54 protein-coding genes and 1 tRNA gene (2 of these 55 only partly in view) are annotated in these 55097 nt (G+C 65.7%); 33 read left to right on the top strand and 22 right to left on the bottom strand.

The features are described 5' to 3' along the window. Together ACQR0Z_RS18790 and ACQR0Z_RS18785 are read right to left on the bottom strand one after the other, a co-directional pair. Window positions 1–220, bottom strand: the beginning of a protein-coding gene (locus tag ACQR0Z_RS18790; protein WP_434919619.1) for a GGDEF domain-containing protein. Its footprint begins 842 nt before the window's first position; 220 of the gene's 1062 nt are visible here — the first part of the coding sequence; the start codon lies at window positions 218–220; its stop codon lies off the left edge, out of view. A gap of 366 nt (window positions 221–586) precedes the next feature. Next, complete coding sequence (locus tag ACQR0Z_RS18785) at window positions 587–2059, bottom strand: DEAD/DEAH box helicase (protein WP_434919618.1); 1473 nt, start codon at window positions 2057–2059, stop codon at window positions 587–589. 485 nt (window positions 2060–2544) lie between these two features. Here ACQR0Z_RS18785 and ACQR0Z_RS18780 point away from each other — a divergent pair, with 485 nt between their 5' ends. Further along, window positions 2545–4041 carry a caspase family protein gene (locus ACQR0Z_RS18780; protein ID WP_434875927.1) on the top strand — a complete coding sequence of 499 codons (1497 nt, stop codon included), beginning with the start codon at window positions 2545–2547 and terminating at the stop codon, window positions 4039–4041. A 9-nt stretch (window positions 4042–4050) separates the two neighbouring features. Here the strand turns inward: ACQR0Z_RS18780 and ACQR0Z_RS18775 are convergent, their stop codons facing one another. The 4 genes from ACQR0Z_RS18775 to parE all read right to left on the bottom strand — a co-directional run bounded on the left by ACQR0Z_RS18775 (window position 4051) and on the right by parE (window position 8324). Further along, complete coding sequence (locus tag ACQR0Z_RS18775; RefSeq protein ID WP_434919617.1) at window positions 4051–4818, bottom strand: SDR family NAD(P)-dependent oxidoreductase; 768 nt, start codon at window positions 4816–4818, stop codon at window positions 4051–4053. Window positions 4819–4851: 33 nt separating this feature from the next. Next, window positions 4852–5037: a hypothetical protein gene (locus ACQR0Z_RS18770; protein ID WP_434919616.1), complete on the bottom strand. Its 186-nt coding sequence runs from the start codon at window positions 5035–5037 to the stop codon at window positions 4852–4854. A 188-nt stretch (window positions 5038–5225) separates the two neighbouring features. Next, window positions 5226–6002: an outer membrane protein gene (locus tag ACQR0Z_RS18765; RefSeq protein WP_434860882.1), complete on the bottom strand. Its 777-nt coding sequence runs from the start codon at window positions 6000–6002 to the stop codon at window positions 5226–5228. A gap of 234 nt (window positions 6003–6236) precedes the next feature. Then, the gene (gene parE, locus ACQR0Z_RS18760; RefSeq protein ID WP_434860881.1) at window positions 6237–8324 is read right to left on the bottom strand and encodes a DNA topoisomerase IV subunit B; all 2088 of its coding nucleotides are present in this window, start codon (window positions 8322–8324) and stop codon (window positions 6237–6239) included. A 249-nt stretch (window positions 8325–8573) separates the two neighbouring features. Between parE and ACQR0Z_RS18755 the strand changes: the two genes are divergently transcribed. The 11 genes from ACQR0Z_RS18755 (at window position 8574) to ACQR0Z_RS18705 (ending at window position 19635) form a co-directional block, all read left to right on the top strand. Next, a complete protein-coding gene (locus ACQR0Z_RS18755) occupies window positions 8574–9104 on the top strand; it encodes a DedA family protein (RefSeq protein WP_434919615.1) in 531 nt (176 codons plus the stop codon). A 234-nt stretch (window positions 9105–9338) separates the two neighbouring features. Then, complete coding sequence (locus ACQR0Z_RS18750; RefSeq protein ID WP_434860879.1) at window positions 9339–9989, top strand: FMN-binding negative transcriptional regulator; 651 nt, start codon at window positions 9339–9341, stop codon at window positions 9987–9989. Window positions 9990–10000: 11 nt separating this feature from the next. Further along, on the top strand, window positions 10001–10990 hold the full coding sequence (gene argC, locus ACQR0Z_RS18745) for an N-acetyl-gamma-glutamyl-phosphate reductase (RefSeq protein ID WP_434919614.1): 990 nt from the start codon (window positions 10001–10003) through the stop codon (window positions 10988–10990). A 94-nt stretch (window positions 10991–11084) separates the two neighbouring features. Continuing rightward, window positions 11085–12311, top strand: a complete 1227-nt coding sequence (locus tag ACQR0Z_RS18740; protein ID WP_434875931.1) for a threonine ammonia-lyase — start codon at window positions 11085–11087, stop codon at window positions 12309–12311. A gap of 43 nt (window positions 12312–12354) precedes the next feature. After that, window positions 12355–13482 (top strand): RNA ligase, encoded by a 1128-nt coding sequence (locus ACQR0Z_RS18735; RefSeq protein ID WP_434919613.1) that lies wholly within the window; start codon window positions 12355–12357, stop codon window positions 13480–13482. A 291-nt stretch (window positions 13483–13773) separates the two neighbouring features. After that, window positions 13774–15033, top strand: coding sequence for an extracellular solute-binding protein (locus ACQR0Z_RS18730; protein ID WP_434919612.1), 1260 nt, complete (start codon window positions 13774–13776; stop codon window positions 15031–15033). Window position 15034: 1 nt separating this feature from the next. After that, window positions 15035–15973: a carbohydrate ABC transporter permease gene (locus tag ACQR0Z_RS18725; RefSeq protein ID WP_434919611.1), complete on the top strand. Its 939-nt coding sequence runs from the start codon at window positions 15035–15037 to the stop codon at window positions 15971–15973. Next, window positions 15966–16814, top strand: coding sequence for a carbohydrate ABC transporter permease (locus ACQR0Z_RS18720; protein ID WP_434919610.1), 849 nt, complete (start codon window positions 15966–15968; stop codon window positions 16812–16814). Before ACQR0Z_RS18725 ends, ACQR0Z_RS18720 begins: the two co-directional genes overlap by 8 nt. 22 nt (window positions 16815–16836) lie before the next feature. Beyond that, entirely contained in the window at window positions 16837–17934 is a 1098-nt protein-coding gene (locus ACQR0Z_RS18715; RefSeq protein WP_434919609.1) for a Gfo/Idh/MocA family protein, read from the top strand. A gap of 10 nt (window positions 17935–17944) precedes the next feature. Beyond that, on the top strand, window positions 17945–18589 hold the full coding sequence (locus tag ACQR0Z_RS18710) for a ThuA domain-containing protein (RefSeq protein ID WP_434860871.1): 645 nt from the start codon (window positions 17945–17947) through the stop codon (window positions 18587–18589). Then, the gene (locus ACQR0Z_RS18705; RefSeq protein ID WP_434860870.1) at window positions 18571–19635 is read left to right on the top strand and encodes a LacI family DNA-binding transcriptional regulator; all 1065 of its coding nucleotides are present in this window, start codon (window positions 18571–18573) and stop codon (window positions 19633–19635) included. Before ACQR0Z_RS18710 ends, ACQR0Z_RS18705 begins: the two co-directional genes overlap by 19 nt. Window positions 19636–19638: 3 nt before the next feature. Here ACQR0Z_RS18705 and ACQR0Z_RS18700 read toward each other — a convergent pair whose 3' ends face one another. Together ACQR0Z_RS18700 and ACQR0Z_RS18695 are read right to left on the bottom strand one after the other, a co-directional pair. Continuing rightward, the gene (locus tag ACQR0Z_RS18700) at window positions 19639–20037 is read right to left on the bottom strand and encodes an MAPEG family protein (RefSeq protein WP_434860869.1); all 399 of its coding nucleotides are present in this window, start codon (window positions 20035–20037) and stop codon (window positions 19639–19641) included. 73 nt (window positions 20038–20110) lie between these two features. After that, a complete protein-coding gene (locus tag ACQR0Z_RS18695) occupies window positions 20111–21916 on the bottom strand; it encodes a PHA/PHB synthase family protein (RefSeq protein ID WP_434919608.1) in 1806 nt (601 codons plus the stop codon). 307 nt (window positions 21917–22223) lie between these two features. Between ACQR0Z_RS18695 and ACQR0Z_RS18690 the strand changes: the two genes are divergently transcribed. From ACQR0Z_RS18690 to ACQR0Z_RS18670, 5 genes are all read left to right on the top strand, one after another. Next, entirely contained in the window at window positions 22224–22460 is a 237-nt protein-coding gene (locus tag ACQR0Z_RS18690) for a hypothetical protein (protein ID WP_434919607.1), read from the top strand. 222 nt (window positions 22461–22682) lie between these two features. Beyond that, entirely contained in the window at window positions 22683–23903 is a 1221-nt protein-coding gene (locus tag ACQR0Z_RS18685) for an LL-diaminopimelate aminotransferase (RefSeq protein WP_434860866.1), read from the top strand. Between the two features lie 36 nt (window positions 23904–23939). Then, window positions 23940–25256 carry a homoserine dehydrogenase gene (locus ACQR0Z_RS18680; protein WP_434875942.1) on the top strand — a complete coding sequence of 439 codons (1317 nt, stop codon included), beginning with the start codon at window positions 23940–23942 and terminating at the stop codon, window positions 25254–25256. 204 nt (window positions 25257–25460) lie between these two features. Beyond that, window positions 25461–26462, top strand: a complete 1002-nt coding sequence (gene glpX, locus ACQR0Z_RS18675) for a class II fructose-bisphosphatase (RefSeq protein ID WP_172109193.1) — start codon at window positions 25461–25463, stop codon at window positions 26460–26462. 123 nt (window positions 26463–26585) lie between these two features. After that, entirely contained in the window at window positions 26586–27305 is a 720-nt protein-coding gene (locus ACQR0Z_RS18670; protein WP_434919606.1) for a haloacid dehalogenase type II, read from the top strand. Window positions 27306–27315: 10 nt separating this feature from the next. On the opposite strand, the gene ACQR0Z_RS18665 is transcribed toward ACQR0Z_RS18670, so the two are convergent. Then, on the bottom strand, window positions 27316–28401 hold the full coding sequence (locus tag ACQR0Z_RS18665; protein WP_434860863.1) for a methyl-accepting chemotaxis protein: 1086 nt from the start codon (window positions 28399–28401) through the stop codon (window positions 27316–27318). Window positions 28402–28709: 308 nt separating this feature from the next. On the opposite strand from ACQR0Z_RS18665, the gene recJ reads away from it, so the two are divergent. Together recJ and ACQR0Z_RS18655 are read left to right on the top strand one after the other, a co-directional pair. Beyond that, window positions 28710–30551, top strand: a complete 1842-nt coding sequence (gene recJ / locus ACQR0Z_RS18660) for a single-stranded-DNA-specific exonuclease RecJ (RefSeq protein ID WP_434919605.1) — start codon at window positions 28710–28712, stop codon at window positions 30549–30551. 754 nt (window positions 30552–31305) lie between these two features. After that, window positions 31306–31836: a 2'-5' RNA ligase family protein gene (locus ACQR0Z_RS18655; protein ID WP_434860861.1), complete on the top strand. Its 531-nt coding sequence runs from the start codon at window positions 31306–31308 to the stop codon at window positions 31834–31836. 40 nt (window positions 31837–31876) lie between these two features. On the opposite strand, the gene ACQR0Z_RS18650 is transcribed toward ACQR0Z_RS18655, so the two are convergent. Beyond that, window positions 31877–32275 carry a hypothetical protein gene (locus tag ACQR0Z_RS18650; RefSeq protein ID WP_434860860.1) on the bottom strand — a complete coding sequence of 133 codons (399 nt, stop codon included), beginning with the start codon at window positions 32273–32275 and terminating at the stop codon, window positions 31877–31879. A gap of 164 nt (window positions 32276–32439) precedes the next feature. Next, window positions 32440–33654: a hypothetical protein gene (locus ACQR0Z_RS18645; protein WP_434919604.1), complete on the bottom strand. Its 1215-nt coding sequence runs from the start codon at window positions 33652–33654 to the stop codon at window positions 32440–32442. 269 nt (window positions 33655–33923) lie between these two features. Here ACQR0Z_RS18645 and ACQR0Z_RS18640 point away from each other — a divergent pair, with 269 nt between their 5' ends. Further along, window positions 33924–34706: an NYN domain-containing protein gene (locus ACQR0Z_RS18640; RefSeq protein WP_434860859.1), complete on the top strand. Its 783-nt coding sequence runs from the start codon at window positions 33924–33926 to the stop codon at window positions 34704–34706. Between the two features lie 127 nt (window positions 34707–34833). Here the strand turns inward: ACQR0Z_RS18640 and ACQR0Z_RS18635 are convergent, their stop codons facing one another. From ACQR0Z_RS18635 to ACQR0Z_RS18625, 3 genes are all read right to left on the bottom strand, one after another. Beyond that, window positions 34834–35955 (bottom strand): hypothetical protein, encoded by a 1122-nt coding sequence (locus ACQR0Z_RS18635; RefSeq protein ID WP_434860858.1) that lies wholly within the window; start codon window positions 35953–35955, stop codon window positions 34834–34836. A 322-nt stretch (window positions 35956–36277) separates the two neighbouring features. Further along, window positions 36278–37498 (bottom strand): lytic murein transglycosylase, encoded by a 1221-nt coding sequence (locus ACQR0Z_RS18630; RefSeq protein ID WP_434919603.1) that lies wholly within the window; start codon window positions 37496–37498, stop codon window positions 36278–36280. Window positions 37499–37560: 62 nt separating this feature from the next. Beyond that, complete coding sequence (locus ACQR0Z_RS18625; protein WP_434919602.1) at window positions 37561–38085, bottom strand: MarR family winged helix-turn-helix transcriptional regulator; 525 nt, start codon at window positions 38083–38085, stop codon at window positions 37561–37563. 53 nt (window positions 38086–38138) lie between these two features. Here ACQR0Z_RS18625 and ACQR0Z_RS18620 point away from each other — a divergent pair, with 53 nt between their 5' ends. Both ACQR0Z_RS18620 and ACQR0Z_RS18615 read left to right on the top strand, forming a co-directional pair. Continuing rightward, entirely contained in the window at window positions 38139–38603 is a 465-nt protein-coding gene (locus ACQR0Z_RS18620) for a carboxymuconolactone decarboxylase family protein (protein ID WP_434919601.1), read from the top strand. A gap of 59 nt (window positions 38604–38662) precedes the next feature. Then, on the top strand, window positions 38663–38845 hold the full coding sequence (locus tag ACQR0Z_RS18615; RefSeq protein WP_434860854.1) for a hypothetical protein: 183 nt from the start codon (window positions 38663–38665) through the stop codon (window positions 38843–38845). Window positions 38846–38864: 19 nt separating this feature from the next. Here the strand turns inward: ACQR0Z_RS18615 and ACQR0Z_RS18610 are convergent, their stop codons facing one another. Both ACQR0Z_RS18610 and efp read right to left on the bottom strand, forming a co-directional pair. Beyond that, complete coding sequence (locus ACQR0Z_RS18610; RefSeq protein ID WP_434919600.1) at window positions 38865–40499, bottom strand: M23 family peptidase; 1635 nt, start codon at window positions 40497–40499, stop codon at window positions 38865–38867. Between the two features lie 40 nt (window positions 40500–40539). Next, window positions 40540–41106 carry an elongation factor P gene (efp, locus tag ACQR0Z_RS18605; protein ID WP_434875950.1) on the bottom strand — a complete coding sequence of 189 codons (567 nt, stop codon included), beginning with the start codon at window positions 41104–41106 and terminating at the stop codon, window positions 40540–40542. Window positions 41107–41244: 138 nt separating this feature from the next. Between efp and epmA the strand changes: the two genes are divergently transcribed. The 3 genes from epmA to ACQR0Z_RS18590 are packed head-to-tail and all read left to right on the top strand — an operon-like array spanning window position 41245 to window position 43660. Then, window positions 41245–42297 (top strand): EF-P lysine aminoacylase EpmA, encoded by a 1053-nt coding sequence (epmA, locus tag ACQR0Z_RS18600; RefSeq protein ID WP_434919806.1) that lies wholly within the window; start codon window positions 41245–41247, stop codon window positions 42295–42297. Beyond that, window positions 42294–43388 carry a lysine-2,3-aminomutase-like protein gene (locus ACQR0Z_RS18595; protein WP_434919599.1) on the top strand — a complete coding sequence of 365 codons (1095 nt, stop codon included), beginning with the start codon at window positions 42294–42296 and terminating at the stop codon, window positions 43386–43388. Before epmA ends, ACQR0Z_RS18595 begins: the two co-directional genes overlap by 4 nt. 35 nt (window positions 43389–43423) lie before the next feature. Then, complete coding sequence (locus ACQR0Z_RS18590) at window positions 43424–43660, top strand: hypothetical protein (protein WP_434860850.1); 237 nt, start codon at window positions 43424–43426, stop codon at window positions 43658–43660. Between the two features lie 42 nt (window positions 43661–43702). On the opposite strand, the gene ACQR0Z_RS18585 is transcribed toward ACQR0Z_RS18590, so the two are convergent. From ACQR0Z_RS18585 to ACQR0Z_RS18575, 3 genes are all read right to left on the bottom strand, one after another. Beyond that, a complete protein-coding gene (locus tag ACQR0Z_RS18585; RefSeq protein WP_434919598.1) occupies window positions 43703–44788 on the bottom strand; it encodes a 3-deoxy-7-phosphoheptulonate synthase in 1086 nt (361 codons plus the stop codon). Window positions 44789–45018: 230 nt separating this feature from the next. Continuing rightward, window positions 45019–45606 (bottom strand): HdeD family acid-resistance protein, encoded by a 588-nt coding sequence (locus ACQR0Z_RS18580; RefSeq protein WP_434860848.1) that lies wholly within the window; start codon window positions 45604–45606, stop codon window positions 45019–45021. Window positions 45607–45730: 124 nt separating this feature from the next. Beyond that, window positions 45731–46759, bottom strand: a complete 1029-nt coding sequence (locus ACQR0Z_RS18575) for a PrsW family intramembrane metalloprotease (protein ID WP_434875952.1) — start codon at window positions 46757–46759, stop codon at window positions 45731–45733. A gap of 776 nt (window positions 46760–47535) precedes the next feature. On the opposite strand from ACQR0Z_RS18575, the gene ACQR0Z_RS18570 reads away from it, so the two are divergent. From ACQR0Z_RS18570 to ACQR0Z_RS18555, 4 genes are all read left to right on the top strand, one after another. After that, window positions 47536–48684 (top strand): PLP-dependent cysteine synthase family protein, encoded by a 1149-nt coding sequence (locus ACQR0Z_RS18570; RefSeq protein WP_434875953.1) that lies wholly within the window; start codon window positions 47536–47538, stop codon window positions 48682–48684. 178 nt (window positions 48685–48862) lie between these two features. After that, complete coding sequence (gene hemA / locus ACQR0Z_RS18565) at window positions 48863–50092, top strand: 5-aminolevulinate synthase (protein WP_434860845.1); 1230 nt, start codon at window positions 48863–48865, stop codon at window positions 50090–50092. A gap of 156 nt (window positions 50093–50248) precedes the next feature. After that, a complete protein-coding gene (locus ACQR0Z_RS18560) occupies window positions 50249–50827 on the top strand; it encodes a hemerythrin domain-containing protein (RefSeq protein WP_434860844.1) in 579 nt (192 codons plus the stop codon). 115 nt (window positions 50828–50942) lie between these two features. Further along, on the top strand, window positions 50943–51185 hold the full coding sequence (locus ACQR0Z_RS18555; RefSeq protein WP_434919597.1) for a hypothetical protein: 243 nt from the start codon (window positions 50943–50945) through the stop codon (window positions 51183–51185). A 331-nt stretch (window positions 51186–51516) separates the two neighbouring features. Here the strand turns inward: ACQR0Z_RS18555 and ACQR0Z_RS18550 are convergent, their stop codons facing one another. After that, entirely contained in the window at window positions 51517–52269 is a 753-nt protein-coding gene (locus ACQR0Z_RS18550; protein ID WP_434919596.1) for a hypothetical protein, read from the bottom strand. Window positions 52270–52469: 200 nt separating this feature from the next. On the opposite strand from ACQR0Z_RS18550, the gene ACQR0Z_RS18545 reads away from it, so the two are divergent. From ACQR0Z_RS18545 to ACQR0Z_RS18530, 4 genes are all read left to right on the top strand, one after another. After that, window positions 52470–52802 carry a Rieske 2Fe-2S domain-containing protein gene (locus ACQR0Z_RS18545; RefSeq protein ID WP_434860841.1) on the top strand — a complete coding sequence of 111 codons (333 nt, stop codon included), beginning with the start codon at window positions 52470–52472 and terminating at the stop codon, window positions 52800–52802. Between the two features lie 216 nt (window positions 52803–53018). Continuing rightward, window positions 53019–53093: transfer RNA gene (locus tag ACQR0Z_RS18540), tRNA-Glu, on the top strand. Window positions 53094–53242: 149 nt separating this feature from the next. Then, window positions 53243–53500, top strand: a complete 258-nt coding sequence (locus tag ACQR0Z_RS18535; RefSeq protein ID WP_434860840.1) for a PilZ domain-containing protein — start codon at window positions 53243–53245, stop codon at window positions 53498–53500. Window positions 53501–53545: 45 nt separating this feature from the next. Beyond that, window positions 53546–53824 (top strand): porin, encoded by a 279-nt coding sequence (locus ACQR0Z_RS18530; RefSeq protein WP_434919595.1) that lies wholly within the window; start codon window positions 53546–53548, stop codon window positions 53822–53824. A gap of 4 nt (window positions 53825–53828) precedes the next feature. On the opposite strand, the gene ACQR0Z_RS18525 is transcribed toward ACQR0Z_RS18530, so the two are convergent. Further along, window positions 53829–54479 carry a glutathione S-transferase family protein gene (locus ACQR0Z_RS18525; protein ID WP_434860838.1) on the bottom strand — a complete coding sequence of 217 codons (651 nt, stop codon included), beginning with the start codon at window positions 54477–54479 and terminating at the stop codon, window positions 53829–53831. Between the two features lie 272 nt (window positions 54480–54751). Further along, window positions 54752–55097: the 3' portion of a VOC family protein gene (locus ACQR0Z_RS18520; RefSeq protein WP_434919594.1), read on the bottom strand. Its footprint extends 107 nt past the window's final position; the window shows 346 of its 453 coding nt (coding positions 108–453); its start codon lies off the right edge, out of view; the stop codon is at window positions 54752–54754.

Here is a 55097-nt window from a genome sequence, read left to right as displayed (position 1 = left end):
AGGATTCGTAGAGCTGATCGAGGTCGGATTGCGTCAGCTTGCCGTTGCGCGACAGCGTCTCGTTGATGACGTCGTTCAGCGGCGCATTGTAGCCGGTCGCGTAGACGTACCAGATCTCGTAGTTGCGCGGAGTGGCCGAGTGGCGAAGCGTTTTGATCTGGCTGAGCGCGACCTCGGCGAAGCCCATCGTGCGTTCGTGTTCGTCAAGCGCGTTGACCACAACAGGTCCTCCCCAATCGCCCGCGTTGCCGTCACAGCAATGAAATAAACAATGCCGGCCAAGCTAAAGGACGTTCGTGAACCAGGGGTAAATACGGCCGTAGAGTTGCGGAGCGGCTGCGCGCCGTTCGGCGGTATTCCACAGCTCATATGCTCGATGAGCTACATATGTGGTGAGGCGACGCGGTGCTGTGTCACTCCCCAGGTCACTGTGCCGGCATCGTTCGATTTGAGCGGATCTGAACCACCTGACGGTGACTAACCTAGGTTGGTTAGTTCACCGGAACTCACCTGAGAAGGCGGAACTCAGATGAGCGTGAGAGTTCCGAGCGCGCTTCATCTCGAGCCGCTCGGAACATCGAGTTGATCAAGGCAGCGGCGCGCGCACCGGGCGCAGCAGAAACGCCGGAAGATGTGAATGATCTGCAGGCTCATTGTCCTGATCGCGCCGTGAACGGCGATGCTCATTGCGCGGCTGATCGCTGCGGGTCGCGGGTGCGGGTGCGGGGCGCGGCGTGGCGGCCTGCGGTGCGCGCGGAGCGGCAGCGGCCGGACGCGGTTCTCGCTCACGGGGCTCCCGCGGCTCGCGCTCCCGCTCACGGGGCTCGCGAGGTTCCCGCTCACGGGGAGCCTTGCCGCGGCTGCGCCGTGAACTGTCGCGATCGCGCGGACGACGTTCACGCTGCTCGTCGTCGTGCGAGGAGTCCTCGACCTCGTAGTTGCCTTCGATCTGCGGGATGGGCTGACCGATCAGCTTCTCGATGGCGACGACCGATTTCTGATCGGCGGGAGACACGATCGAGATCGCGGTTCCGGTGCGGCCGGCGCGGCCGGTGCGGCCAATGCGATGGACGTAGTCGTCGGAATGATGCGGCACGTCGAAATTGAAGACGTGGCTGACTTCGGGAATGTCGAGGCCGCGGGCGGCGACGTCGGAGGCCACGAGCAGCGGCAGCTCGCCCTTGCGGAACTGATCGAGCGCCGCCATGCGCGCCGACTGGTCCATGTCGCCGTGCAGAGCGCCGACGCTGAAGCCGTGCTTCTGCAGCGATTTGTGCACGATCGCGACGTCGCGCTTGCGGTTGCAGAAGATGATTGCGTTCTTGAGATCCTTGGCCTCGCGCAGCAGGCGGCGCAGCACGTCGCGCTTCTGATGCGCCTCGCGTCCCGACGGCACCTGCAACTGGGTGACGGTGACCGCGGTCGTAGCCGGCTTGGAGACTTCGACCTTCTGCGGATTATGCAGGAAGGCGTCGGTGATGCGCCGGATTTCCGGCGGCATGGTCGCGGTGAAGAACAGGGTCTGCCGGGTGAAGGGCACGAGCTTGCAGATGCGCTCGATGTCCGGAATGAAGCCCATGTCGAGCATGCGGTCGGCTTCGTCGATGACCAGGAGCTCGACACCGGTCAGCAGCAGCCCGCCGCGCTCGGTGTGGTCGAGCAGGCGGCCCGGCGTCGCGATCAGGACGTCGACGCCGCGGGTCAGCTTGGCATCCTGGTCACCGAAAGAAACGCCGCCGATCAGCAGGGCGACGTTGAGCTTCTGTCCGACGCCGTAGCGGTCGAAATTCTCTTTGACCTGGGCGGCGAGCTCGCGGGTCGGTTCCAGGATCAGCGTGCGCGGCATCCGCGCGCGGGCGCGGCCCTTTTCCAGGATGGTGAGCATCGGCAGGACGAAGGCGGCGGTCTTGCCGGTGCCGGTCTGGGCGATGCCGAGAACGTCGCGGCGCGCCAGCACATGCGGAATCGCCTGTTCCTGAATGGGAGTGGGCGTGGTGTATCCGGTTGCCGCTACTGCAGCCAACACCTTGTCGGACAAGCCGAGATTGGAAAAAGACATCGAGCCTCTATGTCACGCGCCAACAGGCGACGGGGCCTCTATTCGACGCCGCCGTTAGGAATCGAGGGGTAAAAGGCTGTGGTCGCGTTCAACCCCGAAACGGCATGCTCTAAGGAAGCTGGGGGTTTTCTGACTTACGCTGACCGGCGGCGAATTTCTCAGGAATCGGATTTCCCGGCCGCGCTGCTGCGGAAGATAGGGGCGAATCGCGCAAAGTCAATGGAAGAGGGTCGCGAAGTGCCGAAAAAGCTTAATGTTTTTGCATTTTTTCCGGGCAACTCGTCGTCTTGCCGTCGCACTTCGGGGTCACCGAAGTCGGCGCGCCGGAATGGCAAGGCGAGGCGCCGTCGAATTGTCGACGGAATTGCGGCGTGTGTTCGGCGCCAAGCCGCCGGGGCAGGGCGCACCAGCCTGGCTGCGTGAACCGGCGGTGAGGGGCGGCCGACTATCGGAGGCGCAGCCTCATGCGACGAGGGCAGGGACGAATGATGAGATCGATGCGGACGGTGCAGGCGCTCCTGGTGGCCCTGCTGGCCATGGTCGTGGCTCCGGCCGCCCATGCCGAGAAGCGCGTGGCGCTCGTCGTCGGCAACAACGACTATCGTTACGTCCCGAAGCTGCAGAAGGCCGTCAACGACGCGCGCACCATGGGCGATACGCTGAAGCAGCTCGGCTTCAACGTCATGGTTGCGGAAAACCTGAATCGGCAGCAGTTCAGCCAGACGCTGCTCGCGTTCGACAACGCGGTCGAGCCAGGCGATACCGCGTTCTTCTTCTACGCCGGCCATGGCTTCGAGATCGCCGGCCAGAACTTCCTGCTGCCGACGGACGTGCCGGCCGCGACTGAAGGGCAGGAGGAGCTGGTGCGCGACGCCTCGATCCTTGCCGACCGCATCATCGAGCGGCTGCAGAACAAGAAGGCGCGCACCTCCATCCTGGTCTTCGACGCCTGCCGCAACAATCCGTTCGAGCGTTCGGGCACGCGCGCCGTCGCAGGTGGCGGCGGCTTGGCGCCGATGACGCAGCTGCCCGAGGGCGTGTTCTCGGTGTTCTCGGCCGGTCCGCGGCAGACCGCGCTCGACCGGCTTTCGAATGATGACGCCAATCCGAATTCGGTGTTCACGCGCACCTTCGCCAAGGAGCTGACGCAGCCCGGAGTCAACCTCGTCCAGGTCGCTCAGCGCACCCGGCGCGCCGTCAGCGAACTCGCCGAGACCGTGCGCCACAAGCAGATCCCGGTCTATTTCGACCAGATGGTCGACGATGTCTTCCTCAACGGGATGGCCAAGGGGCCGGTCGCCGACAAGCCGGCCGAGCCGCAGCAGAAGCTCGCGGCGCTGCCGCCGGTCTCCGCGCCGAAGATCCCGCCGGCCAACGAGATCCTGAACGCGCCGATCGCGATGTTCTCGCGCCACAATGGCGGCTGGACCGTCACGTTCTCGATCGCCGACCCGACGCTCGGCATTTCCTGGCGCATGGGTGAAAGCGGAGACTTCCGCGAGACCGGCTTCATGGACGTGCTGGATCCGCGCACGCGCAAGCGCATGCCCAATCCGTCGATCCAGCTGCCGGCGGACGAGCCCGCAGGCACCATCCAGGTCCGCTATGTCGATGCCTCCGGCGAAATGCAGGGGCCATTTCCGATCCGGTTCGAGCCGGAGACCGCGCTGGTGCGCGACCAGCGCAAGATCCTCGACATGACCGCGACGAGCTGGCTGTCGTTCCGCGAGTTCAACGGGCTGCTCGTCTACTACACGCACCTGATGTCGTATCGCTGCGCGATCCGCGAGGTGCGCATCGGCATCGACTCGGCCGTGCCGGACAAGGTGCTGAACATGCCCGGCTGCGACATGCGCGACCCCAGCGCGATTCCCTCCAACGCGACGCCCTATCTCAAGCTGCCGCCGGCGACGAAGTTCGTCTCGGTCGAGCTGACCTATCGCGACGGCAGCGTGTCGGAGATCAAGAGCTTCCGGCGCTGAGGCGCAACGTCAGGCCATGATCGAGTAGCCGCCGTCGACCGGAATCGCGGTGCCCGTGACGAAGTCCGCGGCCGGCGAGCTCAGGAACGTTGCGATGCCGGCGAAGTCGTCGATGTCGCCCCAGCGCCCGGCCGGCGTGCGTCCCAGCACGCGGTCGTGCAGGCCGTCGATCTGCTTGCGGGCGGCGCGCGTCAGATCGGTGTCGATCCAGCCTGGGAGAATCGCATTGACCTGGATGTTGTCGGGCGCCCAGGCGCAGGCACAGGCGCGCGTGTACTGCACGATGCCGCCCTTGCTGGCGGCATAGGCCGGCGCGAAGCTCGCGCCGAAGATCGACAGCATCGACCCGATATTGATGATCTTGCCGCCGCCATTGGCCTTGAGGGCGGGGTAGGCGGCCTTGGAGCACAGGAAGGCGCTGGTCAGGTTGGTATCGATCACCTCCTGCCATTCCTCCAGTTCGAGCAGATGGGGCGGCTTGCGGATGCTCATGCCGGCGTTGTTGATCAGGATGTCGATTCGCCCGAGCTCGGCGGTGACACGCGCGACCATCGCGGCGACATCGTCCTTGTTGCTGACGTCGGTCTTGACGGCGATGGCGCGGACACCGCGGGCGGCGAGATCGGTAACAGCCGCCTGCGACTTCTCCTCGTTGCGTCCGACCACGGCGATATCGGCGCCGACGTCGGCCAGTCCGCGGGCCATTCCCAGACCGATTCCGCCATTGCCGCCGGTGACGATCGCAACTTTCCCACTCAGGTCGAAACGGCCTGCCATGCGCATTCTCCAAATCAATTTGAAAGAGGGATTTCAGCAGGTGCCCTGCCAGATCATGACCAGGCCCAGCGCGCCCATGCCGACGCCATAGCCGGCCCATTGCAGCTGGTTGATCATGAAGCTCGTCCGCGGCCAGGCCACCGCGCCGGTGCCCTGACCGACCCAGAACAGGCCGATCGCGAGCAGGAGCAGGCCGCCGATCATCAAGAATCTTCGCATGGCCACATCCTCCCGTGTCGACTGGCTGCACAGCATCGGAGACGCTGCTGCCGTCTTTTTTGTGGAGGTCAGCCTAGCGGCGCATCGTCACACTGACCAGCGCCGCATGTTGGCGCCCAAAACAAAAAGCCCCGGGGGTGACCCGGGGCTCTTCGCAAAGAATTCGGACAGTGCCGAGCGCCGATGGCTCAGTACTTTGCGACCACCGGGCCGGTCCAGTTGAAGCGGTAGACCAGCGAGGTCGTGATCGTCTGCACCCACGGCTTGAACGAGACGCTGTCGGTCGTCGCCAGGCCAGCGTTGGTGCGGACCAGGACGTCCTTGCGGTCGTAATAGGCCGCGCGGTATTCGGTCTTCATGAACCAGCCCGGCGCCGAGATGCCGAAGATGTTCAGGTTGTTCTCGACACCGCCGCCGACGAACCAGCCAGCGCGATCGAAACCGTCGGTGCGGAAGCCGGAAGCAGCGCCGGTCAGCGTGGTCAGGTTGGTGCCCGACCAGTGCGAACCGGAGTAACCGGCGTTGACGTAGGAGAGAACGTTCGGCGCAACCAAGTAACCGACGCGAGCGCCAGCGGCCCAGGCGGTTTCCATCTTGATGCGGCCGGTGAGGGCAGCGAACTGATCCTGCAGGGTGCCGCGGAGGCTGCCGAACTGACCGTCGGCGAACACGCCGAACACCCAGGTCGGGTTGACCTGCCAGTCGTAGCCAGCACCGACGGTGCCGAGGAAGCCGTCGCCACCGACGCGCTGATCGATCGTCACCGGCACGCCGTTGAAGTTGGTGTGCGAGTCGGCATCCCAGAGACCGCCGCCAGCACCACCGAAGATGTAGAAGCCGGTCCAGCTCGGGGCAACCGGAGCCATCATCGGCGCCTTGGCATACGGGCGGGCGGCGAGGTCAGCAGCCGATGCTGCGCCAGTCATCACCACGATCGAAGCGGCAGCGAGCAAAAGCTTTTTCATATCAAAATCCCCAAGTCGTCGTGACGTAAGTGCCGGGCGGCGACGATTCCCTCGCCTCATGTGTCCGGACTATAGCCGATTGGTGCCTAAAAGCTGTTGCCGCTTGAGCACACCCGCAGGGGAAAGTACGGTCCGGACCGCCGTTTGGCGTGTTAACGTATTGGTTAGAAAAGAGAAAAGCAGGCCCACGCGAGCGCGTGGAACCTGCAATCGTCGCGAGAAACCGGCCAAAAACTAGACGTCGAGCAGCTCGTCGCTGGCAAATTCCGCCTTTTCCGAAATGAAGGCGAAGCGGGCCTCCGCTTTCGTGCCCATAAGGCGCTCGACCGAGTCGGCGGTGCCGTCGCGGTCGTCGGCGACCAGCGTCACCCGCAGCAGGGTCCGCTTGGCCGGATCCATGGTGGTTTCCTTGAGCTGCGCGGGCATCATCTCGCCGAGGCCTTTGAAGCGGCCGATCTCGACCTTGGCGTTGGCGTTGAACTCGCGCTTCAGCAGCTCGTCGCGATGGGCGTCGTCGCGGGCGTAGAATGTCTTGCTGCCATGCGTCAGCCGGTAGAGCGGCGGCACGGCGAGGTACAGATGGCCCTCGTCAATCAGCCGCGGCATCTGCCGGTAGAAGAAGGTGATCAGCAGCGAGGCGATGTGGGCGCCGTCGACGTCGGCGTCGGTCATGATGATGATCCGCTGGTAGCGCAGATCCTCTTCGCGATACGCGGCGTTGGTGCCGGCGCCGATCGCCATCACGAGGTCGGCGAGCTGGGCGTTGGCGGTCAGCTTGTCCTTGCCGGCCGAGGCGACGTTGAGAATCTTGCCGCGCAGCGGCAGCACGGCCTGCTTCTTGCGGTCGCGCGCCTGCTTGGCGCTGCCGCCGGCCGAATCGCCCTCGACGATGAACAGCTCGGAGCCTTCGGTGCCGGCGTCGGTGCAGTCGGCGAGCTTGCCGGGCAGGCGCAGCTTCTTGGTCGCGGTCTTGCGCGCCGTCTCCTTTTCCTGGCGGCGGCGGATGCGCTCCTCGGCGCGCTCGACGACGAAGTCGAGCAGCCGGTTCGCCTGCACCGGATTGCCGGACAGCCAGTGATCGAACGGGTCCTTGACCGCCTGCTCGACGATCCGCTGCGCTTCGGCGGTGGCGAGACGGTCCTTGGTCTGGCCCTGGAATTCCGGCTCGCGCACGAACACCGAGAGCATGATGGCGGCGCCCGCCATGATGTCCTCGGAGGTGATGTTGGCCGAACGCTTGCCCTGGCCGACGCGTTCGGCGTGGTCCTTGAGGCCGCGAAGGAGGGCGCTGCGGATGCCCGACTCATGCGTGCCGCCATCGGGCGTCGGAATCGTGTTGCAATAGGACGACAGGAAGCCGTCGGCATCGGCGGTCCAGGCCACCGCCCATTCGCAGCCGCCATGGCCGCCGGTGCGGCCCGACTTGCCGGCGAAGATGTCGGGATGGACCAGCGTGTCGGCGTGGATCGCCGCTGCGAGATAGTCCTTCAGGCCGCCCGGGAAGTGGAACGTCGCCTCGGGCTGGACGTCCTCGATGCCCTTGAGCAGCGACGGATCGCACTTCCAGCGGATCTCGACGCCGCCGAACAGATAGGCCTTGGAGCGCGCCATCTTGAACAGGCGCTGCGGCTTGAACGTCGCCTTGGCGCCGAAGATGGTCGGGTCGGGCTGGAATCGCACCCGCGTGCCGCGGCGGTTCGGCGCCTTGCCGACCTCCTCGAGTTTGCCCTTGGGATGGCCGCGCTCGAAGATCATGCGATAGAGCTTTTGGTTGCGCGCGACCTCGACCTCGAGCCGGGTCGACAGCGCGTTCACCACGGAGATGCCGACGCCGTGCAGACCGCCCGAGGTCTCATAGACCTTGGAATCGAACTTGCCGCCCGCGTGCAGGGTGCACATGATGATTTCGAGCGCCGACTTCTTCGGAAATTTGGGGTGCGGGTCGATCGGAATGCCGCGGCCGTTGTCGGTGACGGTCAGGAAGCCCTCGGCGTCGAGCTCGACTTCGATGAAGGTGGCGTGGCCGGCCAGCGCCTCGTCCATCGAGTTGTCGATGACCTCGGCGAACAGGTGATGCAGCGCCTTCTCATCGGTGCCGCCAATGTACATGCCGGGACGGCGGCGCACCGGCTCCAGGCCTTCCAGCACCTCGATGTCGCGAGCGGTATATTCACCCTCGGAACCTGCCGCACGCGCGGCTGGCTTGGCTGGAGATTTGGCTTCGGGCTTGGTCTGGGCCTTGCCCTTTGCGGCGAATGCCGCCAGCGGGTCGGCGACGCCCTTGGCCTTGGCTTTTGCAGCTGATTTCAACGGCTTACCCATGGAATCTTGATGTTGCGCTTGCGCGAGATGGAACGAATCGTTGCGCCTGACTATGCCATGGACCGGCATAAGACAATGATCCCGGAAACGAGGGACCCTGCTGCGGACAGGCCATTCGGCCGCGTTCACGCGCGACAGCCGGTTGTTGTGACTTGAAGTCGGCAGGCTCCGTGGCGTACCAGTCTGCGCCAGGGAACCGCGAAGGCCTTCAAGCACTTAAGCGCCCCAAAGCAGAAAGGCGTCGAGCAGATGGAAGATTTTGGCCGCGCGGTTGCCGATTTCGTGCGCGACCATCAGGCCTGGGCTGCCCCGGTCGTCCTGCTGCTGGCCTTCGGCGAGTCCCTGGCCTTCATCTCGCTGCTGATTCCGGCGTGGGGCGCCCTGGTCGCGATCGGCGCCCTGATCGGCGCCACCGGCATCAGCTTCTGGCCGGTGTGGTTGGCGGGCGGTATTGGAGCTGCGCTCGGCGACTGGGTGTCCTATTGGTTCGGCTATCGCTACAAGGACCGCGTCGTCCAGATGTGGCCGCTGTCGCTCTATCCGGAGCTGCTGCCGCGCGGCGAGGCCTTTGTCCGCGACTGGGGCGTGCCGAGCATCTTCATCGGCCGATTCTTCGGTCCGCTCCGCGCCTCGGTGCCGCTGGCGGCCGGCATCTTCGAGATGCCCTACATGATGTTCCAGATCGCCAATTTCGTGTCGGCGCTGGTCTGGTCGGCGGTGCTGCTGCTGTTCGGCGACATCATCGGGCGCATCATGGAGTGGCTCTGGCGCACGGTCTGATCCGCGGCCCGGCGCGTTGCGACCTTGACGCAGGAACCGCGCGGTCTTATAGCCCTGCGCCCATGATCAACGCAGCGACCATTTTCATCGCCGACATGCGCCGTCGTACCCCCGCGGTACGGGCGATGGTCTGCGTCTAGATCATCACCCTTGCCGCCGGATCCGGTCCCGCGGCAGACCTTTCCCTTGCAGCGAGATTGATCAGGCGGCTCCTTCGTCCAGCAGGAGTTTCCGATGTACACGCCACCGCCTTTCAAGCCTGACCGCGCCGCGAGCCTCGGCTTCGCGGATGCGCGCGGCTTCGGCACGGTCTGCGCGTGGGACGGCACCCGGCCGATCGCATCCCCGCTGCCATTTCATCTGGGGGCGCTGAACGACGGTACGCCACAGGCGTTCTTTCATGTTGCCCGCAACAATCCGCTGGTGAAGCTCGCCGACGGCAAGACCCCGTGGCTGGTCGCCGTTAACGGCTCCGACGCCTATGTGTCGGCCGACTGGTACGTCTCGCCCGACCAGGTGCCCACCTGGCTCTATCAGACGGTGCATCTGACCGGCGCGGCGCAGGTGCTGTCAGAGGCCGAGCTGGCCGCACAGGCTGACGCGCTCAGTGCCAAGTTCGAGCAGCGGCTGTTGCCGAAGACGCCATGGACCTCGGACAAGATGACGGCCGGCCGACTGGAGGCGATGCGCAAGGCGATCGTCGGCATCGTGATGACGATCGACGAGGTCGAGGGCAGCTTCAAGCTCAACCAGCACAAGTCCGAGGCCGACTACGCCGCGGTGGCGACCCGGCTCGGCGAGCGGCCCGACATCGGCTCGCAACAGATTTCCTCTCTCATGCGGCAGGCGCGGCCCCAGGCCTTTGCCGGCGAAACCCAGACCTGAAGGAGCGTGTCATGACCGTGATCGATAGCAACCCGCCGAAAGCTCAGACCGGAGCGGGCGCCGCAATGCGTTCGGTGTTCGTCGACGGCGGCTCGGGCACGACCGGCCTCGGGATCGCCGAGCGGCTCGCGCATCAGAGCGACATCGTCGTGAAGACGATCGCCGAGGACAAGCGCAAGGATCCGGAAGCCAAGCGGACGCTGATGGCCGAGGTCGACCTCGTCATCCTTTGTCTGCCCGACGATGCCGCGAAGGAGACGGTCGCGCTGATCGACGGCATGGGCAGCGCGGCACCGAAGGTGCTGGACGCCTCGACCGCGTATCGGGTCGCACCGGACTGGGCCTATGGCTTCCCGGAGCTTGCGGCCGACCAGGCCGACAAGATCCGCAATGCCCGCAAGGTTTCCAATCCCGGCTGCTATCCGACCGGCGGCATCGCGCTGCTGCGGCCGCTGGTCGATGCCGGACTGATGCCGCAGGATTATCCGGTGACCGTGAACGCGGTGAGCGGCTATTCGGGTGGCGGCAAGGCCATGATCGCGGCTTATGAGAACGGCACCGCGCCGAATTTCGAGCTGTACGGCCTCAGCCTCGAGCACAAGCATCTGCCCGAGTTGCAGCTCTATTCGAAGCTGACGCGGCGGCCGATCTTCATTCCCTCCGTCGGCAACTACCGGCAAGGCATGCTGGTCTCCGTGCCGCTGCAGCTCGACACGCTGCCGGGCAAGCCCTCGGGAGCCGACCTGCAGGCCGCGCTGGCGAAGCACTATGCCGGCAGCAAATATGTCTCGGTGATGCCGCTCGACGGCGCGGCGGCCAAGAGTGGCCGGCTCGAACCGGAGGCGCTCAACGACACCAACCAGCTCGAGCTGCACGTGTTCGCCAGCGACAAGCACCATCAGGCGGTGCTGGTGGCGCGGCTCGACAATCTCGGCAAGGGGGCGTCGGGCGCGGCCGTGCAGAACATGCGGCTGATGCTCGGGCTGCCCGATCTCGGCTGAGGTCGATCCGCGGTCATCCGGCCGGAACGATTACAACATCATGCGAGGCCGGCGCTCCGCCTGCCTCGCCGCAAACCAAAGCTGGGCGACACCCATGACCGCTATCGATCTGACTGCGCTGCCCGTCACCATGAACGATGTCCGCGCCGCCGCAGATACGATCGGCGGCGTCGTGCTCGAGACCGCCTGCAACCAGAGCCGGACGCTCGGCGAGATCTGCGGCTGCAACATCTGGCTCAAATTCGAGAACCTGCAGTTCACGTCGTCGTTCAAGGAGCGCGGCGCGCTGAACCGGCTGAATGCGCTGTCGGCTGAGCAGAGAGAGCGCGGCGTGATCGCGATGTCCGCCGGCAACCACGCGCAGGGCGTCGCCTACAATGCGCGGCGCCTCGGCATTCCCGCGACCATCGTGATGCCCGTGGGCACGCCGATGGTGAAGATCGAGAATACCAAGCGGCATGGCGCCGAGGTCGTGATCTCCGGAGCGACTTTGGAAGAGTCCGGCGCATTCGCAAGGGAGCATGGCGCTGCGCGCGGCATGACCATGATCCATCCCTACGACGATCCGCTGATCATCGCCGGGCAGGGCACGGTTGCACTGGAAATGCTGGCGGTGGTGCCTGAACTCGACACGCTGGTGGTGCCGATCGGCGGCGGCGGGCTGATCTCCGGCATGGCGGTCGCTGCAAGGGCGCTCAAGCCGGACATGCGCATCATCGGCGTTCAGGCCGAGCTGTATCCGTCGATGTACAACGCGATCAATCACAGCAGCCTGCCGATGCGCGGCGACACGCTGGCGGAGGGCATCGCGGTGAAATCACCGGGCCGCATCACGACCGAGATCATCGGCCATCTCGTCGACGACATCCTGCTCGTGACCGAGCCGCAGATCGAGCGCGCGCTCGCCACGCTGATCTCGATCGAGAAGACGGTCGTCGAGGGCGCCGGCGCCGTGGGGCTCGCGGCCGTGCTCGCGCATCCCGCGCCGTTTGCCGGCCGCAATGTCGGCCTCGTGCTGTGCGGCGGCAACATCGATACCCGCCTGATCGCCTCCGTTCTCACGCGCGAACTGGCCCGCGAGGGCCGGTTGACGCAGCTGTCGATCGACATCGTCGATCGCCCGGGACAGCTCGCGGCCGTGTCCGCTCTGCTGGCCGATGCCGGTGCCAACATCATCGAGGTGTCGCATCAGCGCACCTTCTCCGCTCTGCCGGCGAAGGCGACCTTGCTGGAGCTGGTGATCGAGACCCGCGATCAAGCGCACCTCAATGAGGTGATGGCGAAGCTGGTCGCCGCCGATTTCAAGGCCCGCTGCACCTGACAGAGCCTCGCGCTCCAACTGACGTCGATTTTGGAATGCAACGATGTTCAAGACCATTCGGCATATTTCCGACGTCGAGCCCGCGGTCGCCGGGAAGAAGGAGATCCGTTTCCTCTCCCAGCCCAATGGCATCACGCTCGGCTGTTATCTGTTCATGGACTCCAAGACCTTCGACTCTCCCGAGGCGCTGGAGTGCCGCGGTATCGCGTTCGACCGCGCCGGCCATATCGTGTCGCGGCCGCTGCACAAGTTCTTCAATATCGGCGAGAAGGAATGGCTGGCGCCGGACCGGCTGCTCTCGCGCGACGATATCGTCGCGATCTACGACAAGCTCGACGGCAGCATGGTCGCGACGGCCTGGGTCGATGATCAGCTGAAGTGGCGGTCAAAGAAGTCGTTCAACTCCGATGTGGTTCGTCTGGCGGCTCAGCTGCTGGACCGGCCGGAGCACGCCGGCATCGACGCCTTCGCCAAGGAAATCGCAAGTGCCGGCATGACCGCGATCTTCGAGTTGACCCATCCCGACGCCCGGATCGTCGTCGCGCAGGATCAGCCCGAGCTGCGGTTGTTGCATGTGCGCGACAACGTCACCGGCCAGTATGTCATGCTGGACAGCGGCCATGCCGTTCATGACTTGATCGGCAGCCACGGCGTTCCGCTGGTGCACCGTTTCGACGGGTTGTCGCTTGCGGCGGCCATCGACTCGCTCACTGATATGGAGGGCAGGGAAGGCTACGTCATCCAGTTCGCCAACGGCGACATGGTCAAGATCAAGTGCCCCTGGTACCTGCGCATCCATCGCAGCCTGTCGTTCTTGCGCGAGCGCGACATCGCCTGGCTGGCGCTCAACGAGGAACTGGATGACGTCAAGGGTCACTTGGTCGAAGCAGGCGTCGATCTGGCCGCGGTGAATGAGGTCGAGGCGCGTCTGAAGACCATGCTCTCCGGCTTCCTCGATGAGATCGAGGCCATCTATCAGCGCGACCGCGATCTCGACCGCAAGAGCTTTGCGATCGCCAACAAGGACCATCCGCTGTTCGGCCTGGCGATGCAGCGCTATCTCGGCAAGGAGGTTACCTTGCTCGACTGGTACGGACGCACGCGTCTGAAGGACGATTTCAGCCTGCGTCCGCTGGTCGACGAAACGCTGATCGACGCCCTCGACGGCTGAGGCGGGGCCGGCCCCGCGCGTGCAGGGAGCCGGGCCGGCCGTTGGCGAGCGAAGCAGCACGCCCGCGCCAGCGCGGCGTGCTGCTGATTGTCGGGCATGCCCCTGGTCCTCACAGCAACAGTTCGACTGACAACGTCGGCACGATCTCGCGTGCGCATTGTGCATCGCGCAATCGTGCTGCACGCGCGAAGCTTCATCAGGCATGAGGTTGTCAGGTCAGAATTTTAGTTGCGCACCTCAAAAATTGAGGACAGGATTACCTCAACAAAGAAAACGGTTGGGAGGATTCTGATGAGACTGCTCGCGAAGCTGGGAGTCGCTGCGGCCGCATGCGTGCTTGCGGGCACCGCCGCCGTTGCCGACACCACCGTCAAATGGCTGCACATCGAGGTCAATCCGGCCCAGGTGAAGATCTGGGAGGAGGTGGCGCGCGCCTACGAGGCGTCGCATCCGGGCACCAAGATAGAGATGCAGTTCCTCGAAAACGAAGCCTACAAGGCCAAGCTGCCGACCATCCTGCAATCCAAGGACCGGCCGAACATCATCTACAGCTGGGCCGGCGGCGTGCTGAAGGCGCAGATCGAAGCCGGCGTTCTCGAGGACATCACCGACCAGGTGAAGGGCTACAGCGACAGCCTGACCCCGGCGGCGCTCGCGGCCTTCACCGACAACGGCAAAGTCTACGGTCTGCCGACCGCGCTGTCGCAGGTCGGCTTCGTCTGCAACAAGGAGCTGATCGCCAAGGCGAAGGTCGATCCCGCAGCCATCAAGACGTGGGACGATCTGCTCGGCGCCGTGAAGACCCTGAAGGCCGCGGGTGTCACGCCGATCGTCGTCGGCGGCGCCGACAAATGGCCGCTGCATTTCTACTGGACGCATCTTGCGGTGCGCATCGGCGGCAAGCCGGCCTTCGATGCAGCGCTGCGCGGCGAGAATGGCGGCTTCGCCGGTGACACCTTCGTCAAGTCGGGCGAGATGTTCAAGCAGCTGGTCGATCTCCAGCCGTTCCAGAACGGTTTCCTCGGTTTCAAGAACCCGCAGGCCGTTGGCTATTTCGGCGACGGCAAGGCGGCGATGACGCTGGCGATCAGCTCGGTCTACAACCTGCAGCGGGCGCTCGCGGCCGACAAGGTGGGCTTGGGCGAGGACAAGATCTGCTGGTTCGACTTCCCGACCGTGGCCGGCGGCAAGGGCGCGCCGACCGATACGCTCGGCGGCATCACCGGCTGGCTGGTCACCAAAGGCTCGCCGAAGGAGGCGGTCGACTTCCTGAAGACCTTCATCTCGAAGGATGTGCAGACGCGGCTTGCGGCCGGCAATTTCATCGTCCCGGTGGTGCAGGGCGCCGACGCCGGCCTCAACAACGCCTTCATGAAGCAGATTGCGTCGAATCTGGCGAAGTCGAACTATCACCAGAACTTCTACGACCAGAGCCTCGGACCGTCGGTCGGTCGTGTCGTCAACGACGTTTCCGCGGAGATCGCGGGCGGCAGCATGAGTCCCCAGGACGCGGCGAAGGCGATCGAGGCGGCGCGCAAGCAGGGCAACTGAGGTGCGTCCGATCGCGAGTACGTCGTCGCTGCAGGTCGCGCGGCCGCCGCTGGCCGCGCAGGCGAACCGCGGCCCGAGCTGGGATGGCCGTTTCACGGTGATCATCCTGTTCCTGCCGCCAGCGCTTCTGCTGTTCACGCTGTTCGTGGTGCTGCCGATCGGCGAAGCCGCCTGGTATTCCGGCTTCAACTGGAACGGGTTCGGCCGGCCGACCAACTGGATCGGCTTCGACAACTACCGGTTCGTGCTGGAGACGCGCGCGTTCTGGCTCGCGCTCCGCAACAACGGCCTGATCATCGCTGTCTCGCTCTGCGTCCAGTTGCCGCTGGCGCTGACCCTGGCCCTGATGCTCGCGGAACGGTTTCGCGGAGCTGTCGCGCTGCGCATGCTGTTTTTCATGCCCTATATCCTCGCGGAGATCGCAACCGGACTGATCTTCAGCTTCGTCTATGACGGCGACTACGGGCTCGTCGCCTCGATCTGGCGCAGCTTCGGCGCCGAGCCGCCGCATCTGCTGGCCTCCACGGACACCGCAATGCTGGCGGTTCTTATCGTCATCGTCTGGAAATATTTCGGCTTCCACATGATGCTGTTCATTGCGGCGCTGCAGAGTATCGACAGGAGCCTGATCGAGGCTGCCCGGATCGATGGCGCGACGCGGACGCAGAGCCTGCGCCACATCGTCATCCCCTTGCTCTATCCGACGATCCGGCTGTCCGTCTTCTTCGCGATCATCGGCTCGCTGCAGCTGTTCGACCTGGTGATGCCGCTGACGCGCGGTGGCCCGGCGGACTCGTCGAATACGATGGTGAGCTTTCTCTACAACAACGGCATCTCGCGCATGCGCGTGGGTTACGGCAGCGCCATCGGCGTCATCCTGTTCGTGATCTGCGTGACCTTTGCCTTCACCTACAAGCGATGGTTCATGCGCGATGAATAGGGCCGAGATCACCCAAGAGTCGTTCGATCCGGCCGTGCTGTTCAAGGCGGCATTTCTGACGCTTATCGCCATACTCGTGCTGGTCCCGCTGCTGGCGACTCTTCTCGGCGGTTTCAAGTCGCTAGGCGAACTGCGCGTCAATCCGTTCGGTCTGCCCCGGCATTGGGAGTGGCAGAACTATGCCGACATCCTGTTCTCCGGTCGTTATTGGCAGCTGCTGCGCAACTCGCTGATCATCTCGACCTTGACCGTGGCGTTGACCCTGATCGTGGCCTCCATGGCCGCGTTCACCTTCGCCCATGTGAGATTCTTCGGCAGCTCGATGCTGCTCAGCTATTTGACGCTCGGGCTTCTGTTTCCGGCGGCGACCGCGGTGCTGCCGCTGTTCATCAAGGTGCGCGACCTCGGCCTGCTCGATACTTATTTCGGCGTCGCGCTGCCGCAGGTCGCCTTCAGCCTCGCCATGAGCGTGCTGCTGCTACGGCGTTTCTTCAAGGACATCCCCTACGAGCTGCTCGAAGCCGCGCTGGTCGACGGCTGCAGCTACGTGAAATTCTTCCGCTACGTGACCTTGCCGCTGTCGCGCCCGATCCTGGCCACGGTTGGCACCATCACCTTCGTCAACAGCTGGAACGCCTACCTGCTGCCGCTGGTGATGCTCAACACCGATGCGCTGTATCCCTGGCCGCTCGGCATCATGGTCTATCAGGGCGAATATTCGTCCGAGTGGCACCTGATCCTGGCCTTCATCACCCTGACCATCCTGCCCACCATCATCCTGTTCCTTCTGGCGCAGAAGCACATCGTTGCCGGCCTGACGTCGGGGGCGGTCAAGGGATGAACCTGACACCACGGAGACTGCAATGAGACGCGTCGGCATCGGCATCATCGGATGCGGCAATATCAGCACCGCCTATCTGAAAGCGGCGCAGCGCTTCCCGGTCCTCGACATCAAGGCGCTTGCGGACATGCGCAGCGACGCGGCCGAGCGGCAGGGCGCCGCCTTCGGCCTTCCGGGCATGCGGGTCGACCAGCTGCTCAAGCGCGACGACATCGAGATCGTCATCAATCTCACCGTGCCGCTCGCGCACACCGACGTCAGCCTCGCGGTGCTCAATGCCGGCAAGCATGTTCATTCCGAGAAGCCGCTCGGCATCGACGTCGCCGAAGCGCGCAAGGTGATCGAGTTGGCCGCGCAAAAGAACCTGCGCGTCGGCTGCGCGCCCGACACGTTTCTCGGCGGCGGCCACCAGACCGCGCGCAAGCTGATCGACGACGGCGCGATCGGCACGCCCGTCGCCGGCAGCGTCTTCTTCGGCTGTCCCGGGCATGAGCGCTGGCACCCGGCGCCGGGCTTCTACTACCTGCGCGGCGGCGGCCCGATGCTCGACATGGGGCCGTACTACATCACCGACCTCGTGCAGCTGCTCGGTCCCGTCGCGAGCGTGATGGGCTCGACCGCGCGCCCGCGGGCGGAGCGTCTGGTCACGAGCCAGCCGATGAACGGCACGCTGATCCCCGTCGAGGTCGCGACGCATGTTTCCGGCACGCTCGAATTCGAGAGCGGGGCAGTGGTGTCGGTCACGATGAGCTTCGATGTGCCGAAGCACCGGCATGCGCCGATCGAGATCTATGGCGACAAGGGCAGCATGGTGGTGCCTGACCCGAACCGCTTCGGCGGCGACGTGCAGATCGCCAAGACCGGCGGCGACTGGGAGACGATGCCGCTGACGCATGTGCATGTCGACGGTGAATTCCGCTCGATCGGCGTGGCCGACATGGCCACCGCAATCCTGAACGACCGGCCGCATCGCGCCAGCGGCGCGCTTGCCTTCCACGTGCTGGAGGTGATGGAGGCGTTCCAGACCTCCGCCAATGAAGGCCGCCGCGTCAGGATCGAGAGCCGCGTCGAGCGGCCGGCGATGCTGCCGGCGGGACGCGACACCGGACAGATCGACTGAGGACGGACATATGCGCAAGGCAATGATTGTATGGGGCGGCTGGGCCGGGCATGACCCGGATCTCTGTGCGTCGATGATCCGGGGCTGGCTGAAGGCCGAAGGATTCGAGGTCCGGATCGAGACTACGACGGCGGCGTTCGCCGATCCGGCCATCCATGATCTCTCGCTGATCATTCCGATCTATACGATGTCCAAGATCGAGAAAGCTGAGGCACTCAACCTTTGCGCCGCGGTGCGCAGCGGCGTCGGCCTGGCCGGCCATCACGGCGGCATGGGCGACGCCTTCCGTGACTCCGTCGACTACCAGTTCATGTGCGGCGGGCAATGGGTCGCGCATCCCGGCAACATCATCGACTACCGGGTCGACTTGACCAGGCCGGACGATCCCATCATGAAGGGACTGACGAGTTTCGAGCATCGGTCCGAGCAGTATTACATGCATGTCGACCCGGCCAACGAGGTGTTGGCGACCACGACCTTCACCGGCGAGCACGCCCCCTGGATCGAGGGTGTCGTGATGCCCGTGGTTTGGAAGAAGCGGTACGGTTCCGGCCGCGTGTTCTATTCCTCCCTCGGCCATCGTGCCTATGAGCTCGACGTGCCGGAGATTCGCACGTTGATGACCCGCGGCATGCTATGGGCGGCCCGCGAGTGACAGCAGGTGCGCCCCCGGCGCCCGTTCGCGCCACGCTCGAGGATGTCGCGCGGACGGCAGGCGTGTCGCTCGCGACCGTCGACCGCGTCATCAACCGGCGCGAGGGTGTCAGGGCGAAGACCGTGGCCCGCGTCGAGGCCGCGGTGGCGAAGCTTGGCTACCGCGCCGATATCGCCGCCGCGCGGCTCGCGCGCGGACAGAGCTTCCGCTTCGCCTTCGTGCTGCCGACCGGCGGCAACAGTTTCATGACCAGCCTGACCGAGCAGGTCCGGCACACCGCGGATTGGCTGGCCGGCCAGCGCGGCTTCATCGACATCCTCCACGTCGACGTGTTCGATCCGGACGTGCTGGCAAGTGCGCTGGAAACGCTGTCGCCGGCCTATCAGGGCGTCGCCGTCATCGCGCTCGATCATCCCCGCGTCCGCGCCGCGATCGACGAACTGACGGCGCGAGGCGTTGCGGTGGTGACGCTGGTCTCGGACGCGCCGAGTTCGCGCCGCCTGCATTATGTCGGCATCGACAATCCCGCCGCAGGACGAACCGCCGCCACGTTGATGGGACGCTATCTCGGCGGCCAGGAGGGCACCGTCGCGGTCATCGCCGGATCGCTGTCGCTGCGCGATCATGCGGAGCGGCAGTTCGGCTTCAACCAGATCCTGTCGAGCGAGTATCCCAATCTGCGCGCCTTGCCCGTAATCGAGGGCCGCGACGACAGCGAGCGCACGCGGGAGTTGACGTCCGCGCTGCTCGCGCGCCATGCCGACCTCCGCGGCATCTATTGCTGCGGCGCCGGCAATCGCGGCATCGCCGATGCGCTGGAAGCCTCGGGCCGGGCGCGCGAGGTGGTGTGGATCACTCATGAGCTGACCCAGCATACGCGACGCTTCCTGGTGCGCGGCACGCTGGACGCGATCATCAACCAGGATCCCGGCCACGAGGCGCGCTCGGCGGCGCGCGTCCTGCTCGCCCATTGCTCGGGCGAGCCGATCAGCCCCGATCAGGAGCGCATCCGCATCGACATCTTCCTACGCGACAATCTGCCGTAGAGATCACAGCCAGCCGAAGATCGCGATCGCCAGTACGGCCTGGGCCGCGAAACCGACCACGAAGGCGAGCGTCCGGAACACGGGCAGGCCGATCGCATAGACGATGACGTGAGCCACGCGCGACCAGAAATAGACGGCGCAGGCAAGCACGGTCCATTTGGTCGAGTAGTCGATCGCGTTCAGGATCAGCACCAGCGGCGCGAAGATCACGAGGTTCTCGACCGCATTGTCGTGCGCGAACATGAGCCGGTTCGCCCAGGCCGAGTGGGGCTTGTCGTTGCGGGAGGGGTTGGCCATGGCGCCGGTGAGGCCGCGGACCTGGCAGCGGTTCAAGATGTAAGGAACCCACAGCAGGCCGGTCAGAATGACCGTCAGCGTCAGCCAGAACAGTTCGCGCGTCATCGAGATCCCCTCAACTGATTACCGTCCCGTCCCGGCGGGACGGAGCGGTTATAGTCAATCGCGGCTGATCACGCTACGCGCGGACACGCACATAGGACCCCGGCGCATCCTCGAGCGGTGGATAGGCCTCGCTGCCGATGCTGCGCGCGGGAACTTCTTCGGGATCGAGCTGGCCGAGCCATTCGCGCCAGTCCGGCCACCACGAGCCCTTGTGCTCCTGCGCCCCCTTCATCCAGTCCTTCAGCGAGATGTCGTGGATCTGGTCGTTGGTCCAGTACTGGTACTTGCCGGAGGAGGGCGGGTTGACCACGCCGGCGATGTGTCCGGAGCCGGACAATACATACTTCACCGGACCGCCGAAGAATTGCGAGCCGTACAGCACGGAGTCCGCGGGCGCGATGTGGTCCTCACGGGTGGCGAGATTGTAGACCGGCACCTTCACCTTGGAAAGATCGAGCAGCGTGTTGTCGAGCACCATGGTGCCCTGGGTCAGCCGGTTCTCCAGATAGCAGTTGCGCAGGTAGTAGGAGTGATTGGCCGCCGACATCCGCGTGGCGTCCGAGTTCCAGTGCAGCAGGTCGAACGCCTGCGGCGGCTGGCCCTTGAGGTAGTTGTTGACGACATAGGACCAGATCAGGTCGTTCGACCTGAGCATGTTGAAGGCCATCGCCATCTTGCTGCCCTCGAGCACCCCCGAGGCCTGCATGTCGCGCTCCAGCGCGGAAATCTGCGTCTCGTCGACGAACACCAGCAGATCACCGGCGTGGGTGAAGTCGACCTGGGCTGCCAGGAACGTCGCCGAGGTCACGCGCTGGCGCCGCTTGTCGGCGAGCCAGGCCAAGGTCGTGGCCAGCATGGTGCCGCCGACGCAATAGCCCATCGTGTGGACCTTCATCTCACCCGTCACCTTCTCGATGACGTCCATCGCGGTGAGCGGACCTTCCTTCATGTAGTCTTCCCAGGTCTTGGTCCCCAACGACTTGTCGGGATTGACCCAGGAGATCACGAACACGGTGAGGCCTTGATCGACGCACCACTTGATGAAGGATTTCTCCGGGCGCAAATCGAGGATGTAGAACTTGTTGATCCAGGGCGGCACGATCAGCAGCGGCGTGCGCAGCACGTTCTCCGTCGCCGGCGCGTACTGGATCAGCTGCATCATTTCGTTCTGGAAGATCACCTTGCCCGGCGTCGTCGCCATGTTGACGCCGACCTCGAGATTGGCCGGATCGGACTGCCGGATCTTGAGCGTGCCCTTGCCGGCCTCGATGTCCTCGGCGAGCATCTGCATGCCACGCACGAGATTGTCGCCGCTCGAAGCAACGGTCTGCCGCATCACTTCAGGATTGGTCAGGACGAAATTCGACGGCGCCAACGCATTGGTGATCTGGTTGACGTAGAACTCGGCCTTCTTGCGCGTGTGCGGATCGAGCCCCTCGGCATTGTGGACGAGGTCCTGCGCCCACTGCGTCGTCAGCAGGTAGGCCTGCATGACGAAATCGTAGAACTGGTTCGACTTCCACTCGGGATCGGCAAAACGCTTGTCGCGCGGCGACGGCGAGATCGCCGGCGGCGCTTCCTCGCCCGCGAGACGTCGCGCGGCCGAGCCCCAGAGGTCGAGATAGCCCTTCGCCATCTTGGTCTGGATGTCGCTGGCGCGATCCTTGTCCGACAGCCAGTAGTCGGCGACAGCCGTGAACGACTTGACGACCTCCGTCAGCTCCGTCGGCGGCCGGTCCTGAACCTCGCCGGTCTCGCGCGGCTTCAGGTAGGCGGACAACGCCTTTCCGCTGCTTTCCATGGCCTTCGCGATGTTCATCGCGAAGGCTTCCGCATCGAATGTCTTTTCTGAATTGGTCTTGTTCTGAACGTCGGTCATGGCCCGATTACACTATCGCGTCGAATTCGTTTCGTCACCGCGCGAGATCAACAATGCGGGAGTTTGCAGTTAATTCGATTTCTGCGTGTTGCGTTGCGGAAAGCTTCTTGCTTTCGTCACCTTTCCGTCGCATCTGGGCAAAAATCCTGTTCAGTCGCCAAGGTTTCGAGTGACAAGCGGTTGTGCTGCGGCAAAATGTGCCGGGTTGCGTGGGCTGGCGTCGTGGGACGCCGAAGGGGATCTGGGCGGGATGCCGGTGGGGCGGGGCTGGACAGCGGCGAGGCGTGCCGTGGCGGGAGTGGCGTTGATGTGCGCCGCGCTCACGCTCGCCTCGTGCTCCAGCCAGATCGCGGATATGCCCTCGCTCGACGCCGAGGCGGTTGCTCGGCCGCGGGAGCCCGGGGACTATCTGCCGGTGAACGACGTGCCGCGCGATCGGGACGGGGCGACGATCTCGCCAGAGGAGCGGGCCAGGATCCAGAAGGAGCTGCTGGCTGCCCGCGACCGGCAGGCCTCGGCGGCCACGAGCGCCAAGCCGAAATGACCAAACGATGGGCAATCGGCCGGTCCTGACGGCGCAATTGTCTGGCGCGGCGCGGCGACCATGATAAAACACCGGAATCAACAGCGTCGCGTGTCGTCGCCAGCCCAGCTGTAAGCCCGCGCTAAACTTCTGATCTAGCGCTGGTTTATTTGCGCGGTCCGCGGCGACGCAGCACCAGCGTTGCTGGCTGACCCGCCCCCGGTTGCCGGAGCCGAGAGACCCATGGAAGATTTCTACCGCATCCGCCGTCTGCCGCCTTACGTGTTCGAGCAGGTCAACCGGGCCAAGGCGGCCGCGCGGAACGCCGGGGCCGACATCATCGACCTCGGCATGGGCAATCCCGACCTGCCGGCGCCGGCGCATGTGCTGGAAAAGCTCAAGGAGACCCTGGGCAAGCCGCGCACCGACCGCTACTCGGCGTCGCGCGGCATCGTTGGGCTGCGCCGCGCGCAGGCGGCCTATTACGATCGCCGCTTCGGCGTGAAGCTGAACCCCGACACCCAGATCGTGGCCACGCTCGGCTCCAAGGAAGGCTTTGCCAACGTGGCGCAGGCGATCACCGCGCCGGGCGACGTGATCCTGTGTCCGAACCCGAGCTATCCAATCCACGCCTTCGGCTTCCTGATGGCCGGCGGCGTGATCCGCTCGGTGCCGGCCGAGCCGACGCCGCAATTCTTCGAGGCGGCCGAGCGCGCGATCATTCACTCGATCCCGAAGCCGCTGGCGCTGATCGTCTGCTATCCCAGCAATCCGACCGCCTATGTCGCGAGCCTCGACTTCTATCGCGACCTCGTCGCATTCGCGAAAAAGCACGAGATCCTGATTCTGTCGGACCTCGCTTACGCCGAGGTCTATTTCGACGACAACAACCCGCCGCCGTCGGTCCTGCAGGTGCCGGGCGCGATGGATGTCGCGGTCGAGTTCACCTCGATGTCGAAGACCTATTCGATGGCCGGCTGGCGCATGGGCTTTGCCGTCGGCAATGAGCGCATCATCGCCGCTTTGGCGCGCGTGAAGTCGTACCTCGACTACGGCGCGTTCACGCCGGTTCAGGTCGCGGCGACGGCCGCATTGAACGGTCCCGACGACTGCATTCGCGAGATGCGCGACGTCTACCGCAAGCGGAGGGATACGCTGGTCGAGTCGTTCGGCCGCGCCGGCTGGGAGATCCCGCCGCCGGAAGCCTCGATGTTCGCCTGGGTGCCTTTGCCGGAGAAGTTCAAGAGCCTCGGCAGCATGCAGTTCGCGACCCTGATGGTCGAGAAATCCGGCGTCGCGGTCTCGCCCGGCGTCGGTTTCGGCGAGCACGGCGAGGGCTATGTCCGTATTGCCATGGTCGAGAACGAGCAGCGCATCCGGCAGGCCGCTCGCGGCGTTCGCCGCTTCCTTGAAAGCGGCATCGAAACGTTGCACAACGTGGTTCCTCTCGCCAACCGGCGCTGAGTCCCCCGTTTTTCTTGCTGCAGGTTCTTTGATTCCATGGTCGCACCCCTCAGAGTGGGCATCGCGGGCCTCGGCACCGTGGGTGCCGAAGTCGTTCGTCTGATCGAGCAGCAGGGGCGCGTGCTCACCGAGCGGACGGGACGTCCCGTGAAGGTCGTGGCCGTGACGGCGCGGTCGAAGAAGAAGCGCGCCATCGATCTCGCGGGTATCAAGTGGGCGAAGGATCCGCTGGCACTGGCCGCCGATCCCGAAGTCGACTGCTTCGTCGAGCTGATGGGCGGTTCCGGTGATCCCGCGCTGTCGGCCATCGACACCGCGCTGAAGGCCGGCAAGTCGGTGGTCACCGCCAACAAGGCGCTGATTGCCAAGCACGGCCTCAAGCTCGCCAAGGCCGCTGAGAAGTCCGGCGGGGCGCTGAACTTCGAGGCGGCCGTCGGCGCCGCCATTCCGGTCATCAAGACCTTGCGCGAGGGCCTCGCCGGCACCGGCATCAGCCGCGTCTATGGCATCCTCAATGGCACCTGCAACTACATCCTGACCCGCATGGAGCAGGAGGGCCTCTCGTTCGACGAGTGCCTGAAGGACGCGCAGCGGCTCGGCTATGCCGAAGCCGATCCGTCGTTCGACATCCATGGCCATGACACCGCGCAGAAGCTCGCGATCCTGGCGAGCCTCGCCTTCGGCACCCAAGTGGCCGAGAAATCCATCTATGTCGAAGGCATCTCCTCGATCGCTCCCGAGGATCTCAAGGCCGCCGACGAGCTGGGCTACCGCGTCAAGCTGCTGGGGGTCGCGGTGCGCACCGCCAAGGGCATCGAGCAGCGGGTGCATCCGACCATGGTGCCGAAATCCTCCTCGATCGCCCAGGTCATGGGTGTGACCAACGCGGTCACCATCGACGGCGAAGGCATTCCGCCGATCACCCTCGTCGGGCCGGGAGCAGGGGGCGCGGCCACCGCGTCCGCGGTCGTGGCCGATATCGCCGACGTCGCCCGCGGCATCCGCGCCGCGCCGTTCGGACGCCCGGTGGACAAGCTGCAGGCGACCGAGAAGGCGCCGATGGAGCGGCACGAGGGCGGCTACTACATCCGCCTGATGGCGCGGGACCACGCCGGCACCGCCGCGACGATCGCGACCCGGCTGGCCGAGCAGAAGATCTCGATCGAGTCGATCGTGCAGCGCCATCCTCCTGGTAGCGAGCCACTCAAGACGGGCGCCAAGGGCGGTCCCGTGCCGGTGATCCTGATCACCTACGCGACGCATGAGGACGCCGTGCACAAGGCGCTCCAGGCCGTGCAGCGCGACAAGGTCATCAGCGGCAAGCCGCAGGTGATCCGGATCGAGAAAAATTAGCCTGGGATGCACAGGGAACCGGTTGTCCCTGCTCAAACAAACGCGTGGCGTTTGGGTTAGGTTCATGCTCAAACCGGTGGAATCGAGAGGCGAGGAGCGGCCATTCAGGCCATCCCGCTGAACCGTGAGCCGCCTGCGATGGCGACCTCCGGCTGGTAGAATTTGATGGCGCTGAGCCGCCTTGACGTCTTGAGGAGTTGACCGATGTCGACGCAGATTTCCGTCCCGCAACAATTGCTGCTCGAGCGCATCCTGACCCTGGAGCTGGTGCGCGTGACCGAGCGGGCGGCGGTGTCGGCGGCGCGGCTGCGTGGCCACGGCCAGGAGAAGCCGGCCGACCAGGCGGCGGTCGACGCGATGCGCCGCGAGCTCAACAAGCTGCCGATCGAGGGCACCGTCGTGATCGGCGAGGGCGAGCGCGACGAGGCGCCGATGCTGTATATCGGCGAGAAGGTCGGCCTGAACGCCGGTCCGAAGGTCGACATCGCGGTCGACCCGCTCGAGGGCACGACCCTCTGCGCCAAGAACATGCCGGGCGCGATCGCGACCATGGCGATGGCCGATGGCGGCACCCTGCTGCATGCGCCCGACGTCTACATGCAGAAGATCGCGGTCGGGCCCGGCTACGCCAAGGGAGTGGTCGACATCGACGCCAGCCCGGCCGACAACGTCCGCCGCCTCGCCAAGGCCAAGGGCGTCGAGCCCGGCGCCATCACCGTGCTGGTGCTGGACCGTCCGCGCCACGCCGACATCATCCAGGGCGTGCGCTCGACCGGCGCCGCGGTCCGCCTGATCACCGACGGCGACGTCGCCGGCGTGATCCATTGCGCCGACCCCGATAACACCGGCGTGGACATGTATCTCGGCACCGGCGGTGCGCCCGAGGGCGTGCTGGCGGCCGTCGCTCTGCGCTGCATCGGCGGCCAGATGCAGTGCCGCCTGATCCTCGACACCGAGGAGAAGCGCGAGCGCGCCCACAAGATGGGCGTCGGCGACCCCAAGATGATCTACGGCATCGAGGACATGGCCCGCGGCGACTGCCTGTTCGCGGCCACCGGCGTCACCACGGGCTCGCTGCTCTCGGGCGTCAAGTTCCGCAAGGACGGCGTGATCGAGACGGAGACCGTCGTCATGCGCTCGGTCACCGGCACCGTGCGCTACATCCGCGCCGAGCACCGGCAGCTCGAGAAGTTCCACCTCGACTAATCCCGGCCCGCTATTCCGGGGTACGCGACGCGTGAACCCGGAATCCCGAGCTCGCAAGTCGCGATTCCGGGTCTGCGTGCTTCGCACGCATCCCGGAATGACAAAGTCGGAGAGTGGTTCAGCATGTCCGATCTGTCCATGGTCAAGGCGCTGGTGTTCGACGTGTTCGGCACCGTCGTCGACTGGCGCACCAGTCTGATCAACGACTTCACCGCCTGGTCTAAGACGCGCGGCATCGAGGGCGACTGGACCGCGCTGGTCGATGGATGGCGCGGGCTGTATGCCGGCTCGATGGACGAGGTCCGCAGGCATCCCGAGCGCGGCTATCTCATCCTCGACGTTCTGCACCGGCGCTCGCTCGAGACGCTTGTCGCCAAGCTCGGCATCGCCGGTCTGACCGAGGCCGATCTCGACTATCTGACGCGCGGCTGGCACCGGCTGCATCCGTGGGCCGACAGCGTCGCCGGGCTGACCCGGCTAAAGTCCAGATACATCATCTCGCCGCTCTCCAACGGCAATGTCGCGCTGCTGACCAACATGGCGAAGTTCGCAGGGCTCCCGTGGGACCTGATCCTCTCCGCCGAGCTGTTCGAGCACTACAAGCCCGATCCCGAGACCTATCTCGGCGCAGCTCGTCTGCTCGGCCTTGCGCCCGGCGAGGTGATGATGGTCGCCGCGCACAACAATGATCTCGAAGCCGCCCAGCGCTACGGTCTGAAGACCGCCTTCGTCGCGCGCCCCACCGAATACGGCCCGCTGCAGAACCGCGACTTCGAGGCGACCGGCGCCTGGGACATCGTCGCCGCCGACTTCAACGGCATCGCCGACCGGCTCGGCTGCTGATCCTCCGTTCTCACGCGCCCGACATGATCACGCCGTACCAGCCGAGGCCCTTGTAGGTCTCGTAGCCTGGCGTGGCGTGGAAGGCGACCATGCGCCCGGACGCATCCTGGTAGAAGCCGCTGCGCTTGCCGTCGAGCTTCAGCGAGACGCGCTCGCTGAGGATGCCCTGGCCGTCGGAGGACGCGATGACACGATGGCTGGAATCCACCAGCAGCGCGCGGGCCTTGTCGCTCTCGCTGACGCGCACGCCCTGGACGATCGCGCGCGCCTGCGCCTCCCAATCGAAATGGATGGCAAGCACGCCAAGCGGCCTGCCATGAGCCTGGCCGTTCTCGCGCACCGACGCGCAATAGGTCGCGACCTGGGCGTTGCCGAGCAGCGGCTGGCACTCGACGTCGCCGGCGACGTAGTCGTCGCCGGAGCGCAGGCCGCGCGCCTCGCGAAACCATTTCGTGTCGGCCACGCTCTGGCCGACCACATTGTAGCGGTCGGCGCGGCCGTTCGCGATCACCTTGCCGCTAGGGTCGCACAGCCAGAGATCGAGATAGACCGTGTAGGCCGAGAGGATCACCGCAAGACGTTCGGAGACATGGGCGACGCGGTCTGCATCCGGCGCAGCGGCGCAGTCGACCACCGCGGAATCGGTCGCCCACCAGCGCACGTCGCAGGTCCGTTCATAGAGATTGCGGTCGATCAGCTCGATCGCATTCAGCGCCAGGTCCACCATCCGCTCGCCGCGGGCGCGCTCGGTCATGCGCTCGATCGAGCTCTTGAGATTGCCGGTGCGGGTGGTGAGCTGGCCTTCGAGCTCGCGCGCGATGGTCTCGACCTGCTGGCCGACCGCGCGAACCTCCTGCGCCACGACCGCAAAGCCGGCGCCTTGGGCGCCGACGCGCGAGCTCTCGATCAGGGCGTTGAGGGCCAGCATCTTCATCTGATTGGTGATCTGCTGGATCGACTTGGTCTTCTCGCAGGCGATCTGGTTGACCTCCCCGGTGAGCCGCGCGATCAGCGCGGCAACGTCGGTTTCGTCCTGGGGAGCCGCCGGAGAGGGAGCGATCGAGGGCGAGGTCTTCAGCTCAGTCGCGGAAAGCATTGAAACAACTCCATATCATCGCTGTCTCGGTCGATGCGGAGACTGCGAGCAATCAGTCGGTATCATTTGATTGAAATGTCCGAGAGTTCGCCTAACGGGCGTTTAATGCACGTTCCCGAACACAGCTGTAATTTTAGGCAAGCCGCATTATATCTCATCAGTTGTCCCTCTCAGGTTGTGATTTCCCCGATGTTGCATCGCGATTCCAGTGGGTTCCCGTCTCGGAGCCTGTCGCGCGCGGCGCGTTGCTGTAGATTCGCGGCGCTCAATTTCGAATCGCCCATGCGACACGCGAGGCCCTTAGCCTGATGGCACCGTCCGCCCTTGCCTTGCCCCTGAGCGCCCCGCCGGCGTTCCTGGGCGTGCGGCTGTCGCTCACCAACAAGCTGTGGCGCGACCGGCTGGACGCGCGCGGCGCGGCGCGGGCGCTCGCGATCGTGCAGCGCTATCAGTTGCCGGAGATGCTGGCGCGGGTGCTGGCCGGGCGCGACGTCGAGCTCGATGCGGTCAACGACTTCCTCGATCCCACCATTCGCAAGCTGATGCCGGATCCGTTCACCGTGACGCAGATGGAGGCGGCGGCGCAGCGCATCGCCGACGCAGCGGTCAAGGGTGAGAAGGTTGCGATCTTCGGCGACTACGACGTCGACGGCGCGACCTCGGCGGCGCTGCTCGCCTGGCACCTGCGGCATTGCGGGCTCGACCCGCTGATCCACATTCCCGACCGCATCTTCGAGGGCTACGGGCCGAACAGCGAGGCCATCCGTGGCCTCGCCAGCAAGGGCGCGACCTTGCTCGTGACCGTCGACTGCGGCACGACCAGCCTGGAGCCGCTGGCGGAGGCGCGGCGGCTCGGCATGTCCGTGGTCGTGATCGACCATCACCAATGCGGCGAGGAACTGCCGGAGGTCGATGCGCTGGTCAATCCGAACCGGCCGGACGATCTCTCCGGCCTCGGCCATCTCGCCGCGGTCGGGCTCACTCTGGTGACGCTGGTCGCGGTCAATCGCGAGCTGCGCGGCCGCGGCTTCTTCAGCAGCACGCGGCCGGAGCCGGATCTGCTCGGCATGCTGCATCACGTCGCGCTCGGCACCGTCGCCGATGTCGCGCCGCTGGTCGGCCTCAACCGCGCCTTCGTCGCCAAGGGCCTGATCGCGATGCGCCGCCGCGATCATGTCGGCCACACCGCGCTGATGGATGTGGCCCGGCTCAACGGCCCGCCCGAGGCCTGGCATCTCGGCTTCATGCTGGGGCCGCGGATCAATGCCGGCGGGCGCATCGGCCGCGCCGATCTCGGCGTGCGGCTGCTGCTGGAAACCGACGTGTCGGAAGCCGCGCGGATCGCCGCCGAGCTCGACCGGCTCAACACCGAGCGCCGTGTCATCGAGCAGCATGCGGAGGCGCAGGCCGAGGCCGAGGCGCTGGCCTCGCTCGGCCTGGAGGACAAGGGCGCGGTCATCGTCACGGCGTCCGAGGGCTGGCATCCCGGCGTGGTCGGGCTGGTCGCGTCGCGGCTGAAGGAAAAGTTCGCCCGCCCCGCGTTCGCGATCGCGCTGGAGCCGGGCGGCATCGGCACCGGCTCGGGCCGTTCCATTCCCGGCGTCGATCTCGGCAAGGCCGTGCGCCACGCGGTGGAGCAGGGCCTCCTGATGAAGGGCGGCGGGCATGCGATGGCGGCCGGCGTCACCCTGCGCAAGGAGCGGCTGGCGGAGTTTCGCGCCTATCTCGAAAACGCGCTCGCCGCCGATGTCGCCGAGGCGCGCCACGTCAACGAGATTTTGATCGACGGCGCGATCAGCGCGCGCGCGGCCACGCCGGAGCTGGTCCACACGCTCAACCGCGCGGGGCCGTTCGGCAGCGGCAATCCCGAGCCGATCGTGGCACTGCCGTCGCATCAGCTGGTCTATGCCGACGAGGTCGGGCAGGCGCATCTCAAGCTGCGCTTCAAGTCCGGCGACGGCGCCACCGTGAACGCCATCGCGTTTCGCTCGGTCGGCCAGAAGCTCGGCAATGCCCTGGTGCAGCATCGCGGCCAGGTGCTTCATGTCGCGGGCACGCTGACCGTCGACCGCTATCAGGGCGTCGAGCGCGTGCAGCTGCGCGTGCTCGATGTCGCCGTGCCGGATCATGGTCCGGCGATGATCAGGTAGCTGTAACATCAACGGTGTCGTCCCGGCCTCCGAGCCAGGACCCATACGCCGCGGCGGATGTTGTGAGAGCGAGATGCCCATTGCCCTCCTGCCTCACACTGCTCCCTGTGGGTATGGGTCCCGGCTCGGAGGCCGGGACGACGGCGGAGGGTGTGGCGCGTGTCGTGCCTCGCACGACCAAACGCAAGCGTGACCGTTCGATCTCGCCGCGCATTCGCGCCCGAGTGATGCTCGATCGAAGCCCTCAACGAAAAAAGAGGGCGCAGGGAATGCCGGGTGAAGGCCTCACCCATGGCCCGCCTGCAAACAAAAAGCAGGCGGCAGTCACCACAGGCAAAGCCGTTTCAACCGGCATTCCCTGCGCGATGGGTTTAACGCTTATACGCGATCTCCCCGGTGTCCGGCTTGATAGCCACCGTCGCCTTCGGGCTCATCATCACCCGACGACTTGGCGCCAGCATCGGGGCGCCAGGACCACGCGATTTCACGTCCGCCACCTGCCGTTCGTCCGCGCGCCAAGCACGCTGCGGCAAGATCGCGGCCACCGCATCCCATCCTCCACGTTCGTGACGATCGCGAAGCGCCCCTCTCATGAGGACGGGACGCAAGCAATATTTCCGAATTTCGGAATAAAAGCAAGAGGAGATTTTATCGCGAGCAGACGCCTTCGATCATCCGCCTGATTGCGCGGGCGGATTCCGCGAAGTTGCGCTATGCCGAGATGTGGGGAACGATGCGGCAGGGGGAGTCATGCATGGCCGTCGCGCTCAATATCCGGTCAGATGATGCTTCTTCGGCAAAGATCGAAGAGCTCTGGGATCGGGTCGCTGCGTTCGAGGACGCGCCATCCATGCGCGGGCTCCGTTATCGGCCGCATTTCACTCTTGCGGTCTACGAAACGCCTGACATCGATACCGCGGTTGCTTGGCAAGTCATGCGCGAGGTTGTCAGAGGTGGCGGACCGCTCAAGATCGAGTTCAGCGGGCTCGCGTGGTTCGCGCATCCTCGCTTCGTGTTGTGGGCTGTCCCTGAATCGGTCGAGGACCTCCAGCAGTGGCATGCGGCAATCTCGGCTGCAATCGACCCGGCCTGCTGTCGAGAGCATTATCGACCCGGCGCCTGGACGCCTCACTGCACGCTGGGCACGCGGATCGTGGATGCTCGACGTGCGGACGCGATGGCATTTGCGCGCGCGTTCGACCAGCCTTTCTCGGTCGTGTTTGACGTCGCCGATTGTGTGACGTTTCCGCCGGTACAGATCGTGGCGGAGCACAGGCTCGTCTGATGCTGGTCTCTTTGGTACGATCAGAAATCAGTAGATACACTCACCGCCAGATCGGCTTCGGCAGCTGCTCGGGATTGAACTTCGGGGCCGGACGCGGCGCCGGCGGAGGCGCATTGTCCGGCGAGGAGTACAGCAGGAACGCCTCGAAGGGGATGTCGGGCGCTTCTGCGGCTCGGCCGGAGCAGGTGAAGGGCGTCGTGCGGCAGGAGCCTTCGAGGCAGAGGGTCAGTTCATCCGGGCCGAACAGCGAAGGTTGTCCCGGGGCGTGCCGTTTCGTCCTGATGATGGCCGTGAAGCGATCGCCGCAAGCTTCGTAGCTGCCGCTATAGCTCAGCACGCCGTCGCCGCCGCAGACCTTTCCCGCGGCCAGTTGCACGATGCCGGTCCCCTGGCCCCTAGGGGTCTTGAACCAGGCGGAGTAGGTACCTTCTTTCATCATGGGACGAGCACCCGGTCGAACGGTCGCCTCATCGTTGTGCATCGCAAATTAAAGGAAGGTGAAAACGGCCGCGCCAAACCCGTGGGAACCCGGGATTTATTCGTATACAAATGGTGAGCGGCCGGCTCGTCTACGCGAGAAAAGACGGCGGCAGGGTGACCGTATCAGCGATACTGCGGCCAGTTCTCGACCCAGCCGATGGCCTCGCGCGCCCATCGGATCACCGACACGTCGTCGATCCCGATATCGAACAGGTTCCAGCGAAAGGCGTCGATGGCGTGATCGACCGTGCAACCCCCGAGATGCGGACGCGTCTCGATGATCGACTGCTGGATCGGATCGCTCGAAGAGCGATAGGGTGGAATAGGCATGCCGCGCAGATGGTCGGACGTGAGATCCTGCTCGTAGACGCCTGCAAGGGATTCAAGCAGGTCGGCGCACGCCGTTGCGTGATCATAGTCGCGCAGCACGTGCCCGAGCCAGTGCGGCTTGAGGGTGTCGAGGTGAGGCGGGTCGGTCAGGGCTCGAACGAGCGGCGAGCGAATTTGCCCGCTGGCGAAATTCGCAAGGCCGTGACAGGCGGCGGCGATCGCAACCATCAGATGGGTCTGGACGCGGCTGTCGAACAGGAACTTGCGGCCGCTTCGCGCCTCCCAGTGGGAGCCCCTCTCGTCTTGGAGCGTCATGAGTGACGGCAAGGCTAGGCGAGCCAAATCCGTGGCCGGAGGGCCGTAGTTCCGGAGCGACAAGCTGCAGGGATCGTCGACCAGGAGGGGCGACGTTCCAGCGACCCAGCTGTAACGATGGTCGTACGCAGCCAGCAGATCGGCACGCGCCGCACCGGCGGTCAGTCCCTCCGTGATCAAACACTCCTGAATGAGGCTGTCGCCTCCGTAGAAGAACGCGATCGTAGTGTCGACCATGAAGGCCGCGGTCGCAGCATCCGGCTGGCACCAGGTCTGGCCGATGATGGCGAACGGCGTGAGGGCATAGTGCGTGAAGTAGCTGAAGTCGGGATGACGATTGCCGGGACGCCGGCCCAGGCTTGCAATGATCTCGGCCAGGCGCTGCTCTGCGCCATCCCAATGTCCGACGTGCCGGATCCAGAGATCGGCGCGGTCTCGGCGCGGCGGCGGTCCGAACCCGAGGCCGCTGTAGCGCTGGGGGAGCTGCAGCGCGCAGCGGACCTGCCAGTCGAAATCGTCGTCGCACATGCCGGCCATGACGACGCGCTGTTCGCTATTCTGGCCGGGTATGATCCCGAGCGGCCAGCGGGCGGCCTCGTAGACCGGGAGCGATGGGGCAAAGCGAACATATTCGGTGGGATCGATGAATTCCGATGACAGCCAGACACGGACATCGCCATCGAAGCGCGGCATCGAGGCGCGCGGGTGAGCCTCGCGTGCGAGCGGAGCGTCGTCGATGATCCAGGAGGTCTGATCGGAGGGGGATGACATCGGCTCTTGTCCCACGGTCGAAAAGCAGTGCCGATCAAGCTATCAGAGATCATGGGCGACCTCAGTCCGGCCGCAACGGCGGTCGGCGCTGTGGTAAACGATGTTCTTCGCGCCATCCCTGAGAAACTTTGTCTGACGTCAGACCCGCGCGCGTGGTACGACGGGTCCTTGTTGTTTCGAGAGATCAAGCCATGCCCTCCGAATCCCGTTCGCCGCGTCTTGCGGTGCTCATCGACGCCGACAATGCCTCGGCCAAGATCGTCGACGGGCTGTTCGAGGAGATCGCCAAAATCGGCGAAGCCAGCGTGCGCCGGATCTATGGCGACTTCTCCAGCCCGCGATCCCGCCCGTGGGCGGATACGCTCGCCAAATACGCCATCGTGCCGCAGCAGCAGTTCGCCTACACCACCGGCAAGAACGCCTCCGACATCACGCTGGTGATCGACGCGATGGACCTGCTGCACAGCGGCCGGTTCGACGGCTTCTGCCTGGTGTCGTCGGACAGCGACTTCACCCGGCTGGCCGCGCGCATCCGCGAGCAGGGCATCGACGTGTTCGGCTTCGGCGAGCAGAAGACGCCGGAGAGTTTTCGCCAGGCCTGCCGCAGGTTCATCTACACGGAGAATTTGCGCGGCGGCGCAGCGAGCAGCAAGGATGCGGCGCCTGCCGCGAAATCATTGATGCCGATCAGCGCCGCGACGGAGATCATCGAGAAGGTGATCAGCCAGATCGAAAGCGAGGACGGCTGGGTCGAACTCGGCGTGGTCGGCACCCAGCTCGCCAACCTCGTCTCGGATTTCGATCCGCGCACCTATGGCTGCCGGAAGCTCAGCGATCTCGTGCGCAAGAGTGGAGCGTTCGAGATCGGCGAGCAGGCCAAGGGCGGCTCGATGCGCATCCGCGTGAAGACGGCGGATGGATCTCAGCCGAAGGCGAAAGCGTCGAGGACGTCTCGCGAGACAGCCAAATCGTGATCATGCCGGTGCCGGACCGCGCTCGGCACCGACCATTTCCTTCGTCATGGCGAGCCAAGCGAAGGCGCGGCGGATCACCGCGCCCCCGCAGAGCTGAACGGCAGCACGGTCGCTGTGCTGGTCGGCTTCAGACCTTGCCGATCGTTGCGATCAGGCCGACGACACCGCCGCGCGGCCCGCTGACGGTCGAAATCATGCGGTAGCCGTCGGTCGTCCTATCGACGCGCGTTTGCCGGTCATTGTACATGTCGCGGAAGAGTGTGGCGATGTTGACTGGGCCGCCAGAGAGTTTGCGCATGTTGGTGCCGTTGTCGTTGACATAGGGCACCGCGAATTGATGCGCGATGCGCACGTCGGCGGTCGTCGTTGAAGTGAAGATCATCACGCCCTCGGAGCCCCGCAGGCCGAAGTTCCTGTCAGCGAAGTAGAGGCCGCCAAATACCACGTTGTCGGGATCGTCGGGGCCGAGGTAGTAGCGGCTACGGATCTGGACGAGCGGGGAGTCGAGATCTCCGGTGGCACGATCAGCCATGAAATTCACCATTTGGCCGTGCTCCATGTAGAGGTCGCCGCCACTCCGATTCCAGTCCTTGACGACGAACGCGTCGTCGGTGTCGTTGTAGATCACGCCCAGAATCTTCTTGGGGTTCTCGAGGAAGAGATAAAGGAGGATGGCGGCCAGCACGATGATGATGACCGCGACCGCGGTCTTCAAACCGAGCGTGGTGATGCCGGTGCGGCAGGCTTGGAGAAGCGTCTGTCCACCGCGCCAAGCCGTCCATGTCAGCTTCGCCCACGCCGTGCCGACGGTGAAAAGACTGCTGCCGACGGTCTCGATGGCGAGCTGGCCGACGGTCTTCGCATTCGACATCGACTCCAGACGCTTGCTGAGCGTGAAGACATAGTCCGAAACGCTCGATCCCTGATATCCACGAATGATATTATAATTGTGCTGCGTCACGCTGACGTTGGGTTCGAGCTCGATGTCGTCGCCAGCCAGGGCCCGCCGGATCAGATCCTCGTTTTCACCTGGGGCCGATGCGAGACCTGCGTCCGCCTGATACGCATCGATGTCCGAGAGAGCGGCTTCCAGCATCCGGCTCCGAAGGCGCCGCAGCCGGTCGGGTTCGCTGAGCGCCTCGTTGGAAACGATGGCCCGCAAATCAGTATTCCAGCGTGCGTCGAGGCGATCGATGATCTCCAGAGCGACCTGTCGCGACGTCATATTCCCGTGGTTGATGAGCTGCATCTGATCTCTCCCTGCCATTTTCCGGTAAGACCAGACCGCAGGGTATTCAATCTCAAGAAAATGTACAGATACAAATGCACCCTTAGATTGTAACTTTCTGGCGAGTGGGTTGAGCGCACTCGTGGGAGGCGTGAGGCCGTCCGCATATCTCGCGCACATTCACACCGGCGCGCCGGCGATCGCCGGCGTGAGACCGAAGCTCCAAATAGTGCAATGAAGGCGCTGATGCTGCCGTAGCCGAGATCGAACGCCGCCGTTGTCACGGGGACGTCCTGGGCCAGCATCTCCAGCGCCCTTGGCCCGGCCTACGAACCTTGAACCATCACCCGCCTTGCCGCAGCTTCGCCAGCACCTTGAGCCCGCCATAGCCATCGGCCGGCGTGATGCCCGCCTTGGCCTGGAAGTCGCGGATCGCCTTCATGGTGTCGTTGCCGACGCGGCCGTCGGTCCCGCCGGTGTCGAAGCCGGCGGCGGTCAGGCGCTTCTGCATCTCCTGGACTTCGGCCAAGGTCAGCGCGCGCTCGGAGCCGGGGAAGGGCTGCAGGAACGGCGGGTTGCCGAGGATGCGGTCGCCGAGATGGCAGATCGCGAGCGCGTAGCTCATCGCGGGATTGTAGGACTTCACCGAATAGAAGTTAGGACCCAACAGGAAAGCGGGGCCGCCCTCGACGGGGATCCAGAGCTGCGCCGACGCATTCGGCTGCGGGAAGGGCTGACCGTCGGCGCGGGTGACGCCGGCCGCCTGCCAGGCCGCGTAGGTCCTGCTGCCCGACATGTTGCCGGGCGCGCGGACCTCGTAGCCCCAATGCTCGCCGCGATGATACTTGCCGCGGTTGACGAGGTAGCGCGCGGTCGAGCCGAGCGCATCGTCGGGCCGGCCGAACGGGTTGATCTTGCCGTCGTTGTCATAGTCGAAGCCGACATTGAGCCAGACCTCGGGCATCCATTGGGTGTGGCCCATCGCGCCGGCCCAGGAGCCGCGCATTTCCTCCGGCGTGCTCCAGCCGCGGTCGACGATTCTGAGCGCGTTGGTGAGCTCGGTCTCCCAATAGGCCTTGCGGCGCGGCTCGTTCCAGGCAAGCGCGGCGAGCGCCGGAAACACCGGGCGCATGTGGTTCTGCTGCACGAGGGGATCGCCGTAGGCGGACTCGACGCCCCACAGCGCGAGCAAGGTGCCGCGCTCGACGCCGAAATCCTTTTCGATGCGTGAAAACAGCGCCTCGTTTTTCGATAGCGCCGCCTTGCCGTTGATGACGCGCCAGTCGGAGACGCGGCGGTTGATGTACTGCCAGAGCTGCTCTTTGAACTCCGGCTGATTGCGCATCTCCTTGAACACGGTCATGTCGGGCTCGAGCCGGGACATGACGCGCGTCCAGGTCGCCTGCGAGATGCCCTTGGAAAGCGCGCGGCCGCGGAAGCCGTCGCGCCAGGCCTCGAACTCGGCCGGGGCGGCCATGGCCGGCAGCGAGGGAACGAGCAGCGCTGCGGCGCCGAGGCCGGAGCGGAGCAGGGCGCGGCGGGTGGTGGAATCGGGCTGGGTCATGGTGGCCAGTGTAGCCGGTCGTGGCCGTCAGCGGCAGAGCCCAGGGCGTCGCGGGAACTCGGCTAGGCCTGGTGCAGATCGGCCGCGACATGCGCCAGCCAGCGGCGGATGGCGGCGAGGTCGCGCCGGCTCAGTTCGCGGACGAGCCGGCGCTCCAGCACCGTGGCCTGGCGCCGCGCCCTGGCCAGCAAAGCAAAGCCGTGGCGGGTCAGCGTCCACTGCAGCACCCGGCCATGCACCGGATGCGGCGACCGCGCAACGGCGCCATCGCGTTCGAGATTGCCGATGATCACGTTCACGGTCTGCGGCGTCAGCAGCGCGATGCGGGCGCAGTCGGCGCCGGAGAGTCCCGGATAGGCCTTGAGCATCGTCAGCACGACGAACTGCGGATGGGTGAGGCCGGTCGAGGCGAGCGCGCGTTCGAGCGACAGCCTGGCCGCCGCCTGCGCCTGGCGCAGGAGATAAGCGAGATGTCCGTCCTCGCCGCGCTTGCCCTCGCCGGGCGACGGCGGACGCACAGGCTGGCCGGCGGGCGCCCGTCCTTGCCGCCGCGCGCGCGAAGGTGACGATGTGGCTGTCTTGCGCATGATCTCATAGCTCTGATAAGTTGTCAGATATCTGATAACACGAGAGACGAACCATGTCACATGCGCGCAGCGAGTATGCCGATTTCACGCGTCACGCGCCGGAGCTCTACCAGGCGATCCTCGCGGTGAGCCAGCAGGCGGCCAAGGCCGGCCTCGACAAGCAGCTGCTCGAGCTGGTCAAGATCCGGGCCTCGCAGATCAACGGCTGCGCGTTTTGCGTGCAGCACCACATCCTGGTGGCCGAGAAGCTCGGCGTCTCCGCAGACAAGATCAATCTCGTCGTGGCCTGGCGCGAGGCGCCGCAATTCTCGGATCGCGAGCGCGCGGCGCTGGCCTTCACCGAGGCGCTGACGCAACTGGTCGGCGGTGTGAGCGACGCGGTCTACGATGAGGCCCGCGCGGTCTTCTCCGAGACGGAGCTCGTGTTCCTCACGTCGGCGATCGGCGTGATCAACCTCTGGAACCGGTTTGGCGTGGCGTTCCGCTGGACTCCCGCCGAGCGGCCGGCTGCGCGTTGAAGGAACCTGAAGCAGGCGTTCCGGGTTGTTCATTCAACATGCTTGCGGAGGAGGTTCCGATGACCGAGCAGGGCGAACAGCTCAAGCCGAAGGATTTTCCGCTTGAAGCGGAAAAGGACCGCGTCTGCCGCCGCGACGGCAAGCCGATCGCGCAGACGGATACCGACTCGATGGCGCATGAGATCGCGGAGCGGCTCAATGCCGACGAGGATCGCCGCGAAGAGGAAAAATGGTCGGCGTAGTCCCGTCGCAGCCGAGGCTTCAGTGTGGATTGTGTCCCGCGGCAGCATCGGCCTGCGGCCCCGACGGCGGCAGGCTGCCAGTGGTGGCCGGCGGCGCGAGACGCGAGGCGATGGCTGGCGCTGACGGCGCCGGCTGAGGTCCAACCTCCCGGCCGCGCCCGCCGATCAGCCGTTCATAGGCCGCGATGAGGGTGACGTAGGGATTGACCCAGATCCAGCCGTCGCGCGTGAACAGCTGGACGTCGAAATGCAGATGCCGCGTGGTGCCGTTGGGCCGGTCGAGATAGTTCGACACCACCCCCATCGGCTCGCCCTCGCGAAGGCTGCGGCCGTTCAGCAGGCCGTCCTTGTCCAGCGCCGCGGGGTTCATGTGCATGTAGCGGAAGCGGATGTGCTCGGTGCCGCTGTTCACCTGTAACGTCACCGCCTGCTGCTTCAACGACCGGATCACGACGCTGTCGCGCACGGCCAGCACGCGCTGCTGCCACGGATCGCAATTCGCAACACCGTCGCGTCGTGTGGGGCAGGTGCCCGGCCGGAGATCCTGGCCCTGGTGACCGAAGCCGCTGGCGCATTGGCCGACATTGAAGTCGCGCGCCTCGCAGAAGCTGTCGCGCCAGGGATACCGGCTCCACGGCTGATCGAACTTGTCGTTGGCACGCTGCCGGCCGAACGACTGCGAGTGGACGAAGGCCGGCGCGTCGAGCGGGAACAAGATCTGCGAATAGGCCGTGAGATCGGCGCGTCCGCCTTGGCCGCGCGCGCCTGATCGCGCGACGATGTCTCCGGGCGGACGGTAGGTGAAGTCGGCATCATCGAGCGGCGGACGCCCGGCGGCGAGCGGCGTGATGGCTGGTGCCCGGCGCGAGGGTTGCCCGCCTGTCACGCGCAGCGCCCGCAGGAAGCGCTCGGCCACGGGATAGGCCTCGCGGCAGGCCAGCCGGCGCGGCCGCGGCGCGCTGTCGAGGCATTGGATCGAGACGACATAGGGGACGCCGAAGCGCGTGAAGGCGTAGCGGACATAGCCCTCGCGGATGAAGCGGCGCAGATCGGGATATTGGGCCCGGAGCGCCTTCACGCTCTCGCCTTTGCCGCCGGCCGGATCGGCGATGTCGTAGGTCAGGGCGGAGCCGGTGATCTGCACCTCGATCGGCCTGGCGAAGATGCGCGACGGCAGACCGGCGGTGACCTCGACCGGCAGCGAGAACACGGCATCGTAGCCGGAGGGGCCGGCGTCGAACAGGTCGGTGTGGAAATCGGACTGGTAGAAGGACAGCGCGTGCGGATCGAACGCGGCCCTGGCCCGGGCGCCGAGATAGGCGGAGGTGTCGAACGGCAGCAAAACGGGGACCGGACTGCGTCCGATCCCCGTGAAGATGGTCGAGGTCAGGCCGTTGAGCTGGACCAAAGCGGGACGCCGGCGCGGATCATTCGCAGTGAGATCATGCCTGCGTGCCGCGAGGGCGACATTCGCTGCGATCTCCGGCGCCTCGCCAAGCTCGGCGCGGAGCTGTTCGAGCGCCGCGCGCCAGTCGGCGCGATGCAGCGTGACGGCCGGGGTGGCGAACGTGTCGGCCGCGCGCCCGGCAGGCGCTGCAGCCAGCGTGATGACCGCCGCCAGGATGGCGACGATGTTGGTGACCCTTGCCCCCAATCCCCGCGCCCCCCGGCGTCAGATCATCCCAAACGCCAGGTCAGTCCTTGGCGCGCTCGCAGTATGAGCCGTCCTCGGTCATGACGACAATCCGGGTGCCGACGGTGATGTGCGCGGGCACGCCGGTGCGGACACCGTTGGACAGCACGGCCGGCTTGTAGGACGACGACGCGGTCTGGCCCTTGGTGACCGGCTCGGTCTCGACGACTTCGAGCGTCACACGCTGCGGCAGGGCGATCGCCACCGGCACCACGTCGTGCATCGACAACTTGACGGTCATATTCTCCTGGAGATAGGCCGCCTGGGTGCCGACCACGTCCTTCGGCACCTGGACCTGGTCATAGGTCTCCGGGTTCATGAAGTGGAAGCCGTCGGCGTCTTCGTACAAATAGGTGAAGTTGCGCTCTTCGATCGTCGCCTTCTCGACCTGGTCGGTGGTCTTGAAGCGCTCGGAGATCTTCACGCCGTCGCTGATTCGGCGCATTTCGATCTGGCTGACCGGGGTACCCTTGCCAGGATGGATGTTCTCGGCGGTCACGACGACGTAGAGCTTGCCGTCTTGCTCAATGACGTTACCCTTGCGAATAGAGCTGGCGATGACTTTCAAAGCTGTTTTTCCTGAGTCTGGGGCCCGGCAACGGGCGGAGCCGGGCTGCGCGTGGGCGCCGGATGCGGTTTCGGGGCGCAACATACTGATTTTGTCCGAGCTTGCCAGCCTTTTGGCCAGTCTTTTGGCGATCGCCTGATGTCGTCAGAGCCATCCCCGTCACCCTGGTGGTCGCCTCAGCGGCACGCCGATGTCAGGCCGTTCCTGCAGGCGCGAGCTGCCGTGACGCGCGCCTTGCGGGCCTGGTTCGAGGAGCAGGGGTTTACCGAGGTCGAAACCGGCATTCTGCAGGTCTCCCCGGGCAACGAGACCCATCTGCACGCCCCGGCGACCGAGTTGATGGCGTCGGATGGAACCCGACATCGACGGTATCTCAGAACCTCTCCTGAATTCGCCTGCAAGAAGCTGCTGGCTGCCGGGGAGCGACGGATCTTCGAATTCGCCCGCGTCTTCCGCGACCGCGAGCGCGGCGACCTGCATCTGCCGGAATTTACCATGCTGGAGTGGTATCGGGCCGAGGCGCCGTACGACGCCATCATGGCCGATACGGTGGTCGTGATCGCCCATGCTGCCCAGGCCACCGGCATCAGGCAATTTGCCTTCCGTGGCCGGAGCGCCGATCCATTCGCCGAGCCGGAGCTGCTGACTGTGGCGAATGCGTTCGAACGGCATGCCGGCATCGACCTGCTGGCGACAATCCGGGACGGCGTCGGCGACCGCGACGCGCTCTGCGTGGCGGCGCAGGGCAAGATCCGCATCAGCGACGACGACACCTGGTCGGACCTGTTCAGCAAGGTCCTGGTCGAGCATGTCGAGCCGCAGCTCGGCAATGGACGGGTGACCGTGCTGTATGAATATCCGACGCCGGAGGCGGCGCTGGCGCGGGTGGCGGCGGATGCCCGTGTCGCCGAACGGTTCGAGGTCTATGCCTGTGGCGTCGAGCTTGCCAACGGCTTTGGCGAACTCACCGATGCCGCCGAGCAGCGCCGGCGGTTCGAGGCAGAGATGAACGAGAAGCAGCGGCGTTACGGCGAGCGCTATCCGCTCGACGAGGATTTTCTCGCCGCCGTCGCCGCCATGCCGCAGGCGAGTGGCGTCGCGCTCGGCTTCGACCGGCTGGTGATGCTGGCGGCGGGCGCGGCCAGGATCGACCAGGTGGTGTGGACGCCGCCGGCAGGTGAGCAGCGATGAACAGGATCGAACGGCCCACGACATTGCGCAGCGCCGACGACCTCGTCGCGCAGGGGCTCGTCGATGCCGCCGACAAGCCGGCGCTCGACCGCGTCGCCGAGCGCTATGCGGTGGCGGTGACGACGCATCTCGCCGATCTCATCGACAGCGACGATCCCAATGATCCGATCGCGCGGCAATTCGTGCCCTCCGCGGACGAGCTGAGCGTCGCGCCTGGCGAGCGCGATGATCCGATCGGCGACGATGCGCATGCGCCGGTGCCGGGCATCGTCCACCGCTATCCCGATCGCGTGCTGCTCAAGCTCGTTCATGTCTGCGCGGTCTATTGCCGCTTCTGCTTCCGCCGCGAGATGGTCGGGCCGGGCAAGGACAATGCGCTGTCGGAGCCCGCCTATCGCGGCGCGCTCGACTACATCCGCGCGCACGGTGAAATCTGGGAGGTGATCCTCACCGGCGGCGATCCCCTGATGCTGTCGCCGCGGCGGCTGAGGGAGATCATGACCGATCTCGCGGCCATCGATCATGTGAAGATCATCCGCATCCACACGCGGCTGCCGGTCGCCGATCCCGCGCGCATCACCTCGGCCTTGGTCGATGCGCTGACCGTGCAGGGGGCGGCGACCTGGGTCGCGCTGCACGCCAATCATCCGCGCGAGCTGGCCCCGGACGTTCGGCTGGCCTGCGCGCGGCTGGTTGACGCAGGAATTCCGCTGGTCAGCCAGTCCGTGCTGCTGCGCGGCGTCAATGACGATGCGGCGACGCTGGAGGCGCTGATGCGGGCGTTCGTCGAGACCCGTATCAAGCCGTATTATCTGCACCATGGCGATCTCGCGCCGGGCACCGCGCATCTGCGCACCACGCTGGCCGAGGGCCAGGCGCTGATCCGCGCGCTGCGCGGCCGCGTCTCCGGCCTGTGCCAGCCGGACTACGTGCTCGACATCCCCGGCGGCCACGGCAAGGCGCCGGTGGGGCCGCAATACCTCACTGCCGAGGATTCTGTTGAGCTGCATCATGCCGCAGCTGCGCAAACACGCTATCGTGTGATTGACTATTGCGGCGAGGCGCATCTCTATCCGCCCGCTGAGGAATGAGTGTCCGGCCGATTCCGCTGACACGGAGGAGCAACATGAAGAAACTTGCGATCGCGATGGGGCTCCTGATCCTGGTCGCCGATGGCGCGGCGCTGGCGCAGAGCACCGGCGCGGGCAGCGATCCGTCGACGCAGATGCAGAGGAAGCGCCGCCAGCCGCGGCCGAGCGACCTGCCGAAGACCGAGCAGGTCGAAGAGAATTCCATGGGCAATGTGAGCAAGGAAGACCGCGAGCTCGACCGCAAGATCAAGAGCATCTGCCGCGGCTGCTGAGCCCATCGGCGACGCGCCAGAGGCGCGCCGCCGCGTTGAGACTTACGCCGAGCGCTCGCGCAGCGAGTCGCGACGCTTCTCGCGACGCGCGGTGACGGCATCGGCGAGCTGCTCCAAAACCTCCACCGTCGTGTCCCAGCCGATGCAGCCGTCGGTGATGCTCTGGCCGTAGGTCAGCGGCACGCCGGGCTTCACGTCCTGGCGCCCGGCGACGAGATGGCTCTCGATCATCACGCCCATGATGCGCTGCTCGCCATTGGCGAGCTGGCCTGCGATGTCGGCGGCGACCAGCGGCTGGTTCTCCGGCTTCTTGCTCGAATTGGCATGGCTGGTGTCGATCATCAGCCGCGCCGGCAGACCGGCCTTGACCAGCTCGGCGGAGGCCTGCTCGACATGGGCTGCGTCGTAGTTCGGGCCGGCGCCGCCGCGCAGGATGATGTGGCAGTCCTCGTTGCCGGTCGTTGCCGCAATGCCGGAGCGGCCGCCCTTGGTAACCGCCATGAAATGATGCGGATGCGCGGCCGACTTCACCGCGTCGGCGGCGATGCGGATGTTGCCGTCGGTGCCGTTCTTGAAGCCGACCGGGCACGACAGGCCCGAGGCCAGCTCGCGATGGATCTGGCTTTCGGTGGTGCGCGCGCCGATCGCCGCCCAGGCGACGAGGTCGGCGATGTATTGCGGCGTCGTCATGTCGAGGAATTCGCATCCCGCGGGCAGGCCGAGATTGTTGACGGCCGACAGCACGTTGCGAGCCAGCCGCAGGCCCTTGTTGATGTCGAAGGAGTTGTCGAGGTCGGGATCGTTGATCAGGCCCTTCCAGCCGACGGTGGTGCGCGGCTTCTCGAAATACACCCGCATCACGATCTCCAGCCGGTCGCTCAGGCGCTCGCGCAGGGCGGCGAGGCGGCTCGCGTAGTCCAGCGCGGCCTTGGGATCATGGATGGAGCAAGGGCCGACGATCACCAGCAGGCGGTCGTCCGTGCCGGTCAGAATGGCATGGATGGCATTGCGGGCAGCCATCACCACGCGGGTGGCGGTGAGGGTGCGGGGAATCTCGCCCATCACCTCCACGGGCAGGCTCAATTCCTTGATTTCCTTGATACGAAGATCGTCTGTGGTGCTCAGCACGGCGGGCTCCTTCAGTCTTTCGATGGGCACCTGCCGGCAATTAAAAAGCCGCCAGGTCTGGCGGCTTGTTCGGATATCTTGCTGCAATGTGTCAGATTGAGCGCGATCCTCCCGCCGCCAGCGAGCTGTCGTAGGTAAAGTACCAATAATAGCTGGTGGCAGCGTTGATCATGATCGTCCTATAGCGGCCGCACGGCCGCTTGTCATCCCAAAAAATGGAAGCGCCGGACTCAGCTGTTGCGGGCGGCCAGCGCCATGCCGATCATCGACAGGCCGCCGAACAACAGGTTGATGCCGACAAGGAGGCCGATCGCCCAGGTCGCGGTGCCCGGCAGGCCGGAAATGATGATCCCGGCGATGGCGATGTCGACGACGCCGGAGATCGCGAGCCACGACCATCGCCCGGACAATTCGCGCCGGTGCTCCAGCGCATACATGATCGTCGCCACGCCCTCGGCCAGGAAATAGACGCCGATCACGATCGTCAGGGTCACGGTGCCCTGGACCGGCTGGGCCACCAGGATCAGGCCCGCGACGATCGCGAGGGCGGCCGACAGCAGCGACCACCAGAAGCCCGGCATGCCGCGCGCCCAGAAGGTGATCGCAAGGCCGGCGATGCCCGAGATCAGAAACATCCAGCCGAGGAAGATCGTCACCGCGAGGCTTGCGATCGGCGTGAGGATCATGGCCAGGAGCCCGAGCACGGCCAGCAGGATGCCTTCGATCAGGAACGCCTTCCAATGCGCGCGCACGGCCGCGCTCATCTGCGACCTCATGCGCTCGAGGTCGGGGGGAATCATATCCTGGGGAAGGGTCATGCTCGTCACTCCGGCAAGCTCAGCGCAGGTAACGCCGCCTGCCCACCCCACATGGGATGGAACGGCGGTGGGAACAAGCGCGTGAGGCGCGTTTCGTTGCCAATTCGAACGCGGACAGCGCGGTCTACGCCGTCGTCCGCATCCGATTGCGGCCGAAGATATAGATCGTGGTCGTGACAACCAGGAGGGCGACCCCGAGCAGGATGGCCGTCAGCCCCAGCGGAACCAGGACGCCGGCAACGTTGCGGTCGGGGTTGAGCAGCCAATGCCGCACCGAGGTCAGCACGAAGCCGAGGCCGACGAAGCCGGCGGCGCCGCCCAGCAGCAGCATCGCCCACATCCGGCGCAACTGGCTGAGCTTGGCCTTGGCGACCTCGGTCCGCGGCGTGTGATGGTGGGCCACCCGGCGCACCAGCCGCACCGCGAGCCCGATCGAGGAGAAGCCGATCAGCACGCTGACCGCGCCGAGCATCAGCCGGGACGTCGGATCGAGGCTGGAGGCGCGCTGCAGCAGCAGCAGCGGATAGTCGAACGCCGCATGCAGCATCACCGGAGCGGCCAGCACCAGCGCCCAGCTCGACATCCGCGCCCAGTCGCGATTGTGGCGGTTGGCGCCGAGCGCGGTCGAGGTGCGGGCGATCGCGAGATAGGCGCCGGCGATGATGCCGAGCGCGCCATGGAATGGCACGGTGAGCACGCTGCGCAGGATCGCGAGGGACCGCCACATCTCGGCGTGCTGGACCAGATAAGCGAGGTTCTCATAGGCGGCAAAGCCGAGACCGACGGCTGCGCCATAGAACACGGTGTCCATGGCATTGCCCACCTGCCGCCGGCGGGACCACAGCGCCGCGATGACCGCCACCTTGGCGATCTCTTCCGGCAGGGCCACGCTGAACAAGGCGCGGATCGCCTGCGCGATCCAGGGGTTCTCGATCGACAGCCCGACGTGCTGAAACGGAATCCTGATGATGCCGAGCAGCAGCACGCTGGCGGCGCCGAGCAGGAAGGCCGTCCAGATCTTCAGCGGCGGACCGGAATTGTCGCCTGCGGCAACGACGAGCCACAGGATCAGCAGCGCCGGCGCAATCGCCGCCGTGCCGACCACGGTCGCGAGCGCTTCGAGCAGGTTCATTTGCGACGGCAGGTAGGCCATGGTCTCCCTTCATCCAGAGCCGCTTGCGGAACCGGCTGTTCAGCTCCCGCTCTGGACATCAGCGCCATGAGCGGCCCGTGGCGGCGGGGCAAGACCACCATGTCGGCAGAAACGGCCGATCATCAAGACATCAATGGTGTTATGTAGCGCCCCGCGCGCTGTCGGTTCGCACCCCCTGGCCTTAACGCGACCGGGAGCCCCTGGATGCAGGGCTTTCACTGTCTCGCGCCGGGGTGTCGCGCCGCGGTTCCACAGGCATCCCCGCATCGGTTCGGGATGTCGGCGCCGCCTGCGCCGTGGTCGGCGTTTCCACGCAGCTCAGCCGCGGAACCGGATCCGCGACACGCCGGCATTCCAGGCCTTCCGCGAACGCGGCCTGGCTGACGAAGCACGCAACAAGGACAATCGAAACGCGTTTCATGGTGCCTCTCGGAGCAGGCTCGGACGGCCTGCCAAGCAGGAATCGACGTCGATGGTGTCGAACGATGATGCCCAGCCATCCATCGTCGCGAAAGTGTGCATTTCTTTGACCAATGTCGCCGTCATTCCAATTTTCTCCGCCAATCTGCGTGCAATATTGGCGCAATTCGCGAATTGCGAGAATTTCGTGCGGGAGACGGGCACTGCCGCTGCGGCGGCTCCGCCGAACGGTCCCGCTCGGCCGCGAGCGAGATGCGCGCGACGCTGTCGACTTTGGCTCAGTTGCCCCCAGCTTGCTCTCCGACCCGGGCCGGTGCGGGCTTGATGCGGCGCGGCGATCATGATCGGTTGCCGCGATGATGTCGCCGCCTTGGTCGCTTTCCGACAATTCCTGTGCTCCCCGCTATCGCCGCGGCTGGGTCGACGACGCCGTCGCTGCCATCGAGGCCGACCAGTGCCGGACCGCCGACACGCATCTGATCCGGCTGATCGTGCCCGCGCTCGCCGGCATCGATATCTACCTGAAGGACGAGTCGACGCATCCGACCGGCAGTCTCAAGCACCGGCTCGCGCGCTCGCTGTTTCTCTATGCCCTCTGCAATGGCCATATCCGCGAGGGCACGCCGGTGGTCGAGGCCTCCTCGGGCTCGACGGCGGTGTCGGAGGCCTATTTCGCGCAGATGATCGGCGTGCCGTTCTACGCGGTCATGCCGCGCACGACCTCGGCGGAGAAGATCGCGGCGATCACCCATTACGGCGGCAATTGCCATTTGATCGATGACGGCCGCTTCCTCTACGCCGAGGCGGCGGCGCTCGCGGCGCGGCTCGGCGGCCATTACATGGATCAGTTCACCTTCGCCGAGCGCGCTACCGACTGGCGCGGCAACAACAACATCGCCGAGTCGATCTTCAACCAGCTCCAGGGCGAGCGTTGCCCGCTGCCGGAGTGGATCGTGATGGGGGCGGGGACCGGCGGCACCTCGGCGACCATGGGCCGCTATCTGCGCTACCGCCGCTTTCCGACGCGGCTCTGCGTCGCCGATGTCGAGCACTCCGCGTTCTTCGATGCGTTCTGCAAGGGCGACTGCGCTCAGACCTGCGACCGGCCGTCGCTGATCGAGGGCGTGGGACGTCCGCGCTGCGAGCCGTCGTTCGTGCCGGGCGTGGTCGACCGGATGATGAAGGTGCCGGACGCGGCCTCGATCGCGGCGATGAACGTGCTGACGCGGCGCTTGCGCCGGCCGGTCGGCGGCTCGACGGGCACCAACTTCCTGGCGCTTTGCAGGCTTGCCGCGGAGATGCGGCAGCAGGGACAGACCGGATCTCTGGTCACGCTGATCTGCGACTCCGGCGAGCGCTATCGCCAGACCTATTACGAGCCGCAATGGCTGGCGGCCCGCGGCCTCGATCCTGCGCCCTACGAGGCGGCGCTGTCGGCCTTCCTCGACACCGGCGCGCCGCTGCCGATCGAGATTGCGGACGCCGTGAACCCGCAGCAGGCCTGACAAAGTCTCCATCCGGCCGTAGGGCGCCGGGCGGAAACGCCACCGCCATCGCCGGGATTCCTGATCTGGATCAACGAACGCGCCTGAGAACTGCGCTTTCGTCCGACCAACGCAAGCTTCGAGGCGCGCCCTGAACGCCGCATGCGGGAAGCAGGGCAGGGGAAGGACGGATCAGGTGATGAACTACGACAGCTATTTCGACCGCGCCCTCGACCAGCTGCATCAGGAACGCCGCTACCGCGTCTTCGCCGATCTCGAACGCCTCGCCGGCCGCTTCCCGCGGGCGATCTGGCATTCGCCTGACGGCCCGAAGGACGTCGTCATCTGGTGCTCCAACGACTATCTCGGCATGGGTCAGCACCCCAAGGTGATCGGCGCCATGGTCGACGTCGCCGCGCGGATGGGCACGGGCGCCGGCGGCACCCGCAACATCGCCGGCACCAACCATCCTTTGATCGAGCTCGAGCGCGAGCTCGCCGATCTCCACGGCAAGGAGGCGGCGCTGGTATTCACCTCCGGCTACGTCTCCAACGAGACCGGCATCTCGACGATCGCAAAACTGCTGCCGAACTGCCTGTTGCTGTCGGATGCGCTGAACCACAATTCGATGATCGAGGGCGTGCGCAAGTCGGGCGCCGAGCGGCAGATCTGGCGGCACAATGACCTCGCCCATCTGGAAGAGCTCTTGCGCGCCGCCGATCCGGACCGGCCCAAGCTGATCGTCTGCGAGAGCCTGTATTCCATGGACGGTGATGTCGCCCCGCTGCATCGGATCTGCGATCTCGCCGAGCGCTATGGCGCGCTGACCTATGTCGACGAGGTCCATGCTGTCGGCATGTACGGCCCGCGCGGCGGCGGCATCGCCGAGCGCGACGACGCCATGGCCCGGATCGACATTCTCGAGGGCACGCTGGCCAAGGCGTTCGGCTGCCTCGGCGGCTACATCGCTGCCAATGCCAATCTGATCGACGCCGTCCGCTCCTATGCGCCGGGCTTCATCTTCACCACGGCGCTGCCGCCGCCGGTCTGCGCCGCCGCGACCGCGGCGATCCGCCACCTAAAGACCTCGCATTGGGAGCGCGACCGCCACCAGGACCGCGCCGCCCGGCTCAAGGCGGTGTTGAACGCCGCCGGCCTGCCGGTGATGCCGTCGGACACCCACATCGTGCCGGTCCATGTCGGCGATCCCGAGAAGTGCAAGACCGCCTCCGACCTGCTGCTGGCCGAGCACGGTATCTACATCCAGCCGATCAACTACCCGACCGTGCCGCGCGGCCTGGAGCGGCTGCGCATCACGCCGTCGCCGTATCATGATGACGGCCTGATCGATGCCTTGGCCGAGGCGCTGGTCGATGTCTGGGACCGGCTCGGCCTGGCGCGCGCCCCGCAGGCGCTGGCGGCGGAGTAGGCCGCCGGCTGTCCCCTCGATCGTTCTCCCCGCCTGTCAGGTGACCCTGTCAGTTTGATCTGCCGCAATGCCGCCCGCGCCCGCGCGGGCGTAGTCTTTTGCGATCAGGGGAGCATGCCGGCTCGGCACAACCCAGCCCGGCGCAAAGAGGCAGCCATGGCAAAGATCATCGAAGCGCTGCTGCAGGAGCACCAGAACCTCGAGAAGCTTCTTTCGGTGCTCGAGCATGAACTGGAGCTGTTCGATCACAATCGGCGGCCCGACTATGACATCCTCCAGAGCATCATCGCCTATTTCGAGGACTATCCGCAGCGCTGTCATCATCCCAAGGAGGAGATGATCTTCGGCAAGCTGCGTACGCGCGACCCCGCCGCAGCGGCGACCTATGGCGACGTCGACGACGAGCACGAGACCGAGGCGCAGCGGCTGCGCGGCTTCGCCGACGCGGTCAACGCCGTGCTGTCGGACCAGGAGATCCTGCGCGAGAGCTTCCACGCCGCCGTGCTGCAGTTCATCGACAGCCAGCGCGAGCACCTGCGCAAGGAGGAGACGCTGCTGTTTCCGGCTGCCCTGCGCGCGCTGCAGGCCGAGGACTGGGCCGATATCGACGCCCGCATGTCGGACCGCAAGGATCCGCTGTTCGACGGCGACGTTGCCGAGAAATTCCACAACCTCGAGCGCACCATCCTGCGTTGGGAGCAGGAGGCCGAGCAGGCGCGCGCCGCCGCCGGCTGAAGGACGCTTTGTCTCACGGGCGCTTTGTCTCACTGACGCGTCGTCTCGATTGCGTCCGGCGGTCAGAGGGCTATAGTTTCCCTTCGGGGGTAGGTACTCACTCGCGGAGTTCACCATGACCGCTTCGAATACGGGGCTCGATCCTGTGAGGTCGCTGACCAAGGGCGGCCCTGAGATCGCTTCCCGTGACATCGCTGCCAGCGACATCGCCGCCCGCCGGGTGCAGATGCCGATGTCGCAGCAGAACGCCTTCGGCAGCCACGGCTACGACATGTACCAGCAGGAATTGGTGCGCCTGTCCGGTTGCCAGGAGCGCTCGGCCCGGCGTGAAAAGAAGCGCGCCCTGCTGCTGAGCTGATCGCGCTCGACGTCATCCGCCACCCCGCCGAGAACAGCTGCGGCGCAGGATTGCGCCGACCGGCCTTGTCTATCGTCGTGGGAGCGCCGTGAAGTTTTGACGCCTTCGTCGCAACCTCCTTAACTCGTCGTTAACCAGACCGCGCGACCCTGTTCGCATACTCCCCCAGGAGTGCGCGACGGAACCGGACGGCCGGAGCCGGCAGTCGCGACAAGAAGCCGGCGGCGTAACGCCCGCCGGCTTTTTTGCGCGCGAAGGCTGGCTTGCGCTCGACGGCCCTGGCGGTTCGGCCCGACAGTGTCTTTGGAGCGTGACAACACCTGGCGTCGCCTCAGTTGCGCCGCGCCAGCGAGCGCAGGAAGCCCTGGTACTCCTCGTTGAGCTCCATATCGACCGCGGGCGCGAGCCGCAGCAGGACGTTGGCGATGAACGCCTGGTCGTTGCGCGGCTCTTCCAGCACCTCGCGCAGGACCGGGACGTTGTCCTCGATGTGATGCAGGAAGGCGACGCCTTTCTCGGCCGTTTCGGTCCAGCGGGCCCGGGTCCATTTCGCCAGCGGATACATGATCTCGTGGACGAAGTTGGATTTGCGCGCCTTCTCGAAGAAGCGCAGGCCTGCGCTCCAATACTCCTTCGCGCGCAGCGGCGGCGGCGGCAGATCTCCCGCGAGCATCTTCTTGCCGGCCTGTCCGACGAAATCATCGAGCGTGGTCGGCGCATCGATGGTGGTGCGGAAGTGCCAGAGAGCGAATGAGCCAGGAAAATCCTGGCCCATCTGATCGCGCAGCGCGGTCTCGACCTTGTCGACGGCCGCCTTGTCGCCCTTCAGCGAAGCCGTCATCGCGAAGGCGAACAGCGCATCATTGCCGACCTCGTGCACGCCGCCGTTCTTCAGTTGCGCGGCCGACAGAGCGGGGGTCTTGCCGTCCGCGGGCACCGTGGCCTCGCCCGCGCGCTGCGCCTTGATGAAGGCCGTGATCTCGAGCCAGCCCATCAGGTTCGCGATGAAGGCGTCGGGATCGACATGCACGATCGCGAGATTCAGCGGCTCCTTGCGTTTCCTCAGCTCCGTCATGTCGGTCATTTGAGCACTCCGCCGCACTTGCCAACGCGCGAGCGCTCTGTCGGCTTTGCGACAGCACCGTCCCGCTCACGTGATCTTCCGCAATGGGGCAGCAAGAAGGGTGCCAGGGGTTTTCAGACGTCTCGCGGTGCGCGCCTCGCACGGAACGAGTTTTGCTATGTGGTCCAGAGGCTGATTTCGCGACGAGGAGGAGGGCGACCATGTTCACGCGCGTCTGCAAGGCCGACACGATCGACGAGGGCGGCATGCGTCTCGTCATCGCCGATGCCCAGCTGATCATGCTCGCCTGGCCGGACAATGGTGAGCTCAAGGCCTATCAGGGCATCTGTCCGCACACGGCGGCGCCGCTGGAGGACGCGGGCTTCGACGGCAAGCTGCTCAGCTGCCCGGTCCACAACTGGACCTGGGATGCGCTGACCGGCATGCCGGTGCATCCGCTGGAAAGCGCCTTGGCCGAATACCCGGTCAAGGTCGAGGACGGGGTGGTCTACATCGACACGGACGGGATAACGCCGCTCTTTGCCCCCCGCTGAGCCCGGCGGATCGGATCGATGAAGACCGTCACGGGCGGCTTGCCCGTCCGAGAAAACGCCTCTATACGTTCGCCGCGCGCGGCACGGAATCACCCTGGTGGTTCAGCCGATCCCGCAAATCATCGTCTCAAGCCGCTGATTTGTTACGGATTTTTGCCAAGAACGTGCAAGCGACGGTGATACCGCAGGCTCAGGCCCGGCGTCATTGGACGTCTTGCTCCCTTCGTCTATCGGTTAGGACGCCACCCTTTCACGGTGGAGAGAGCGGTTCGATTCCGCTAGGGAGCGCCATCCGCGCCAGTTTTCTCCCCAGAATGCCCATTCGGACCTGCTCCTGCCGCCGGGCGTTTTCGCGCGTCAACCGCCGCTCCACGATCCGGTCAACGCTCCATTAGGGTCCTTCCCGTACTGCAACGGGCAATCAGGAGACGATGATTGCCATGGCCGCGACCAAGAAGCGGGAAGCCCGTAAATCGATGAAGCAGCCGGCGTGGATCACGCTGGATGGCGGGTTCGCCGTGCGCCATTGTCTGGTCCAGGACATCTCCAGCGCCGGGGCCAAGCTGACCCTGCAGGACGCGGCCGCGCTGCCGGCGACGATCCGTCTGGCCTTTGCGCGCGATGCACGGACGGGACGGCTGTGCCAGGTGGTCTGGCGCCGCGGTGCGTCGGTTGGCGTGAAGTTTATCGGCAAGTAGCGCAACGCTGTCGCGTCGCGGCGAGCGTCGCGCTATCAAGCGGCCATGACGAGATCTTTCATCCTCGCGGCCGCATGGCTCTCGCTCGCAACGGCCGCCTGCGCGGGGTCGCCAGGATCATCGCTGCTGGCTCCGACAACACCTGCAAGCAACACGGCGCCTCCAGCCAAGAGCGCGGCGGCAGCCGGCAAGCCGGCGCCGCGTTTCGGCGCCAATCCCTGTGCGTCCTACGGCGCCAATTTCGTCCGCGTCGAGGGGACCACGACCTGCGTCAAGCTCGGCGGAGCCTTGCGGGTCGAGACGGGCACATCCGTCGGCCGCTGAGATTTCACGACAGCGGCGGCGCGATGTAGCGGATGAAGGCCGGCCGCTGCGCGATCAGCCCGTACCAGCGCGCCAGGTTCGGCAAGTCCGGTTTGACGACGCCTTCGACCCCGAACCAGCGCCGCGCGTAAGCGCCGAGCGCGATATCCGCCAGCGTGAAGCTCTCGGCCTCGATGCAGGTGCGTGTCGCCAGATGGGCATCGAGCATGCGCCACATCACCGCGGCCTCGTCGGCGGCCTTTTGCAGCGCCGCCATGTCGCGCTGCTCGGGAGGCGTTCGCACCAGGCCCCAGAACAGCGGACGCTCGGTCGGCTGCACCGTCGACAGCGTCCAGTCGAGCCAGCGCTCGATGCCGGCGCGATGCCGCGGCGCGCGCGGGTAGAGCGGGGTGTCTCCGCCATAGGCGAGGCAGAGATAGCGCATGATCGCGTTGCTCTCCCACAGCACGAAATCACCGTCCACCAATGTCGGAATGCGGCCGTTCGGGTTCATCGCGAGATAGTCGGCTTCGGTGTTGCGGCCGAACTGCATGCCGGCGTCGATCCGCCGATAGGGAAGGTCGAGCTCCGCGAGACACCACAGCACCTTCTGCACGTTCACCGAATTGGTGCGGCCCCAGATTGTCAATTGCTTGTCGTGCTTGTCGGCGGACACCTGCGTCTCCTGTCTCGCGATCCCTGCGCGGATCTTAACGCATGTTACGCAAAAAGCCCCGCGCGACGGCGGGGCTTTTCGGTTGAGCGATATCGCTCGCGGTGATCAGCGGCCGAAGAACAGCCACAGCAGAATGATCACCGGGATCGGCACGCCCAACAGCCACAGCAGAATTCCACGACCCATCTCGGCCTCCTCGTATCGTCTGCGTCAATCGGAGCGACAACGCGAGGGGGGCCTCGATGTTCCGGGCGATGAGTTCGTCGGAGGACCTACCAGTGGCCGGTGTTCGGCATCGACAGCCAGGGCTCGGCCGGCGGCTTCGGTTCGCCCTTCTGCAGCAGCTCGATCGAGTGCAGGTCGGGCGAACGGATGAAGGCCATGTTGCCGTCGCGCGGCGGACGGTTGATGGTGATGCCGAGCTTCATCAGCCGGTCGCAGGTCGCGTAGATGTCGTCGACCTCGTAGGCGAGGTGGCCGAAGAAGCGGTCCTCGCCATAGCTCACCTCGTCCCAATTGTAGGTGAGCTCGACCAGCGGCGCGCCGCGCGTCGCGGGCAGGCTCTTCAGCAGGTGTTCATCCTCCGGCGCGCAGAGAAACACCAGGGTGAAGCGGCCC

The organism is Bradyrhizobium sp. HKCCYLS3077 (genome assembly GCF_051167555.1).
Lineage (GTDB): Bacteria > Pseudomonadota > Alphaproteobacteria > Rhizobiales > Xanthobacteraceae > Bradyrhizobium.
Note: the sequence above shows the minus strand (reverse complement) of the source record. Positions and strands in the feature narration are given on the sequence as shown.

Bases quoted from the DNA above. Each gene is read 5' to 3' on its own strand.
- ACQR0Z_RS18785 (WP_434919618.1), bottom strand. From the start codon at position 2,059: ATGTCTTTTTCCAATCTCGGCTTGTCCGACAAGGTGTTGGCTGCAGTA.
- ACQR0Z_RS18780 (WP_434875927.1), top strand. From the start codon at position 2,545: ATGATGAGATCGATGCGGACGGTGCAGGCGCTCCTGGTGGCCCTGCTG.
- ACQR0Z_RS18775 (WP_434919617.1), bottom strand. From the start codon at position 4,818: ATGGCAGGCCGTTTCGACCTGAGTGGGAAAGTTGCGATCGTCACCGGC.
- ACQR0Z_RS18770 (WP_434919616.1), bottom strand. From the start codon at position 5,037: ATGCGAAGATTCTTGATGATCGGCGGCCTGCTCCTGCTCGCGATCGGC.
- ACQR0Z_RS18765 (WP_434860882.1), bottom strand. From the start codon at position 6,002: ATGAAAAAGCTTTTGCTCGCTGCCGCTTCGATCGTGGTGATGACTGGC.
- parE (WP_434860881.1), bottom strand. From the start codon at position 8,324: ATGGGTAAGCCGTTGAAATCAGCTGCAAAAGCCAAGGCCAAGGGCGTC.
- ACQR0Z_RS18755 (WP_434919615.1), top strand. From the start codon at position 8,574: ATGGAAGATTTTGGCCGCGCGGTTGCCGATTTCGTGCGCGACCATCAG.
- ACQR0Z_RS18750 (WP_434860879.1), top strand. From the start codon at position 9,339: ATGTACACGCCACCGCCTTTCAAGCCTGACCGCGCCGCGAGCCTCGGC.
- argC (WP_434919614.1), top strand. From the start codon at position 10,001: ATGACCGTGATCGATAGCAACCCGCCGAAAGCTCAGACCGGAGCGGGC.
- ACQR0Z_RS18740 (WP_434875931.1), top strand. From the start codon at position 11,085: ATGACCGCTATCGATCTGACTGCGCTGCCCGTCACCATGAACGATGTC.
- ACQR0Z_RS18735 (WP_434919613.1), top strand. From the start codon at position 12,355: ATGTTCAAGACCATTCGGCATATTTCCGACGTCGAGCCCGCGGTCGCC.
- ACQR0Z_RS18730 (WP_434919612.1), top strand. From the start codon at position 13,774: ATGAGACTGCTCGCGAAGCTGGGAGTCGCTGCGGCCGCATGCGTGCTT.
- ACQR0Z_RS18720 (WP_434919610.1), top strand. From the start codon at position 15,966: ATGAATAGGGCCGAGATCACCCAAGAGTCGTTCGATCCGGCCGTGCTG.
- ACQR0Z_RS18715 (WP_434919609.1), top strand. From the start codon at position 16,837: ATGAGACGCGTCGGCATCGGCATCATCGGATGCGGCAATATCAGCACC.
- ACQR0Z_RS18710 (WP_434860871.1), top strand. From the start codon at position 17,945: ATGCGCAAGGCAATGATTGTATGGGGCGGCTGGGCCGGGCATGACCCG.
- ACQR0Z_RS18705 (WP_434860870.1), top strand. From the start codon at position 18,571: ATGGGCGGCCCGCGAGTGACAGCAGGTGCGCCCCCGGCGCCCGTTCGC.
- ACQR0Z_RS18700 (WP_434860869.1), bottom strand. From the start codon at position 20,037: ATGACGCGCGAACTGTTCTGGCTGACGCTGACGGTCATTCTGACCGGC.
- ACQR0Z_RS18695 (WP_434919608.1), bottom strand. From the start codon at position 21,916: ATGACCGACGTTCAGAACAAGACCAATTCAGAAAAGACATTCGATGCG.
- ACQR0Z_RS18690 (WP_434919607.1), top strand. From the start codon at position 22,224: ATGTGCGCCGCGCTCACGCTCGCCTCGTGCTCCAGCCAGATCGCGGAT.
- ACQR0Z_RS18685 (WP_434860866.1), top strand. From the start codon at position 22,683: ATGGAAGATTTCTACCGCATCCGCCGTCTGCCGCCTTACGTGTTCGAG.
- ACQR0Z_RS18680 (WP_434875942.1), top strand. From the start codon at position 23,940: ATGGTCGCACCCCTCAGAGTGGGCATCGCGGGCCTCGGCACCGTGGGT.
- glpX (WP_172109193.1), top strand. From the start codon at position 25,461: ATGTCGACGCAGATTTCCGTCCCGCAACAATTGCTGCTCGAGCGCATC.
- ACQR0Z_RS18670 (WP_434919606.1), top strand. From the start codon at position 26,586: ATGTCCGATCTGTCCATGGTCAAGGCGCTGGTGTTCGACGTGTTCGGC.
- ACQR0Z_RS18665 (WP_434860863.1), bottom strand. From the start codon at position 28,401: ATGCTTTCCGCGACTGAGCTGAAGACCTCGCCCTCGATCGCTCCCTCT.
- recJ (WP_434919605.1), top strand. From the start codon at position 28,710: ATGGCACCGTCCGCCCTTGCCTTGCCCCTGAGCGCCCCGCCGGCGTTC.
- ACQR0Z_RS18655 (WP_434860861.1), top strand. From the start codon at position 31,306: ATGGCCGTCGCGCTCAATATCCGGTCAGATGATGCTTCTTCGGCAAAG.
- ACQR0Z_RS18650 (WP_434860860.1), bottom strand. From the start codon at position 32,275: ATGATGAAAGAAGGTACCTACTCCGCCTGGTTCAAGACCCCTAGGGGC.
- ACQR0Z_RS18645 (WP_434919604.1), bottom strand. From the start codon at position 33,654: ATGCCGCGCTTCGATGGCGATGTCCGTGTCTGGCTGTCATCGGAATTC.
- ACQR0Z_RS18640 (WP_434860859.1), top strand. From the start codon at position 33,924: ATGCCCTCCGAATCCCGTTCGCCGCGTCTTGCGGTGCTCATCGACGCC.
- ACQR0Z_RS18635 (WP_434860858.1), bottom strand. From the start codon at position 35,955: ATGCAGCTCATCAACCACGGGAATATGACGTCGCGACAGGTCGCTCTG.
- ACQR0Z_RS18630 (WP_434919603.1), bottom strand. From the start codon at position 37,498: ATGACCCAGCCCGATTCCACCACCCGCCGCGCCCTGCTCCGCTCCGGC.
- ACQR0Z_RS18625 (WP_434919602.1), bottom strand. From the start codon at position 38,085: ATGCGCAAGACAGCCACATCGTCACCTTCGCGCGCGCGGCGGCAAGGA.
- ACQR0Z_RS18620 (WP_434919601.1), top strand. From the start codon at position 38,139: ATGTCACATGCGCGCAGCGAGTATGCCGATTTCACGCGTCACGCGCCG.
- ACQR0Z_RS18615 (WP_434860854.1), top strand. From the start codon at position 38,663: ATGACCGAGCAGGGCGAACAGCTCAAGCCGAAGGATTTTCCGCTTGAA.
- epmA (WP_434919806.1), top strand. From the start codon at position 41,245: ATGTCGTCAGAGCCATCCCCGTCACCCTGGTGGTCGCCTCAGCGGCAC.
- ACQR0Z_RS18595 (WP_434919599.1), top strand. From the start codon at position 42,294: ATGAACAGGATCGAACGGCCCACGACATTGCGCAGCGCCGACGACCTC.
- ACQR0Z_RS18590 (WP_434860850.1), top strand. From the start codon at position 43,424: ATGAAGAAACTTGCGATCGCGATGGGGCTCCTGATCCTGGTCGCCGAT.
- ACQR0Z_RS18580 (WP_434860848.1), bottom strand. From the start codon at position 45,606: ATGACCCTTCCCCAGGATATGATTCCCCCCGACCTCGAGCGCATGAGG.
- ACQR0Z_RS18575 (WP_434875952.1), bottom strand. From the start codon at position 46,759: ATGGCCTACCTGCCGTCGCAAATGAACCTGCTCGAAGCGCTCGCGACC.
- ACQR0Z_RS18570 (WP_434875953.1), top strand. From the start codon at position 47,536: ATGATGTCGCCGCCTTGGTCGCTTTCCGACAATTCCTGTGCTCCCCGC.
- hemA (WP_434860845.1), top strand. From the start codon at position 48,863: ATGAACTACGACAGCTATTTCGACCGCGCCCTCGACCAGCTGCATCAG.
- ACQR0Z_RS18560 (WP_434860844.1), top strand. From the start codon at position 50,249: ATGGCAAAGATCATCGAAGCGCTGCTGCAGGAGCACCAGAACCTCGAG.
- ACQR0Z_RS18555 (WP_434919597.1), top strand. From the start codon at position 50,943: ATGACCGCTTCGAATACGGGGCTCGATCCTGTGAGGTCGCTGACCAAG.
- ACQR0Z_RS18550 (WP_434919596.1), bottom strand. From the start codon at position 52,269: ATGACCGACATGACGGAGCTGAGGAAACGCAAGGAGCCGCTGAATCTC.
- ACQR0Z_RS18545 (WP_434860841.1), top strand. From the start codon at position 52,470: ATGTTCACGCGCGTCTGCAAGGCCGACACGATCGACGAGGGCGGCATG.
- ACQR0Z_RS18535 (WP_434860840.1), top strand. From the start codon at position 53,243: ATGGCCGCGACCAAGAAGCGGGAAGCCCGTAAATCGATGAAGCAGCCG.
- ACQR0Z_RS18530 (WP_434919595.1), top strand. From the start codon at position 53,546: ATGACGAGATCTTTCATCCTCGCGGCCGCATGGCTCTCGCTCGCAACG.